The 57,671-nt window shown below is 45.3% G+C and carries 52 protein-coding genes, 1 tRNA gene and 1 other RNA gene (1 of these 54 running past the window's edge); 12 read left to right on the forward strand and 42 right to left on the reverse strand.

What is annotated here, in order from left to right; genetic code table 11:
- Window positions 1–103: 103 nt before the first annotated feature.
- From ACED46_RS07915 to pncC, 6 genes are all read right to left on the reverse strand, one after another.
- Window positions 104–196, reverse strand: a tRNA-Ser gene (locus ACED46_RS07915).
- A 473-nt stretch (window positions 197–669) separates the two neighbouring features.
- Entirely contained in the window at window positions 670–867 is a 198-nt protein-coding gene (gene csrA, locus ACED46_RS07920; RefSeq protein ID WP_004415691.1) for a carbon storage regulator CsrA, read from the reverse strand.
- 92 nt (window positions 868–959) lie between these two features.
- Window positions 960–2,141 (reverse strand): aspartate kinase, encoded by a 1,182-nt coding sequence (locus ACED46_RS07925; protein WP_017063224.1) that lies wholly within the window; start codon window positions 2,139–2,141, stop codon window positions 960–962.
- Window positions 2,142–2,361: 220 nt separating this feature from the next.
- Window positions 2,362–4,944, reverse strand: coding sequence for an alanine--tRNA ligase (gene alaS, locus ACED46_RS07930; protein WP_371721215.1), 2,583 nt, complete (start codon window positions 4,942–4,944; stop codon window positions 2,362–2,364).
- Between the two features lie 335 nt (window positions 4,945–5,279).
- A complete protein-coding gene (recA, locus tag ACED46_RS07935; protein WP_017056586.1) occupies window positions 5,280–6,320 on the reverse strand; it encodes a recombinase RecA in 1,041 nt (346 codons plus the stop codon).
- Window positions 6,321–6,459: 139 nt separating this feature from the next.
- A complete protein-coding gene (gene pncC / locus ACED46_RS07940; RefSeq protein ID WP_029235458.1) occupies window positions 6,460–6,954 on the reverse strand; it encodes a nicotinamide-nucleotide amidase in 495 nt (164 codons plus the stop codon).
- 124 nt (window positions 6,955–7,078) lie between these two features.
- Between pncC and mutS the strand changes: the two genes are divergently transcribed.
- A complete protein-coding gene (gene mutS, locus ACED46_RS07945) occupies window positions 7,079–9,640 on the forward strand; it encodes a DNA mismatch repair protein MutS (RefSeq protein ID WP_048615637.1) in 2,562 nt (853 codons plus the stop codon).
- 140 nt (window positions 9,641–9,780) lie between these two features.
- Here the strand turns inward: mutS and rpoS are convergent, their stop codons facing one another.
- From rpoS to rlmD, 13 genes are all read right to left on the reverse strand, one after another.
- Window positions 9,781–10,761 carry an RNA polymerase sigma factor RpoS gene (gene rpoS / locus ACED46_RS07950; RefSeq protein WP_017059027.1) on the reverse strand — a complete coding sequence of 327 codons (981 nt, stop codon included), beginning with the start codon at window positions 10,759–10,761 and terminating at the stop codon, window positions 9,781–9,783.
- Window positions 10,762–10,859: 98 nt separating this feature from the next.
- Entirely contained in the window at window positions 10,860–11,774 is a 915-nt protein-coding gene (gene nlpD / locus ACED46_RS07955; protein WP_371721216.1) for a murein hydrolase activator NlpD, read from the reverse strand.
- Window positions 11,775–11,808: 34 nt separating this feature from the next.
- On the reverse strand, window positions 11,809–12,435 hold the full coding sequence (locus tag ACED46_RS07960) for a protein-L-isoaspartate(D-aspartate) O-methyltransferase (protein WP_017059029.1): 627 nt from the start codon (window positions 12,433–12,435) through the stop codon (window positions 11,809–11,811).
- A complete protein-coding gene (surE, locus tag ACED46_RS07965; protein ID WP_017067358.1) occupies window positions 12,436–13,179 on the reverse strand; it encodes a 5'/3'-nucleotidase SurE in 744 nt (247 codons plus the stop codon).
- An 81-nt stretch (window positions 13,180–13,260) separates the two neighbouring features.
- On the reverse strand, window positions 13,261–14,307 hold the full coding sequence (gene truD / locus ACED46_RS07970) for a tRNA pseudouridine(13) synthase TruD (protein WP_371721217.1): 1,047 nt from the start codon (window positions 14,305–14,307) through the stop codon (window positions 13,261–13,263).
- Window positions 14,308–14,329: 22 nt separating this feature from the next.
- Window positions 14,330–14,809, reverse strand: coding sequence for a 2-C-methyl-D-erythritol 2,4-cyclodiphosphate synthase (gene ispF, locus ACED46_RS07975; protein WP_004739053.1), 480 nt, complete (start codon window positions 14,807–14,809; stop codon window positions 14,330–14,332).
- Between the two features lie 2 nt (window positions 14,810–14,811).
- Window positions 14,812–15,513, reverse strand: a complete 702-nt coding sequence (gene ispD / locus ACED46_RS07980) for a 2-C-methyl-D-erythritol 4-phosphate cytidylyltransferase (RefSeq protein ID WP_017067355.1) — start codon at window positions 15,511–15,513, stop codon at window positions 14,812–14,814.
- On the reverse strand, window positions 15,513–15,794 hold the full coding sequence (ftsB, locus tag ACED46_RS07985) for a cell division protein FtsB (RefSeq protein WP_010435786.1): 282 nt from the start codon (window positions 15,792–15,794) through the stop codon (window positions 15,513–15,515). The genes ispD and ftsB overlap by 1 nt, the downstream gene beginning before the upstream one ends.
- A 401-nt stretch (window positions 15,795–16,195) precedes the next feature.
- A complete protein-coding gene (eno, locus tag ACED46_RS07990; RefSeq protein WP_017063215.1) occupies window positions 16,196–17,494 on the reverse strand; it encodes a phosphopyruvate hydratase in 1,299 nt (432 codons plus the stop codon).
- Window positions 17,495–17,575: 81 nt separating this feature from the next.
- Window positions 17,576–19,216 carry a CTP synthase gene (locus tag ACED46_RS07995; protein ID WP_017063214.1) on the reverse strand — a complete coding sequence of 547 codons (1,641 nt, stop codon included), beginning with the start codon at window positions 19,214–19,216 and terminating at the stop codon, window positions 17,576–17,578.
- 150 nt (window positions 19,217–19,366) lie between these two features.
- Window positions 19,367–20,164 (reverse strand): nucleoside triphosphate pyrophosphohydrolase, encoded by a 798-nt coding sequence (gene mazG / locus ACED46_RS08000; protein WP_371721218.1) that lies wholly within the window; start codon window positions 20,162–20,164, stop codon window positions 19,367–19,369.
- Between the two features lie 210 nt (window positions 20,165–20,374).
- Window positions 20,375–22,597, reverse strand: coding sequence for a GTP diphosphokinase (gene relA, locus ACED46_RS08005; RefSeq protein ID WP_371721219.1), 2,223 nt, complete (start codon window positions 22,595–22,597; stop codon window positions 20,375–20,377).
- Between the two features lie 135 nt (window positions 22,598–22,732).
- A complete protein-coding gene (gene rlmD, locus ACED46_RS08010) occupies window positions 22,733–24,052 on the reverse strand; it encodes a 23S rRNA (uracil(1939)-C(5))-methyltransferase RlmD (RefSeq protein ID WP_017063211.1) in 1,320 nt (439 codons plus the stop codon).
- 165 nt (window positions 24,053–24,217) lie between these two features.
- Here rlmD and barA point away from each other — a divergent pair, with 165 nt between their 5' ends.
- Entirely contained in the window at window positions 24,218–27,031 is a 2,814-nt protein-coding gene (gene barA / locus ACED46_RS08015) for a two-component sensor histidine kinase BarA (RefSeq protein ID WP_017059038.1), read from the forward strand.
- Window positions 27,032–27,156: 125 nt separating this feature from the next.
- Here the strand turns inward: barA and acpS are convergent, their stop codons facing one another.
- The 11 genes from acpS to rpoE all read right to left on the reverse strand — a co-directional run bounded on the left by acpS (window position 27,157) and on the right by rpoE (window position 36,419).
- On the reverse strand, window positions 27,157–27,537 hold the full coding sequence (acpS, locus tag ACED46_RS08020; protein ID WP_017059039.1) for a holo-ACP synthase: 381 nt from the start codon (window positions 27,535–27,537) through the stop codon (window positions 27,157–27,159).
- Between the two features lie 69 nt (window positions 27,538–27,606).
- Window positions 27,607–28,344: a pyridoxine 5'-phosphate synthase gene (gene pdxJ / locus ACED46_RS08025; RefSeq protein ID WP_017059040.1), complete on the reverse strand. Its 738-nt coding sequence runs from the start codon at window positions 28,342–28,344 to the stop codon at window positions 27,607–27,609.
- Complete coding sequence (gene recO, locus ACED46_RS08030; protein WP_371721220.1) at window positions 28,341–29,069, reverse strand: DNA repair protein RecO; 729 nt, start codon at window positions 29,067–29,069, stop codon at window positions 28,341–28,343. Before recO ends, pdxJ begins: the two co-directional genes overlap by 4 nt.
- A 102-nt stretch (window positions 29,070–29,171) precedes the next feature.
- Complete coding sequence (gene era / locus ACED46_RS08035) at window positions 29,172–30,143, reverse strand: GTPase Era (RefSeq protein WP_017059042.1); 972 nt, start codon at window positions 30,141–30,143, stop codon at window positions 29,172–29,174.
- On the reverse strand, window positions 30,136–30,813 hold the full coding sequence (gene rnc / locus ACED46_RS08040; protein ID WP_017066012.1) for a ribonuclease III: 678 nt from the start codon (window positions 30,811–30,813) through the stop codon (window positions 30,136–30,138). Before rnc ends, era begins: the two co-directional genes overlap by 8 nt.
- Window positions 30,814–30,839: 26 nt before the next feature.
- Window positions 30,840–31,736, reverse strand: coding sequence for a signal peptidase I (gene lepB / locus ACED46_RS08045; RefSeq protein ID WP_017068697.1), 897 nt, complete (start codon window positions 31,734–31,736; stop codon window positions 30,840–30,842).
- A gap of 97 nt (window positions 31,737–31,833) precedes the next feature.
- Complete coding sequence (gene lepA / locus ACED46_RS08050) at window positions 31,834–33,627, reverse strand: translation elongation factor 4 (protein ID WP_017059045.1); 1,794 nt, start codon at window positions 33,625–33,627, stop codon at window positions 31,834–31,836.
- A gap of 137 nt (window positions 33,628–33,764) precedes the next feature.
- Complete coding sequence (locus tag ACED46_RS08055; RefSeq protein WP_017059046.1) at window positions 33,765–34,235, reverse strand: SoxR reducing system RseC family protein; 471 nt, start codon at window positions 34,233–34,235, stop codon at window positions 33,765–33,767.
- Window positions 34,232–35,194 (reverse strand): sigma-E factor regulatory protein RseB, encoded by a 963-nt coding sequence (gene rseB, locus ACED46_RS08060; protein ID WP_017059047.1) that lies wholly within the window; start codon window positions 35,192–35,194, stop codon window positions 34,232–34,234. The genes ACED46_RS08055 and rseB overlap by 4 nt, the downstream gene beginning before the upstream one ends.
- Window positions 35,191–35,814: a sigma-E factor negative regulatory protein gene (locus ACED46_RS08065; protein WP_171732419.1), complete on the reverse strand. Its 624-nt coding sequence runs from the start codon at window positions 35,812–35,814 to the stop codon at window positions 35,191–35,193. Before ACED46_RS08065 ends, rseB begins: the two co-directional genes overlap by 4 nt.
- Before the next feature lie 26 nt (window positions 35,815–35,840).
- Window positions 35,841–36,419 carry an RNA polymerase sigma factor RpoE gene (gene rpoE / locus ACED46_RS08070; protein ID WP_371721222.1) on the reverse strand — a complete coding sequence of 193 codons (579 nt, stop codon included), beginning with the start codon at window positions 36,417–36,419 and terminating at the stop codon, window positions 35,841–35,843.
- 389 nt (window positions 36,420–36,808) lie between these two features.
- On the opposite strand from rpoE, the gene nadB reads away from it, so the two are divergent.
- Window positions 36,809–38,425 carry an L-aspartate oxidase gene (gene nadB / locus ACED46_RS08075; protein ID WP_371721223.1) on the forward strand — a complete coding sequence of 539 codons (1,617 nt, stop codon included), beginning with the start codon at window positions 36,809–36,811 and terminating at the stop codon, window positions 38,423–38,425.
- 152 nt (window positions 38,426–38,577) lie between these two features.
- Here nadB and ACED46_RS08080 read toward each other — a convergent pair whose 3' ends face one another.
- The gene (locus ACED46_RS08080) at window positions 38,578–38,997 is read right to left on the reverse strand and encodes a protein YgfX (RefSeq protein WP_324295273.1); all 420 of its coding nucleotides are present in this window, start codon (window positions 38,995–38,997) and stop codon (window positions 38,578–38,580) included.
- The gene (locus ACED46_RS08085; RefSeq protein ID WP_004735374.1) at window positions 38,945–39,205 is read right to left on the reverse strand and encodes a succinate dehydrogenase assembly factor 2; all 261 of its coding nucleotides are present in this window, start codon (window positions 39,203–39,205) and stop codon (window positions 38,945–38,947) included. The genes ACED46_RS08080 and ACED46_RS08085 overlap by 53 nt, the downstream gene beginning before the upstream one ends.
- A gap of 167 nt (window positions 39,206–39,372) precedes the next feature.
- On the opposite strand from ACED46_RS08085, the gene ygfZ reads away from it, so the two are divergent.
- The 3 genes from ygfZ to ACED46_RS08100 all read left to right on the forward strand — a co-directional run bounded on the left by ygfZ (window position 39,373) and on the right by ACED46_RS08100 (window position 41,562).
- Window positions 39,373–40,344, forward strand: a complete 972-nt coding sequence (gene ygfZ, locus ACED46_RS08090) for a tRNA-modifying protein YgfZ (protein ID WP_371721224.1) — start codon at window positions 39,373–39,375, stop codon at window positions 40,342–40,344.
- A 4-nt stretch (window positions 40,345–40,348) separates the two neighbouring features.
- A complete protein-coding gene (locus ACED46_RS08095; protein WP_029235114.1) occupies window positions 40,349–40,810 on the forward strand; it encodes an aminoacyl-tRNA deacylase in 462 nt (153 codons plus the stop codon).
- Between the two features lie 545 nt (window positions 40,811–41,355).
- A complete protein-coding gene (locus ACED46_RS08100) occupies window positions 41,356–41,562 on the forward strand; it encodes a DUF1107 domain-containing protein (RefSeq protein WP_009847660.1) in 207 nt (68 codons plus the stop codon).
- Window positions 41,563–41,673: 111 nt separating this feature from the next.
- Here ACED46_RS08100 and ACED46_RS08105 read toward each other — a convergent pair whose 3' ends face one another.
- The 3 genes from ACED46_RS08105 to ACED46_RS08115 are packed head-to-tail and all read right to left on the reverse strand — an operon-like array spanning window position 41,674 to window position 44,687.
- The gene (locus ACED46_RS08105) at window positions 41,674–42,897 is read right to left on the reverse strand and encodes an FAD-dependent 2-octaprenylphenol hydroxylase (RefSeq protein ID WP_017063203.1); all 1,224 of its coding nucleotides are present in this window, start codon (window positions 42,895–42,897) and stop codon (window positions 41,674–41,676) included.
- Window positions 42,898–42,908: 11 nt separating this feature from the next.
- Window positions 42,909–44,087 carry a 2-octaprenyl-6-methoxyphenyl hydroxylase gene (gene ubiH / locus ACED46_RS08110; protein ID WP_371721235.1) on the reverse strand — a complete coding sequence of 393 codons (1,179 nt, stop codon included), beginning with the start codon at window positions 44,085–44,087 and terminating at the stop codon, window positions 42,909–42,911.
- Window positions 44,088–44,111: 24 nt separating this feature from the next.
- On the reverse strand, window positions 44,112–44,687 hold the full coding sequence (locus ACED46_RS08115; protein ID WP_371721225.1) for a YecA family protein: 576 nt from the start codon (window positions 44,685–44,687) through the stop codon (window positions 44,112–44,114).
- Window positions 44,688–44,995: 308 nt separating this feature from the next.
- On the opposite strand from ACED46_RS08115, the gene zapA reads away from it, so the two are divergent.
- The 5 genes from zapA to serA all read left to right on the forward strand — a co-directional run bounded on the left by zapA (window position 44,996) and on the right by serA (window position 48,376).
- Entirely contained in the window at window positions 44,996–45,304 is a 309-nt protein-coding gene (gene zapA / locus ACED46_RS08120) for a cell division protein ZapA (protein ID WP_004735366.1), read from the forward strand.
- 11 nt (window positions 45,305–45,315) lie between these two features.
- Window positions 45,316–45,499, forward strand: a non-coding RNA gene (gene ssrS, locus ACED46_RS08125) — 6S RNA.
- A 6-nt stretch (window positions 45,500–45,505) separates the two neighbouring features.
- Window positions 45,506–46,105, forward strand: coding sequence for a 5-formyltetrahydrofolate cyclo-ligase (locus ACED46_RS08130; protein ID WP_017059056.1), 600 nt, complete (start codon window positions 45,506–45,508; stop codon window positions 46,103–46,105).
- A gap of 124 nt (window positions 46,106–46,229) precedes the next feature.
- On the forward strand, window positions 46,230–46,886 hold the full coding sequence (gene rpiA, locus ACED46_RS08135; RefSeq protein ID WP_017059057.1) for a ribose-5-phosphate isomerase RpiA: 657 nt from the start codon (window positions 46,230–46,232) through the stop codon (window positions 46,884–46,886).
- Between the two features lie 260 nt (window positions 46,887–47,146).
- Entirely contained in the window at window positions 47,147–48,376 is a 1,230-nt protein-coding gene (gene serA, locus ACED46_RS08140; protein ID WP_371721226.1) for a phosphoglycerate dehydrogenase, read from the forward strand.
- A gap of 112 nt (window positions 48,377–48,488) precedes the next feature.
- Here serA and ACED46_RS08145 read toward each other — a convergent pair whose 3' ends face one another.
- Together ACED46_RS08145 and ACED46_RS08150 are read right to left on the reverse strand one after the other, a co-directional pair.
- Window positions 48,489–49,202 (reverse strand): oxidative stress defense protein, encoded by a 714-nt coding sequence (locus ACED46_RS08145; RefSeq protein WP_017059059.1) that lies wholly within the window; start codon window positions 49,200–49,202, stop codon window positions 48,489–48,491.
- 111 nt (window positions 49,203–49,313) lie between these two features.
- The gene (locus tag ACED46_RS08150; RefSeq protein ID WP_017068706.1) at window positions 49,314–50,210 is read right to left on the reverse strand and encodes a LysR family transcriptional regulator ArgP; all 897 of its coding nucleotides are present in this window, start codon (window positions 50,208–50,210) and stop codon (window positions 49,314–49,316) included.
- A 142-nt stretch (window positions 50,211–50,352) separates the two neighbouring features.
- Here ACED46_RS08150 and ACED46_RS08155 point away from each other — a divergent pair, with 142 nt between their 5' ends.
- Window positions 50,353–50,982, forward strand: coding sequence for a LysE/ArgO family amino acid transporter (locus ACED46_RS08155; RefSeq protein WP_017059061.1), 630 nt, complete (start codon window positions 50,353–50,355; stop codon window positions 50,980–50,982).
- Window positions 50,983–51,078: 96 nt separating this feature from the next.
- Here ACED46_RS08155 and mscS read toward each other — a convergent pair whose 3' ends face one another.
- From mscS to tkt, 5 genes are all read right to left on the reverse strand, one after another.
- Window positions 51,079–51,945: a small-conductance mechanosensitive channel MscS gene (mscS, locus tag ACED46_RS08160; RefSeq protein WP_017063201.1), complete on the reverse strand. Its 867-nt coding sequence runs from the start codon at window positions 51,943–51,945 to the stop codon at window positions 51,079–51,081.
- A 377-nt stretch (window positions 51,946–52,322) separates the two neighbouring features.
- Window positions 52,323–53,399: a class II fructose-bisphosphate aldolase gene (gene fbaA / locus ACED46_RS08165; RefSeq protein WP_010435694.1), complete on the reverse strand. Its 1,077-nt coding sequence runs from the start codon at window positions 53,397–53,399 to the stop codon at window positions 52,323–52,325.
- A gap of 155 nt (window positions 53,400–53,554) precedes the next feature.
- A complete protein-coding gene (locus ACED46_RS08170) occupies window positions 53,555–54,718 on the reverse strand; it encodes a phosphoglycerate kinase (RefSeq protein WP_371721227.1) in 1,164 nt (387 codons plus the stop codon).
- Window positions 54,719–54,884: 166 nt separating this feature from the next.
- Window positions 54,885–55,934, reverse strand: coding sequence for an erythrose-4-phosphate dehydrogenase (gene epd, locus ACED46_RS08175; protein ID WP_032545627.1), 1,050 nt, complete (start codon window positions 55,932–55,934; stop codon window positions 54,885–54,887).
- 213 nt (window positions 55,935–56,147) lie between these two features.
- Window positions 56,148–57,671, reverse strand: partial view of a transketolase gene (gene tkt / locus ACED46_RS08180; RefSeq protein WP_371721228.1) — the 3' portion only. The gene runs 471 nt beyond the window's last position; only the last 1,524 of its 1,995 coding nucleotides appear in the window; its start codon lies off the right edge, out of view; the stop codon is at window positions 56,148–56,150.

The raw sequence follows: 57,671 nt of genomic DNA on the forward strand, positions 1-57,671 counted from the left end.
TTCGAACCTCCGACCGCCTGGTTCGTAGCCAGGTACTCTATCCAGCTGAGCTAAGGACGCACATTTACATTGTCTAAATTGCTAATTTTAGACTCGCAAGAAATGGCGGTGAGGGAGGGATTCGAACCCTCGATGCAGCTACAAACCACATACTCCCTTAGCAGGGGAGCGCCTTCGGCCTCTCGGCCACCTCACCGTCTTGCGGAGGCACATATTACGTTTTACCGAAAATATGTCAAACACTTTATTGAAAAAATTGGACAAAAACACTCAACCGTTTGCTATTTAATCAAAGCGCTTGCAAATTGAACTTGTAAGATTCAAATCGCGCTTTTTCCCTTAAAAATTAAGGTGAAAGATTGGCAATAATAAACAGCCGAAAACAATTATCTAATTTCTCCAGCAGCAAGTGCTACCGCTGATGGCACAATACTACGGGATGCGTATTTTCGCCATAGGGGAAGCGAATAAATCTTGAGTTTTGCCAAACAAAATACAGAGCAACAGTTCTGTTCAACCTTGTCTGTATCTCGCAGCATCACAAAGCATTCACTTCACCACTTTGAGACCGATCCGTTATCCAACCCATCTATGTCCCAATCAGTGTTTCGGTTCCCCAAGATCAAAAAAGGCTAGCAACAATGCTAGCCTCTTCTCTACGCAAAAGTATTAGTAGTTGCCAGATGCAACGTTACCATTACCTTTTTCAGCTTGAATGCGCATGTAGATCTCTTCACGGTGAACAGATACTTCTTTAGGTGCGTTAACACCGATACGTACTTGGTTACCTTTAACGCCTAGTACAGTAACTGTTACTTCATCACCAATCATCAGTGTTTCGCCAACGCGGCGAGTCAAAATTAGCATTCTTTGCTCCTTGAGTAATCTCTAAATTTATCTAGCTACGAGAGCATTATCCAACAAAAGTTATATTTTCGTAAACTATCGATTGAGTTTATTTAACCAAAATGCACTTCTTTTTTAGGATAACCCTGTGTTTCACGCGCTACGATGTATGCATTGTGTAATATGTTAGCAGCCATATCGACTTGCGTTGGTGATATCACCAAAGTTAAAGACTGCTGCTGCAATAAGTGATGCTGTACATCAATTTCGCCTTCAGACAACAATCCATGTGAACTGACCACAATTTCTTGTGTTCGGCTTCCTACCACAGTTAACAAACTAACCTGTTCACTATTACGGATTTTCTCAGCAAAAACTAGTTTTAATTTGGCACTTATGTCTTGTTTAATAATGAGTGCTGCCCGTTCTGTTTCCTCGATCACACTACAGACTTCGATCCCCAACAGTTGGCAATGTGAAATGAAAGACGGTAAATCTTCATTCAAACACTCGATACGCACCATATCTCTTTGGATGGCGATGCCAGCAATATCATTCAAACACTGATTACCCGCGATCAATGTGCCCTCGCCTTGTTCAAAGCTTGAAAGCACTCGCAATGACACGTTGTGCTGCCATGCATACTGAACACAAGGAAGGTGCAATACCTTAGCGCCTCGGCGAGCCATCTCTTCCATAGAAGGAAAGTCTAAAGTATCTAATTTCTGAGATTGTTTTACGACTCTAGGGTCACAAGAGTAAACACCATCTACATCAGTATAGATCTGGCATTCTTTCGCCTGCAAGGCACCTGCAAGCGCGACCGCTGTAGTATCTGAACCACCGCGGCCTAATGTCGTGATATCACCTTTCGCATTGAATCCTTGAAAGCCTGCAACAATAACAATCTGGTTGTCATCTAGCAGAGCTTGAATCGGAGCAGTATCAATACGCTCAATCGCTGCATTATTATGATTAGAATCCGTGTGTATCTTGGCTTGATAGCCAGTCATCGATGTCGCTTCATAACCTAACTTGTGTAACGTCATTGCTAACAAGGCCATGGAAACTTGCTCGCCAGCCGTTAACAACACATCCAGTTCTCTAGCGTTTGGTACGCTATCAACTTGCGTGGCTAAATTAACTAACCGATTTGTTTCACCAGACATAGCAGAAACGACAACCACGATCTGGTTCCCTTCATTTTTCGCTTCAATGATTTTTTCTGCTACATGATGGATTCGTTCAATTGAACCCACCGACGTTCCACCAAATTTCTGCACGATAAGAGGCATTTTCACCCGTCCTCACCTTCCCAAGACCAATGTCTATATATGACAAAAAAACACATACTCCGCGTCAGGGCGAAGCAATAAAAAATTAACCAAGGAGTCTAACGCCACCATTAGACTTCTTGGTTAATCTCAATCAAACCTTGTTTAAACATACTTCCAATAGGCAAAATAAAAGATGCCCAATCAACTGATTGGGCATCTTTGTATCAATTACTTAAGCTTAAAGACGCTCTTCTAGCCAAGTACGCACAGATTTAAGCGCTTCTGGCAGTGCTGCAACGTCTGTACCGCCCGCTTGAGCCATATCTGGACGACCGCCGCCTTTACCGCCAACTTGCTCAGCAACCATCTTGACGAGATCACCCGCTTTTACTTTGCCGATTAGGTCTTTGGTTACACCAGCAATCAAGCCAACTTTACCGTCTGCTACGTTCGCGATCAGGATGATGCCGCTACCTACTTGGTTTTTAGCGTTATCAACCATAGTACGTAGGTTCTTGTTGTCTGCGCCTTCAATTGCAGCAACCAAAACTTTAGTACCAGAGATGTCTTCTACTTTGCCCATGATGTTTGCGCTTTCTGCAGCAGCCATCTTTTCTTTAAGCAGTTGGATTTCTTTCTCTAGCGATTTCGCTTTCTTAGCTGACTCAGCCAGTTTCTCTTCGTAAGCGCTAGCTTGAGCTTCTACTGCATCTAGTGCAGCTTCACCTGTTACCGCTTCAATACGACGAATACCCGCAGCAATACCACCTTCAGAAGTGATCTTGAATAGACCGATATCACCCGTGTTGCTTGCGTGGATACCACCACAAAGTTCAGTAGAGAAATCGCCCATAGATAGAACGCGAACTTCATCATCGTACTTCTCGCCAAACAGTGCCATTGCACCTTTTTCTTTCGCTGACTCGATGTCCATGATGTTCGTTTCAATCACATGGTTCTTACGAACTTGTGCGTTAACTAGACGCTCTACTTCTTTAATCTGTGCTGGTGTTACCGCTTCAAGGTTAGAGAAGTCAAAACGTAGGTTATCTGGCTTAACTAAAGAACCTTTCTGAGCAACGTGCTCACCTAGCACTTCGCGCAATGCAGAGTGAAGTAAGTGAGTGGCAGAGTGGTTTAGTGAGATAGCAGCTCGACGCTCAGCGTCAACCGTTGCTTCTACTTTATCGCCCTTAGCAAATACACCTTCAACTAGCTCACCGTGGTGCGCAAATGCGTTACCTAGCTTCTGAGTGTCTTGTACTTTGAAAAGACCCGACGCTGTTTTTAGTGTACCAGCATCACCACATTGACCGCCTGACTCAGCGTAGAATGGTGTCTCTTCAAGGATGATGATTGCTTTGTCGCCAGCCGATAGTGAAGCAACCTCTTCGCCGTCAACGAATAGCGCAGAGATTTCACCAGCACCTTCAGTTGCTGTGTAACCACAGAACTCAGTGTTGGTGTCTACTTTGATTGTCGCGTTGTAATCCGTGCCGAATTGGCCTGCTTCACGTGCACGCTTACGCTGTGCTTCCATCGCCTTCTCAAAGCCTTCTTCATCGATAGTAAAATCGCGTTCGCGAGCTACATCGTTAGTAAGGTCAGCTGGGAAGCCGTATGTATCGTAAAGTTTGAAAACTGTTTCGCCGTCAAGCTCTTTGCCTTCAAGTGCATCTAGTGCGTCATTAAGAATAACCATGCCGCGCTCTAGCGTACGACCAAAGTTCTCTTCCTCAATGCGAAGTACTTTTTCAACCAGCTCTTGCTGTTTCTTAAGTTCATCTGCCGCAGAGCCCATCACTTCAGCCAGTACGCCCACAAGTTTGTGGAAGAACACGCCTTGTGCGCCAAGCTTGTTACCGTGACGAACTGCACGACGGATGATACGACGTAGAACGTAGCCACGACCTTCGTTTGAAGGCATAACACCGTCAGCAATTAGGAATGAACAAGAACGGATGTGGTCAGCAATAACGCGTAGCGATTGGTTAGATAGATCGTCATGACCAACAACTTCCGCAGTCGCTTTGATTAGCTTTTGGAATACATCAATTTCGTAGTTAGAGTGAACGCCCTGCATGATTGCAGAAATACGCTCAATACCCATACCTGTATCTACAGCAGGCTTAGGTAGCGGTTCCATTGTGCCGTCAGCGTGACGGTTGAACTGCATGAATACGTTGTTCCAGATCTCGATGAAACGGTCACCATCTTCTTCAGGTGTACCAGGACGGCCGCCCCAGATGTGCTCACCGTGATCGTAGAAGATTTCAGTACATGGACCACAAGGACCTGTGTCACCCATCGTCCAGAAGTTATCAGACTCGAACTGTTTACCGCCTTCTTTGTCGCCAATGCGAACGATACGGTCAGCAGGAACACCTACTTTCTTGTTCCAGATATCGAATGCTTCATCATCTGTCTCGTATACCGTTACCAGTAGACGATCTTTTGGCAGTTGAAGAGTTTCAGTCAGGAATTCCCAAGCAAATCCAATCGCTTCTTCTTTGAAGTAGTCGCCAAAGCTGAAGTTGCCTAGCATTTCGAAGAACGTGTGGTGACGAGCCGTGAAACCTACGTTTTCAAGGTCATTGTGTTTACCACCCGCACGTACACAACGCTGAGCCGTAGTTGCTCGAGTGTAGGCACGCTTTTCGGCGCCTAAGAAGCAATCTTTGAATTGGTTCATACCTGCGTTAGTGAATAGCAGGGTTGGATCGTTATGTGGAACTAACGATGAACTGTCTACGATTTGGTGTTCTTTGCTCTCAAAGAACTTAAGGAACGCGTTGCGAACCTCATCAGTGCTCATGTACATGCAGCTCTTCCTGAAAATAGTCGAGTTAGAATTTTGCCGTATTGTAGATCATGGTTAAGGCTTCGACTAGTTTTCTTGTAGAAAAGACACCCTTGGGCAGGATTTTAGTGGGAATTCGATAAAATGAAGAATATTCCACTATATCTTGCCGTGGAAAAGCAGAACTAAATTGACGACCTAGTACCGAAGAAACTCAGTCAACGAGAGAGATTTGACCAAAGACATGCTCGACGGAGCAGATCCAATAAAAAAAAAGCCCCGCATAAAATATGCGAGGCTTTAAATTCTTTCAAAGCGGATGCTTCTTTCAAACATCCACTCTATAAAACGTGAGCTTATAGCTCTTCGTTTTCTTCTTCTTTCTCTACGTCTTTCTCTTCAAGAACCGCAGGAGTCAGTAGTAACTCACGAAGTTTAGTATCGATCTCTAGAGCAACTTCTGGGTTTTCACGTAGGTATTTACCAGCGTTAGCTTTACCTTGGCCGATCTTATCGCCTTTGTAGCTGTACCAAGCGCCTGCTTTTTCTACTAGCTTATTCTTAACACCTAAGTCGATAAGCTCACCTTCGCGGTTGAAGCCTTTACCGTAAAGGATTTGAGTCTCAGCTTGTTTGAATGGTGCAGCAATCTTGTTCTTAACGACCTTGATACGAGTTTCGTTACCAACAACTTCATCACCATCTTTAATCGCACCAGTACGGCGAATATCAAGACGAACAGATGCGTAGAACTTAAGTGCGTTACCACCTGTTGTTGTTTCTGGGTTACCGAACATCACACCAATTTTCATACGAATTTGGTTAATGAAGATAGCCATACAGTTAGACTGCTTAAGGTTACCCGTCAGCTTACGCATTGCTTGAGAAAGCATACGAGCCTGAAGACCCATGTGGCTGTCGCCCATTTCGCCTTCGATTTCTGCTTTTGGTGTTAGGGCTGCTACTGAGTCAATAACAAGAACGTCGATTGCACCTGAACGAGCCAGTGCATCACAGATTTCCAGCGCTTGCTCACCAGTATCTGGTTGAGAAACAAGAAGTGCATCGATATCAACACCAAGCTTTTGAGCGTAGATAGGGTCTAGTGCGTGCTCCGCATCAACGAATGCACACGTCTTTCCCACTTTCTGTGCTGCAGCAATAAGCTCAAGCGTTAGCGTTGTTTTACCTGATGATTCTGGACCGTAAACTTCTACGATACGTCCCATCGGTAGGCCACCAGCACCTAGTGCGATATCTAGAGATAGAGAACCTGTAGAAATAGTTTCTACGTCCATTGTGCGGTTATCACCAAGACGCATGATAGAACCTTTACCAAATTGCTTTTCAATCTGACCAAGGGCTGCGGCTAACGCTTTTTGTTTATTCTCGTCCATTTCTATCTCCACATAATCGGTTGTCTCAACAAGCGATCTAGAATCTATTTCTAACCCACATAGGGGTGACTAATTGGCTTTCATTATACTGTTGATTCATACAGTGTCTATACCTGTATGAAAATAATTTGTACAAATGTTACTTACCTTCCATTGATAGGTAATCATAAATAACTTGCAGGGCATGGTGCGTGGCTTGTTGGCGTACTTGTGATCTGTCGCCTGTAAATACATGCGTTTCTACTTTATCCCAGCCATTTAGCGCTTTCCACGCGAAGCATACTGTACCAACAGGCTTATCTTCGGTCGCGCCACCTGGGCCAGCGATGCCACTGATTGATACAGAGATCGTCCCGTTTGAATGTTGCAATGCCCCGCTCGCCATTTCTATTACGACAGGCTCACTCACGGCGCCGAACTCCATTAAGGTTTTAAGCTGTACACCGATCATCTCTTGTTTGGCTTCATTGCTGTACGTAACAAAAGCGCGATCAAACCATCCAGAGCTGCCCGCAATATCGGTGACTGCACTCGCGACACCTCCGCCAGTGCAAGATTCAGCCGTCACTAACACGTGTTTGTGTTTAGCGAGTAAATGTCCAAGCTGCTCACTAAGGTCTTGAGTCATCTGCATCATCTGCTTCCCTTTATTTACTGTCATATCATTTGGATTCGCATCTTTTCGCATCAGCCGCTTTTCGCACGAAACGCTTTCACGTATCCTAAGCCGCAATAGAAATAAACGAAAGAAGTTAACTGTGAAAGCCGATCAAAAACATACTCCCATGATGCAGCAGTATCTAAAACTGAAAGCAGAAAACCCAGAAATTCTGCTGTTCTACCGCATGGGCGATTTCTACGAGCTTTTCTACGATGACGCTAAAAAAGCCTCTCAACTCCTCGATATTTCACTGACTAAGCGTGGCTCATCAAATGGTGAACCGATTCCGATGGCAGGTGTTCCATACCATGCGGTTGAAGGGTATCTTGCAAAGTTAGTGCAACTTGGTGAATCCGTAGCAATTTGTGAACAGATTGGTAATCCAGCAACTTCAAAAGGCCCTGTTGAGCGTGCTGTTGTACGTATCGTCACACCCGGCACCGTGACCGATGAAGCATTGCTTTCTGAGCGCGTTGATAACCTAATTGCAGCGATTTACCATCACAACGGTAAGTTTGGTTACGCGACACTGGATATCACCTCCGGTCGATTCCAACTTTGTGAGCCAGAAACCGAAGAAGCAATGGCCGCAGAACTGCAGAGAACCTCACCACGTGAGCTACTGTTCCCTGAAGATTTCGAGCCAGTCAATCTAATGGCAAGCCGTAATGGCAACCGCCGCCGCCCTGTATGGGAATTTGAATTAGACACCGCTAAGCAGCAATTGAATAAGCAGTTTGGTACTCGCGATCTGGTTGGCTTTGGCGTAGAAAGCGCGAAACTGGGTCTATGTGCGGCTGGTTGTTTGATCCAATACGTGAAAGATACCCAACGTACTGCCCTCCCTCATATCCGTTCACTCACGATGGATAAACAAGATCACTCGGTGATCCTTGATGCTGCAACTCGTCGTAATTTGGAGATCACGCAAAATCTTGGGGGTGGCACAGATAACACCCTTGCTGAAGTGCTTGATCACACCGCTACGGCAATGGGCAGTCGTATGCTTAAACGTTGGTTACATCAACCAATGCGCAATATCTCTGCACTTGATCAACGCCTAGATGCGATTGGTGAAATGAAAGATTTAGCTCTATTCACAGAGCTACAACCGACCTTAAAACAGATTGGTGATATCGAGCGTATTCTGGCTCGTCTTGCACTTCGTTCTGCTCGCCCACGTGATATGGCACGCCTTCGTCAAGCAATGGAATACTTACCAGAGCTTGCTGAAACACTGACTCAGCTTAAACACCCATACCTAACTCAACTTGCTCAATATGCTTCTCCTGTGGATGAGGTTTCTGAGCTGCTTGAACGTGCAATCAAAGAGAACCCACCGGTGGTTATCCGTGACGGTGGTGTGATTGCAGAAGGCTACAATGCCGAGTTAGACGAATGGCGCGACCTTGCAGCAGGCGCAACTGAATTTCTTGATAAGCTTGAGCAAGAAGAGCGTGAACGTCATGGCATCGACACGCTAAAAGTTGGCTACAACAACGTACATGGTTTCTTCATTCAAGTAAGCCGTGGGCAAAGCCATCTTGTGCCGCCACACTATGTTCGTCGTCAAACGCTGAAAAATGCTGAGCGTTACATCATTCCTGAGCTAAAAGAGCACGAAGACAAAGTACTTAACTCTAAGTCGAAAGCACTCGCTATCGAGAAACAGCTGTGGGAAGAGTTGTTTGACTTACTACTGCCGTATCTAGAGCGCCTACAAAATATCGCCTCTTCAGTATCTCAGCTTGATGTTCTACAGAACTTGGCTGAGCGTGCAGATACCCTTGATTACTGTCGTCCAACCATGACAGAGTCTGCTGGCGTACAAATTCAGGCCGGTCGTCACCCTGTTGTTGAACAAGTGATGGACGAACCTTTCATTGCTAACCCTATCGACCTGAATGATCAACGTAAGATGCTGATCATCACGGGTCCCAACATGGGTGGTAAATCGACCTACATGCGCCAAACGGCACTCATCGCATTGATGGCTCATATCGGTTGTTATGTTCCTGCAGAAAGCGCAACCATCGGCTCTATCGACCGTATCTTTACGCGTATTGGCGCATCCGATGATTTGGCTTCTGGCCGTTCAACCTTCATGGTTGAGATGACAGAAACCGCAAATATCCTGCACAATGCAACACCAAACAGCCTTGTGCTAATGGATGAAATCGGTCGTGGTACCAGTACTTACGATGGCCTGTCTCTGGCTTGGGCAAGTGCAGAGTGGCTAGCCAATCAAATCAATGCGATGACACTGTTTGCAACGCACTACTTTGAGCTAACTGAACTACCTAACCAACTTCCAACTTTAGCAAACGTACACTTAGATGCGGTTGAACATGGTGATAGCATTGCCTTTATGCACGCAGTTCAAGAAGGTGCTGCAAGTAAATCTTATGGTCTAGCGGTTGCAGGTTTAGCTGGCGTACCGAAAGCAGTGATCAAGAATGCTCGTGCGAAGCTGACTCAGTTAGAAGCGTTAAGTATGGAGTCGCCAACATCGAAGCCAAGCGGTGTCGATATCGCAAACCAACTGAGCCTGATCCCAGAACCGAGTGAAGTAGAGCAAGCGCTAGCGAATGTTGATCCTGATGATCTAACTCCTCGCCAAGCATTAGAAGAACTTTACCGCTTGAAGAAGCTGCTTTAGTTTCTTACCAAGTAGCTTGTTATGGCCGTACTGCTATTTTGATTAGACGGCATGAAATACCAAAGCCACAAACAAAAAAACGCTGACTTAAAGTCAGCGTTTTTATTTGTCTTCTATTTAGAGAAGCATCATCCGTTCAATTAGTCGTTTTCTACGTTGAACAGGTTTTCCATATTCAGACCTTGCTTGATAAGAATCTCACGTAGACGGCGAAGACCTTCAACTTGGATTTGACGAACACGTTCACGAGTCAGGCTGATTTCGCGGCCCACTTCTTCTAATGTTGACGGTTCATAACCCAGTAGTCCAAAGCGACGCGCAAGCACCTCTTTCTGCTTAGGATTCAGCTCATCAAGCCAGAAAATCAACGAGTTCTTGATATCGCTATCTTGAGTTGAAACCTCAGGATCTGAATTATTGATGTCTGGAATAATATCCAACAGCGCTTTCTCACCGTCACCACCAATTGGCGTATCAACAGAGCTCACTCTTTCGTTTAGACGAAGCATCTTGCTCACATCACCAACCGGCTTATCTAACTTAGAAGCAATTTCTTCTGCCGTTGGTTCATGGTCAAGCTTTTGTGATAGCTCTCTTGCAGTACGTAGGTAGATGTTCAGCTCTTTCACAACATGGATTGGCAAACGGATAGTGCGAGTCTGATTCATTAACGCACGTTCAATGGTTTGACGAATCCACCATGTCGCGTAAGTTGAGAAGCGGAAGCCACGCTCTGGATCAAACTTCTCTACAGCGCGAATCAAACCTAGGTTGCCTTCTTCGATTAGATCGAGAAGTGCAAGGCCGCGGTTGCTATAACGACGTGAAATTTTTACCACTAAACGCAGGTTACTTTCGATCATGCGTTTACGTGCTGCTTCATCACCGCGTAGAGCTCGACGTGCATATAGCACTTCTTCTTCAGCGGTTAGTAGTGGTGAGAAACCAATTTCGCCTAAGTAGAGTTGAGTGGCATCTAAACTTTTAGACGTAACTTCAACTTCTTCTTTCGCTTCGGTTTTCTTAGTGACTGTTCGTTTTGCTTTTCCAAGAGCTTCCGGTTCCGTGGTTGCTTGGTCAAGATCGAACTCTTCTTTGGTTACTGCATTGCTTATACTCATAACGCCTCCCCCTGGCGAAATTAGCATGACATTACAACTTCATATGTCGCTAAATGACTATGTCACTCCATACAATACGTAATTTTTGCATATTGTATTTAAGGTAAATATCGTTTTGGATTAACGGACTTACCTTGGTAACGAATCTCAAAGTGCAGCCTAACACTGCTGGCTCCAGAGCTTCCCATTGTTGCAATCTTCTGCCCTGGTTTCACACTTTGCCCTTCAGATACTAATAGTCGGTCGTTGTGCGCGTATGCACTTAAGTAATTATCATTGTGCTTCACAATCACTAGATTGCCGTAGCCTCGTAGTGCATTACCCGAATAAACAACCGTTCCCCCTGCAGTAGATACTATTGGCTGACCTCGCTGTCCTGCTATGTCTATGCCTTTATTTCCTTGTTCGCCTACAGAGAAACTCTTGATTACTCTCCCTTTAGTTGGCCATAACCATTTGGATACTTTATCACTTGTTAGTTTGGTGGGCGGTGTAACATTCTGTTTACCTTTAGAACCAACATACTCCTTTGATTTGGATTGTTCAACCTTCTTTGGTGGATCTTTTTTCACCACTTTGGTGGTAGTTTGAGCTGGAGCCGGTTTAGAGTTTTTGCTCTTTTGTGGTGTGGTTTTCGGTTTACTTGCCGCAGATGACGTTGTGGATGCGGCGACAGGCGCAGCAACTGCTGCTGCCGCTACCGTTGACTTACCATACGCTGGCGCGTTGTAGCTAGGACGCCATAACTTAAGCTTCTGCCCTGGGTGGATAGTGTAAGGAGCAGACAACTTGTTATAACCGATGAGGTCTTTAACGTCTTTATTGGTGACATAAGCAATGAAGTAAAGGGTGTCGCCTTTTTTAACTTCATAGTAACTGCCACGATAACTACCACGATCAATCGATGAGTAATTCTTGTTTAGGTTTGAAACGGGCGCAGGCGAATTCGCTGCACACCCAACAAGGGCACAGCTAAGCAGTAAAGTACTTCCTTTTAACAACTTCGAACGCATCGACTCTCTATCCACCTACACCATTAGTCTTTTATTAAGCTAGCTCACCAGGAACAAGAGGTACAAATCTCACCATCTCGATAACACTCGATAAAAACTCATCGCCGTGTCGAACGATCTTCAATAGTTGCTGTTCGTCATCACCGACTGGAATCAGTAAACGACCGCCATCTTTCAGCTGTTGCAGAAGCGCTTGAGGAATCGACTCTGCAGCGGCGGTGACAATAATCGCATCAAAAGGGGCTTTTGAAGACCAACCTTGCCAACCATCACCGTGCTTAGTTGAGATATTGTAGAAATCGAGTTGCTTCAACCTACGCTTGGCATCCCATTGTAGCGACTTTATTCTTTCAACCGAATACACATGATCAACAAGTTGAGCCAATACCGCAGTTTGGTAACCAGAACCCGTTCCGATCTCCAAGACACGGCTATCTTGTTGTAATTCAAGTAGCTCTGTCATTTTAGCAACAATGTATGGCTGTGAGATTGTCTGACCCTGACCGATAGGCAGCGCATTATTATCATAGGCTTGGTGATACATCGCCTGTGATAAAAAGCTCTCTCTCGGCAGTTGGTAAATCGCATCAAGAACCTTTTGATCCTGAATACCATTTTCAATCAGGAAAGTAATTAAACGCTCAGCTTGCGGATTACTCACTTACTTCTCCCCTAACCATGTTGCCATCGCACCCAACGACTCATGCGCCGTCAGATCAACCTGCAACGGTGTTACCGACACAAAGCCATGCTCAATCGCGTAAAAATCGGTACCTTCACCGGCATCTTGCTCTTTACCCGGAGGACCAAGCCAATAGATATCATGACCACGAGGGTCTTTTTGCTTAATCATATCTTCGGCATGGTGACGAGCACCGAGGCGCGTAACTTGAGTACCAGAGAGTTGTTCTAAAGCCAAATCAGGCACATTGACGTTTAACAGGCGATTAGTTGGGATTGGGTTGACTAAATGTTGTTCGACGATACGACGAGCAATCGCTGCCGCTGTCTTAAAATGTTTTTTACCCACCAATGAAAATGCCACCGATTGAACGCCTAAGAAATGCCCTTCCATTGCGGCTGCGACTGTGCCTGAATAAAGCACATCGTCACCAAGGTTAGCACCGTGATTAATACCCGTTAAAACCAGATCGGGCATATCGTTCTTGAGCAGTTCATTTAACGCAAAATGCACACAGTCGGTCGGCGTGCCTTGTACCGAGTAGGTATTTTCTGCAATTTCTTGAACGCGCAAAGGTTGTTCTAAAGTTAATGAATTTGAAGCACCTGAGCGATTTCGGTCAGGTGCCACAATGATAACTTCAGCAAGATCACGTAATTCATTTGCTAGCTCATGAATACCTTGAGCGTGCACACCATCATCATTGCTGAGTAAAATCTTCATCTTGTATCCTTTCTTTTGTTCCCATGCTAAGCCAAGTCACTTAAATTCCAATATCAAGTGACTCAGCTCCAAGCAGAATCGTTATTGCTCGTAGGCTCTCTCTACGTGTACTTCTTCAACCAACTCTCGAACGATAGCGGTTGCGAAACAACCTGCGTCTAGAGAGAACTTAAGAGTGACATTATCTTCGTTCACTTCCCAAGTTAAATAGGTTGGTTTTAACGATGCTTCACGACGGTCATGGCGCATGCGGTTACCGCGAATCAGCGCCATTAGGTCAGGTTCAGAATCAAGATGTTTTTGCTCTAACGCTTGAGACTCATCAATCGTTGGTAAGGCATTATCGCCAGCCAAAGCAACAGTTATCAAAGCAGAACCGTTCGCAATGTCTTGGTTTACAGCTTCAATGTTGTCTGCTGTTACTGCCAGTTGAGCACCGTCTTTCACCACGATATCGCCAACCAATGCTGATGCAAACGCATCTTGCTCAATACGGTCTGAAAGGATCAGGTTGTAAATCCACGAACGAGCTGCAGAAAGGTACAAGCTGCGCTTATTCTGGTTACGAGTACGAACGTTATCGCGGCCCCAACGACGAGCTTCAGATAGGTTGTTACCTTCATTGCCAAAACGCTGAGCACCAAAGTAGTTTGGCACGCCCACTTGAGCGACTTTTTCCAAACGCTTGACCACATCATCGCAATCCGTTACTTCAGACAAGGTCAACTCAAATTGGTTGCCAACTAAATCGCCTGGACGTAACTTTTTGTTGTGTCGCGCTGTCGCTAAGATTTCAATGCTTGGGTATTGTGCTAAGAACCCTGAAAAGTCAGGCTCACCTTTCGGTAGGTGAACGCTCAACCACTGCTCTGTCACAGCGTGGCGGTCTTTCAAACCCGCCCAGCTCACGTCTTTCGACTTAACACCGCAAGCTTTAGCCAGCTCGTTTGCTACGAAGCTCGTGTTTTCACCAGTTTTACGAATACGAACCATTAGGTGCTCGCCTTCACCAGCAAACTCAAAACCCAAGTCTTCATTAACGACAAAGTGTTCGGCTTTTGCTTTTAGTTTTGCTTTCGCAGTTGGTTTACCGTTTAGATAAGCCAATGAAGATAAAATATCTGACATGCTGTTCTTTTCGTGTTGGTGCTTACGCACTTTTAGTAATTAGGACCACCGCTTCACATGCGATGCCCTCTTTGCGACCTGTAAAACCTAAACGCTCAGTGGTCGTCGCTTTTACATTCACATTGCTAATGCTGGTTTCTAGGTCTTGAGCAATAGCTTGGCACATAGAGTCTATATGAGGCGCCATCTTTGGAGCTTGCGCCATGATAGTAATATCGGCATTACCAATCACGTAACCTTGTTCTTTTACTCGACGGTAAACATCTTTCAGTAGCTCACGGCTATCCGCACCTTTCCATTCGTCATCGGTATCAGGGAAATGACGACCAATATCACCCGCAGCAATCGCACCCAATAGAGCGTCACACAACGCATGAAGGGCAACATCACCGTCTGAGTGTGCAATAAGACCTTGCTCGTAAGGGATGCTTACACCACCAATAATTACCGGGCCTTCACCACCAAACTTATGTACATCAAAGCCATGGCCAATACGAATCATCATTATTCCTTATTCTGACTTAAATAGAACTCAGCAAGCGCTAAATCTTCAGGCTGAGTAATCTTAAAATTATCTGAACGCCCCGCCACTAAAGCGGGCGATAAACCTTTCCATTCAAAGGCTGAGGCTTCATCAGTAATTGAAGCGCCTTGTTGCAACGCCTCACTTAATGCCTTCCACAGAGGCTTTGCTCTGAACATTTGCGGCGTAAGTGCATGCCATAAATCGGCACGCTCAACGGTATGCTCGATCTGCCCTTGGGCACCGCGCTTCATCGTGTCACGAACTGGAGCCGCTAAAATAGCGCCCACATCATGGCTCATCGCGCCGGAAATTAGCTTGTCGATATCACTTAGCTGAACACACGGCCTTGCCGCATCGTGAACCATTACCCAATCACTAAGCTGCTGCTCAGCGATATAGTTTAGCGCAGAGAGTACAGAGTCCGCTCGCTCGCTTCCGCCTGACACTCTGATCACTTGCGGGTTCAGGTTGAGTGCTAGATCAGGGTAGTATGGGTCATCATCGCTGATCGCAACGACAATTTGAGCGACTTGTGGGTGAGACAGTAATTTCTCAATGGTGTGCTCTAAAATTGTTTTGCCGTGAATCTTGAGATATTGCTTAGGGCGGTCTGCCTTCATTCGGCTACCGACGCCCGCCGCAGGTACAACGGCAATCACGCTTTGAAGTTGAGTCGACATTAATGGGATTCCTCACCAATGATGCGATAAAACGTTTCACCTTCTTTGACCATTCCAAGTTCATGACGTGCGCGTTCTTCTATCGCGTCTAAGCCTTGGCGTAGATCGTCAATTTCAGCAAACATTTCTGCATTTCGAATATGCAGCTTTTCATTTACTTGCTGTTGAACTTGGATTTCGTTGTTCACACCGTAGTAATCAGAGATACCATTTTTACCGAGCCACAGTGTGTGTTGTAGCCAGCCAAACACTATGAGCAGTACTAAAGCAAAAATTCGCATAACACCTTTCGCCGGTTGAAAAAGAAGGAACTAGAATAAGGCACATATATACCATAATGAGCTTATTGGTGCGAGATATGTGGTGTCAGGGAATCAATAAGTCGGGGAGTCATTGTCAGGAAAACAATGAGATTCCCTACTCCTTCCTTCGTCAGTCTAGGGAATGACGAACTTTATATGTGACAAGGAGGAGCTTTAGAGCCTAGAGCTTCTTTCATTCAGTTTTCTACAGACAAAAAAATGCCCCGCATAAGCGAGGCATTCAAAAGTATTAGTGCATAATTCTAACTAGTTGGTGCTGTAGCAAGGCAACAAAGAAGATTCAGCTATGGAGCATAGTTTCCTATGTGACTTAGTGAATCTTCTGCAGTTAACGCAGCTACAGTGCCAAATAGGACGAATTATTGACCTTTAACTTCTTTAAGACCGTTGTAAGGAGCTTTAGAACCTAGAGCTTCTTCGATACGGATAAGTTGGTTGTACTTAGCAACACGGTCAGAACGGCTCATAGAACCAGTTTTGATTTGACCTGCAGCTGTACCTACCGCTAGATCAGCGATAGTTGCATCTTCAGTTTCGCCAGAACGGTGAGAGATTACTGCAGTGTAGCCAGCGTCTTTAGCCATCTTGATAGCAGCTAGAGTCTCTGTTAGAGAACCGATTTGGTTGAACTTGATAAGGATAGAGTTAGCTACGCCTTTCTCGATACCTTCAGCAAGAATCTTAGTGTTTGTAACGAACAGATCGTCACCAACGATTTGAAGTTTGTTGCCTAGAAGTTCAGTTTGGTGCTTGAAGCCATCCCAATCTGACTCGTCAAGACCGTCTTCAATAGAAACGATTGGGAAGTTGTTCGCTAGCTCAGCTAGGTAGTGGTTGAACTCTTCAGAAGTGAAAGTTTTACCTTCGCCCTTCATGTTGTAGATACCAGCTTCTTTGTCGAAGAACTCAGATGCTGCACAGTCCATAGCAAGAGTAACGTCTTTACCTAGTTCGTAACCAGCAGCTGCAACAGCTTCTGCGATAACTTCTAGAGCTTCAGCGTTAGACTTAAGGTTAGGAGCGAAACCACCTTCATCACCAACTGCAGTGCTGTAGCCTTTAGACTTAAGAACTTTAGCTAGGTTGTGGAATACTTCAGCGCCGATACGTAGACCTTCTTTAAGAGTTTTAGCGCCAACTGGTTGGATCATGAACTCTTGGATGTCAACGTTGTTATCTGCGTGCTCACCACCGTTGATGATGTTCATCATTGGTAGAGGCATAGAGAACTGACCAGCAGTACCGTTTAGCTCAGCGATGTGCTCGTATAGAGGCATGCCTTTCGCAGCAGCAGCAGCTTTTGCGTTAGCTAGAGATACAGCTAGGATAGCGTTCGCGCCGAACTTAGACTTGTTATCAGTACCGTCTAGGTCAAGCATGATTTGGTCAACGTCAGCTTGTGCTTTAGCGTCAGTACCAACTAGAGCTTCAGCGATTGGGCCGTTTACAGCTTCAATAGCTTTAAGAACACCTTTACCTAGGAAACGGGATTTGTCGCCGTCACGTAGCTCAAGAGCTTCGCGAGAACCAGTAGATGCGCCAGATGGAGCAGCAGCCATACCTACGAAACCGCCTTCTAGGTGTACTTCAGCTTCTACAGTTGGGTTACCACGTGAATCGATGATTTCACGACCTAGAACTTTAACGATCTTAGACATTGAATGTTTCCTTCTCGTTGAATATATAAATGTCAAATTTAAAGGTAGCAGCACAACTTACGCAGCTACCTGTATTCCTTTTTACTTCTCTAACTCGCCGCGCTGGAACTCACCAGCCGCTTTAACGAAACCTGCAAACAATGGGTGACCATCGCGAGGTGTTGAAGTGAACTCTGGGTGGAATTGAGCAGCAACGAACCATGGGTGGTTCGGGTTCTCAATAACTTCAACCAGTTTCTTGTCCGCAGATAGACCCGATACTTTTAGGCCCGCTTTTTCGATTTGTGGACGAAGATTGTTGTTCACTTCGTAACGGTGACGGTGACGTTCATGGATCGTCGCGCTACCGTATAATTCGTAAGCTTTCGTCCCTTTCGCTAGGTGACAAAGCTGTGAACCAAGACGCATTGTGCCGCCAAGGTCAGATGTTTCTGTACGCTCTTCAACTTTACCTTCGCCATCAGTCCACTCAGTGATAAGACCAACAACTGGGTACTTAGTTTCAGTACAGAATTCAGAAGAGTGTGCCCCTTCCATTTTCGCAACGTTACGAGCGTACTCGATAAGTGCTACTTGCATACCTAGACAGATACCTAAGTACGGTACTTTGTTTTCACGAGCGTATTGAGCAGCAAGAATCTTACCTTCAACACCACGGTCACCAAAGCCACCAGGAACTAGGATTGCATCTAGGCCTTCTAAAACTTCTACGCCACGAGACTCAACGTCTTGTGAATCTACGTATTTAATATTAACGCTTAGGCGATTTTTCAAGCCCGCGTGTTTTAGCGCTTCATTTACTGATTTGTATGCGTCTGGTAGTTCAATGTACTTACCAACCATACCAATCGTCACTTCACCCGTTGGGTTAGCTTCTTCGTAAATCACTTGTTCCCATTCAGACAGGTCTGCTTCTGGAGCTGTGATGCCGAAACGCTTACATACAAGTTCATCAGTACCTTGAGCTTTAATAAGCTGAGGGATCTTGTAGATAGAGTCAACATCGCGCATAGAAATAACTGCATTTTCTTGCACATTACAGAACAGAGCAATTTTCTTACGCTCGTTCGAAGGAATGTTGCGGTCTGAACGACAAACTAGGATGTCTGGCTGAATACCAATAGACAGTAGCTCTTTTACAGAGTGTTGCGTTGGCTTAGTTTTCACTTCGCCCGCAGCTGCTAGGTATGGCACTAAAGTAAGGTGCATGAACATTGCGCGTTCACGGCCTAGTTCTACTGCTAGCTGACGAATCGCTTCCATGAATGGTAGAGATTCGATATCACCAACCGTACCACCAACTTCAACGATCGCAATATCGTGGCCAGCTGCGCCAGAAATTACACGCTCTTTGATAGAGTTAGTGATGTGTGGGATAACCTGAATAGTTGCACCTAGGTAATCACCGCGACGCTCTTTAGCGAGTACGTCTGAGTAAACACGACCTGCAGTGAAGTTGTTACGCTTAGTCATCTTGGTGCGAATGAATCGCTCATAGTGACCAAGGTCAAGGTCTGTTTCAGCGCCATCTTCCGTAACGAACACTTCACCGTGCTGAGTCGGGCTCATAGTGCCTGGATCAACGTTGATGTAAGGGTCAAGCTTCATCATAGTCACTTTAAGACCACGAGCTTCTAAAATAGCCGCAAGAGATGCTGCAGCAATACCTTTACCTAGAGAGGATACAACCCCGCCAGTAACAAAAATGTAATTTGTCGTCATGTTTAACCTGAAATTGGTTGAATGAGGGAAATGGACTACTTCTGGACGGGATGAAAATATACCAGAAGCCCCTTATCGCCACAACGTGAAATCTATCACACTGCTATTTTTTATTTTTTGCTTCAAATCAATTCATGATAAAAGCTTTGGTTATCTTTTATCCGCCACCTTGACTTCATCCCACATGGAATCAAGCTGTTGTAGTGAAAAATCGGTCAAAATTTTATCTTGCTGACGAACTTTTTGTTCCACCCCTTTAAAGCGACGTGAGAACTTCAGATTGGCTTTATTGAGCGCCGACTCTGGATTTTTACCCAAATGTCGTACCAAATTGACCGTCGCAAACAGCAAGTCTCCCAACTCTTCTTCAACCAAATCTTCATTTGGCGTCACTTGAAGTGCCTCTTCCAGCACCTCATCGACTTCCTCTAAAACCTTATTAGCCACTGGGCCAATAGAGTCCCAATCAAAGCCATATTTCGCTACCTGTTTTTGAATCTTTGTAGCACGTGAAAGCGCAGGTAGAGAGTTTGGTATTGAGTCTAGAATACTTTCTTGAGTTTTGCCTGCCTGAGCTTTTTCTTTGGCTTTTTCAGCTTCCCAGTTGGCATTAATTTCTTCATCGCTCGCAAACTCGGTATCAGAAAACACATGCGGATGGCGGCGCGTTAGCTTCTCATTGATGCCATCGACCACATCAGAGAACTCAAACAGCCCTTGCTCTTTGGCGAGCTGGCTGTAGAAAATCACCTGAAATAGCAGATCACCCAGTTCTTCTTGTAGGTTCGGCCAATCTTTGTTGTGAATCGCGTCCACCACCTCGTAGGTTTCTTCGATAGTATGCGGCACAATTGTTTCAAAATTTTGTTTCAAATCCCAAGGACAGCCACCTTCTGGATCGCGCAGCTTAGTCATAATCTGTTCAAGTTGTTCAATCGGGTGATTCATCGTTTTCTTCCTATTCACTGTCTTTGATTTTTAAATTTATAACGTCTTCTAAAACTAAAAAAGGCGAGCAGCCAAAACCGCTCACCTTTCTATTCTTTCCGTCATCCCCAAGAGCGAAGAATGAGCGAGTTGGGGATCTCAAATCGCTTTACGAGATTCCCTATCACGTTCGTCCCTCACTGTAGGGAATGACGTGGATAGTATTTTGGCCTACCCCAACCTTTTGACTGACATAACATCTTTGATTTGTTCTACTCGGCTGGTAACGCGACTCAGAATTTCAATATTGGTCACTTCCAAATCGAAATCCATTACCGATAGCTGACGCTTGTAGTCGATGCGGCTCTTCATTGTGGTCACGCTGATCTTTTCATTCGAGAACAGTGAGGTGATGTCTTTCAACAAGCCATTACGTTCTAGCGCTTCAACACGCAGCGTTAGGATGTATGAACCGACAAAGCCATTACCCCAAACGGTATCAATGATACGTTCTGGCGCATGCACGCTTAGCTCGCCTAGCTGTTCACAGTCAGCGCGGTGCACTGAGATACCACGACCTTGAGTGATGTAACCTTTAATCACATCACCTGGGATTGGCTGACAGCAACGCGCTAGGTGCGTCATTAGGTTATCAACGCCCTCAACCACTACCGCATCTTTCTTCGGACGACTCTGTTGTGCCGGCTTGTTTTCCGACTCAAGCAGTTTCTCTAGCGCTTTCTTGTCTTCTTCTTCCGCCGTTGGCTTATTCACTAGCGCATTGATGTGATTAACCACTTGGTTAATACGCAAGTCGCCACTACCAATACCTGCATAGAGTTCGTCTGGCGTATTCACGTTAAAGCGTTTTAGTGCGTATTGATCAGCATCTTTTAGGGTTGCGCCTACTTTCGCTAGCTCAACTTCCAGGATATCACGACCCGCTTCTAGGTTTTTCTCACGGCTTTGTGCGCGGAACCAAGCGTTGATTTTCGCTCGAGCTCGACCAGAATGAACAAAACCTGTGGTTGGATTTAACCAGTCACGAGATGGGTTCGGCTCTTTCTGCGTGATGATCTCAACTTGATCGCCCATCGATAGTTTATGAGTGAACGGTACGATACGCCCCGCTACTTTGGCACCGATACAGCGGTGTCCGACCATCGAGTGGATGTGGTAGGCGAAATCCAACGGGGTTGCGCCCATTGGTAAGTCGACCACGTCACCACGTGGAGTAAATGCGTATACACGGTCATCGAAGACTTGGCTACGTACCTCATCCAGCATCTCGCCAGAGTCCGACATCTCTTCTTGCCAGTCGATAAGTTTACGCAACCAAGTGATTTTCTCATCGTAGCCACTACGGCCGCTTGAAGCTCCTTCTTTGTACTTCCAGTGCGCCGCCACACCAAGCTCAGAGTCTTCGTGCATTTGCTTAGTACGGATCTGAATCTCAATGGTCTTGCCTTCAGGGCCAAGTACTACGGTATGAATCGACTGGTAACCATTTGGCTTAGGGTTCGCCACATAGTCATCGAATTCACTTGGTAGATGTTTGTATTTGGTATGAACCACACCTAAGCCGGCATAGCAGTCTTGAAGCTGGTCGGCGATGATACGTACCGCACGTACGTCAAAAAGCTCATCGAAGTCCAAACCTTTCTTCTGCATCTTACGCCAGATACTGTAGATGTGTTTTGGTCGACCGCTGACTTCAGCATTGATGCTTGAACGCTGCATTTCTGCGGTTAAATCATCAACGAAGTCTTTAATGTATTGTTCACGTACGATACGACGTTCAGACAGCTGTTTCGCAATCTGCTTGTAGGTATCTGGTTGTTGGTAGCGGAATGCGTAATCTTCGATTTCCCACTTAAGTTGGCCGATACCTAAACGGTTAGCCAGTGGTGCATAGATGTTAGAACATTCTTTTGCTGCCGCACGACGCACAGCATCAGATGCCTTTTTCACCTCAATAAGGTTACAGATTCGCTCCGCTAGCTTGATGACTACGCAACGGAAGTCATCAACCATAGCCAGTAGCATGCGACGAACGTTATCGACTTGACCCGAGGCTGCACTGCCTTCAAGGGTCACGTTTAGCTGGCCCAAGGCCGCCATTTCTTCAACGCCGTCAATCAGCTTAACGATTTCTTTGCCGTAGCTTTCTTCGAAGGCTTCGCGTTCAAAAACGCCACTTGATACCACTGGGAAGAGTTGTGCTGCGACTAATGTTGCACGATCCATCGACAGCGTGACCAAGATTTCAATCATCTCGCGTCCACGCCATAGCAAGAGTGATGCTTGCTCGTGATCTTTTAATAGCTCTTCACAGTGACGATAAACTTTGTTCAGTTTATTCGAGGTTTTTGCGTCTTGCTTTAATGACGCAATCCAACTTTCTAGCTCAAACTGTTCGCTTGGGTTTAAATGTGCGCTTCGTACCGCAACCATCGTGCCTTCCTAGTTATTCTGTTTTATACCCAATTCAATATGACTAACTGGTTCCAAGTTAGTTCGACCATATTGATATCAGCGCAGGTGTCCCTGCGCCTTTGTCATTCATTTTTAAGCCTTATTTACGGGCCTTTAAGCCTTGATAAAGAGAGCCATCGATTCTAAATGGCTAGTGTGTGGGAACATATCCAACATACCAAGTTTGGCTAATTGGTAGCCTTGCTTTTCTAAGCTCTCTGAATCTCTAGCTAGAGTAGCAGGATTACACGAAACATAAACCACACGCTTCGCTCCTAACGCTGAAATTTGATCAACGATCCCACTCGCTCCCGCACGTGCCGGGTCAAGCAATATTTTATCGAATTTCTCTTTTGCCCAAGGCTGTGAAGATAAGTCTTCTTCAAGGTTAGCTTGGTAAAATTCCGTATTGCTTAACTGGTTTAACGCTGCATTAGATGTGGCTTGCTGAACCATTTCATCAACGCCTTCTACGCCAACCACAAACGCCGATTGTTGCGCGATCGGCAAACTGAAATTCCCTAAGCCGCAAAACAGGTCGAGCACTCGCTCATCCGCTTGAGGTTCTAGCCACTCAATCGCTTGAGCCACCATCTGCTGATTCACTTTCTGGTTTACTTGGATAAAGTGGTTTGGCTCAAACGGTAACGTCACGCCAGTTTCGCTGTAGCTAGGCGCATCACCAACCAGACGGACCAACTTATCGGTTTCAGGCATCGAGTACAGCGTAGCGCCTTCTTCTTTTGCTAACGCAATCAGCGCTTGCTCATCTTTTTCAACCAAAGGCTTAAGGTGACGTAGAACCATAACAGGGCCAGTATCGCCCAACACCAATTCAACGTGTCCTAAAGACGTAAGGCTGTTGAAAGTGTTCAGTAAATTTTTCAGTTTTGGCAGCAACACATTAAGGCGAGGATCAAGCACGGCACAGTCGGTGATGTTTTCAATCTGCTTACTCTGCTTCTTACGGAAACCGAATTGAAGCTGTTGTGTCTTCTTATCAACAAATAGGCTGATACGTGCGCGACGTCGATAACCGGTTTCATCACCGACAATAGGTTGTGCAACTTCAGTGTTCGCCGTTTGGTATTGGCTCATCAGGTGCGTCAGAGATTGCGATTTATGCTCAACCTGAGAAGAGTAACCTAGGTGTTGAAGGTGACAGCCACCACACTGATTAAAGTGCTTACAAAACGGCTTTAAACGCTGCTCGCTCGGCTTCAATAACTTGATGAGTTTAGCTCGCGAAAACTTACTTTTGCTCTCAGTAAGTTGAATAACCACCTGCTCACCGGGCAATGCGCCATCAATGAAAACCGGTTTATTCTTTTGATAAGCGATGCCAGCGCCATTGTGATCCATTCGTTCAACCAAAACCGATTGATGCTTGGTCTCGAGTTGAGTTTTCTTTTTTGGTTGGAAAAAACGTGCCATTGCTTGTGCCTAATGTATCTTTTAATAAGTAATTGGTATCCAGGACTCACTATTATGTCTTGGAATCATTGTCGAACGTCACGGCTTTGATTAAGCTTACCGTTCACTTAACCGCCATTGTGTGCGTTATTTTCCCATATCCAGACCTCGATGTAATTAAAGAACATGACCAGATATGGCTTAAGAGCCCGTGTAATTACCTTAACTCTAGCTCCAACCCTGATTATTGGGTTGCTATTGAGTGCATTTTTCTCATTTAACCGCTATCAAGACCTTGAAGGTCAAGTGGTTAACACTGGTACTAGCATCATTGAGCCACTTGCGATTACGAGTGAATCAGGCATGAAGCTCGAAAGTCGAGAGTCTGTTCGTCAGCTTATTAGCTATGCGCATCGAAAGAATTCTAAGCTAGTGCGCAGTATCGCGGTGTTTGATGAGCGTCATGAGTTGTTTGTAACCTCAAACTTCCACCCCGATTTTGAAAGCCTGACCTACCCCAAAGATAAACCGATCCCGCATTTAAGCTCATCGAACCTTCTCGATAATACGCTGATTCTGCGGACACCTATCATCGCCGAAGGCCAGTACATCAATTCAGCCAACGGTCAGTCTCAAGCTAATCAAGCGATCGGCTACATTGCGATTGAATTAGATCTTTCATCACTTCGATTGCAGCAATATCAAGAAGTGTTCTCTGCATTCTTAGTGTTGATTCTCGGGCTTGGTTTATCGGGCGTGTTTGCGTTCCGCTTAATGCACGATGTCACTCAACCGATCACACACATGAAAAACATGGTCGACCGAATTCGTCGAGGTCACCTAGATGTGCGTATCGAAGGTAAGATGCATGGTGAGCTAGACTCGCTGAAAAACGGTATCAATGCGATGGCGGTATCGCTATCAGAGTATCACGTCGAGATGCAGCACAGTATCGACCAGGCCACATCAGATTTGCGTGAAACTCTTGAACAGCTAGAGATTCAAAACGTTGAGTTAGACATCGCGAAGAAACGCGCTCAAGAAGCGGCTCGTGTTAAGTCTGAGTTCTTAGCGAATATGTCTCACGAATTGAGAACGCCGCTGAACGGTGTGATTGGCTTTACTCGTCAAATGCTCAAGACTCACCTATCGAACAGTCAAACCGATTACCTACAAACCATTGAACGCTCGGCAAACAACCTGCTTAGCATCATCAACGATATCTTGGACTTCTCGAAACTTGAAGCCGGTAAATTAGCCCTAGAGAACATCCCATTTGAATTCCAAGCCAGCCTTGAAGAGGTAGTAAACCTTCAAGCAACCAACGCTCATGAGAAAGGCCTAGAACTGACACTGAAGATCGACCCTAAAGTACCGCCAGGTGTGGTGGGCGATCCACTGCGTATTCAGCAGATCCTAACCAACCTTGTTGGTAACTCAATCAAGTTTACCGAACGCGGCAACATTGATATCAGCGTTGAGCTTCGCTCACAAAGTGAAGACAACATCGAGCTGCAATTCATGGTTCGCGATACGGGTATTGGTATTTCTGAGCGTCAACAAGCTCAGCTTTTCCAAGCTTTCAGCCAAGCCGATGCAAGTATCTCTCGTCGTTACGGCGGTACAGGCTTAGGTCTGGTTATCACCCAAAAACTGGTCAGCCAAATGGGCGGAGAGATCAGCCTAACCAGTCGTCTTCACCAAGGCTCTACCTTCTGGTTCACCTTGAGACTATCAACGACTGATATGCCTATGACAGAGCTGATTGAGACGCAGTGTCTGCAAGACAAACAACTGCTGCTTATCGAGCCAAACATGCAAGCGGCATCGATTACTCAGCAAATCCTAACCCAAGAAGGCTTAGTGGTAACGTATCGTTCGGTGATGCCAGATGAGACGACCTCGTATGACTACGTTCTGCTTAACCTAGCCGCCAACCAAGAGTATCAATTTGATACTGTGAGTGGTTGGGCGATCGGTGCGAAGAAGATTGCTCAAAACGTGATTATTGGTACACCAAGTACCGAGCTAGCGTTGGGTGAGCAACTAATGAAAGAGGTCGATGTTCAGTGCATCACCAAGCCTCTTTCTCGTAAGAAGTTGCTGCAAACTCTGGTATCGAATCAGGCACCTACCTTGATTGCACCAGCGATTGAAACGCATTCTGAAGAGAAGTTACCGCTTACTGTGATGGCAGTAGACGACAACCCAGCCAACCTTAAGTTGATTACCGCGCTGCTTAAAGAGCGTGTAGAAACCGTCATCAGTTGTACCAGTGGTCAGCAGGCGATAGACAAAGCGACAGAGACGCCATTTGATATCATCTTCATGGATATTCAAATGCCACAGATGGACGGTGTAACCGCTTGTCAGAACATCAAAAAACTGGCGAACAATGCGAATACACCTGTAATTGCCGTGACCGCACATGCAATGATTGGCGAACGAGATCGACTGCTTGAAGCGGGCATGGATGACTACCTAACCAAACCTATTGAAGAGCATGTTTTACAGCAGGTTCTGATTCATTGGAGCTCGACCTCTGAGGTTGAGCTCATCGAAAAAATAGATCCAGACCACCCAGCGGTCTCTGCTGAAGTCGACAACGGTCCGGTGTCAGAAACTGAAGCCAGCGTGCACACAAACATCATCATTGATTGGCAAGCTGCGATGAAACAAGCCGCCAATAAAGAAGACCTCGCACGCGATATGCTGCAAATGCTCGTCGACTTTATTCCAGAGGTGTATGAGGCAGCAGACAAAGCGATAGAAGACAGTGACTATCCAGTTGAAGAGCTGATACACATCATTCACAAGATGCATGGCAGCAGCTCGTACAGCGGCGTACCAAGGCTAAAATCGGTATGTGCGACAATAGAGAAAGAGCTGCGTTCAGGTACTTCTGTTGAAGACATTGAACCTGAGCTTTTCGAGCTTCAGGATGAATTAGATAAGGTTCAAGCAACCGCGATTCACTACTTGAAACAGGCGAAGGCCTAGCGGGTACTTGTTACTCACTAGTATTCTTTAGAGGGTTTACCCGCCAATAAAAAAGCAGAGCTCATGAGCTCTGCTTTTTTCTGTCTAGAGCCAAGAGCACTAGATATAAAGTCGCGATAATCTGTTTACGATTCGAGTAACACCGTTGCCACAGCGTAGTGACGCTCATCCGAGATAGTCAGATGAATCGATGTTGTGCCATTCGCCTCTGCGATTTCACGCGCTTTCTTGTGTAAGCTCAATACTGGCTTACCATGCTCATCGTTTGAAATCTCAAAGTCGTGGAAGGTAACACCCAGCGCAATCCCCGTACCTAACGCCTTAGATGCAGCTTCTTTAGCAGCAAAACGTTTTGCAAGGTAACGGCCTTTTTGCTTCAACTGTTGGAATACTTCAAACTCAGAATCCGTCAAAATACGCTGAGCAAAAGCGTCGCCACTTCGCGACAGCGCCTTCTCGACACGTTCGATTTCTGCGATATCTGTACCTAATCCAACAACTGCCATGTTTCCTCTACTACTTAACTTCTGTCTAATGATTAACTGTACATCGCTTAGTGCCGACGACTTGCCGAACTAAGCGTTGTTACGTGCTGTTTCCATGATTGCTTTCATGTCTGCAACGGCTTTGTTTAAGCCATCAAACACTGCACGTCCCATGATCGAGTGACCGATGTTCAGCTCGTAGATCTCTGGAAGTGCCGCAATCGGTGCTACGTTGTGGTAAGTCAGACCATGACCCGCATTGACTGTGATACCTAAGTCATCTGCATAGCTTGCGCCTGCTGCGATCTTCTTAAGCTCGTCTTGTTGATCTTCTTCTGTCTTAGCATCAGCATAGTGACCCGTGTGCAGTTCAATGAACGGTGCGCCACACGCTTTTGCAGCATCGATTTGCTCACGGTCAGCATCGATAAACAGAGATACCTTGATACCTGCTGCAGACAGTTTTTGTGTCGCCGCTTTGATCTTCTCTAGTTGACCAACTACGTCCAAGCCACCTTCAGTGGTTAGCTCTTCACGTTTTTCAGGAACCAGACAAACAAACTCAGGATTAGTATCGAGTGCAATTTGAACCATCTCGTCCGTTACGGCCATCTCCAAGTTCATGCGAGTTTGAAGTGTTTCAGCCAGAATACGCACATCGCGATCAACGATGTGACGACGGTCTTCACGCAGGTGAATAGTAATGCCATCTGCACCAGCACGTTCAGCGATTTCAGCTGCGTGTACTGGATCTGGGTATTTAGTACCACGTGCATTACGTAGTGTTGCAATATGGTCGATATTAACGCCTAAAAGGATTGAGCTCATTTTCCAATACTCCGTGCTCTGGAGAGGGCTATTGTTGGCATAAATAGCTCTCTACTTTTTAATGGTTTGCCGCCAAGATACGGCTTTAAGGCTATGCGTGTAAAGCGTTTTGCCGCTTTTAACTGCTCTTTAGTGATAAACCTACGTTCGCTGATTGCAATAAGTTCATCGCCCATAAAAGTCAGGTTATCTCGACGTACTGAAGCGATGAAACCTTTCTGCTCTCGATAGCGATAAGTCATGCTCGGATCAATCGCTTCGCCAGTGCCCGCGCAGTGTAAAAAGTCGACGCCGTAACCCATAGCAGATAATAGAGCCAGCTCAAAGCGACGCAGTGCTGGCTCAGGATTATCATTATGCGCCAGCTCTGTTAAAGCATGAAGATAGTCGTGAAAAAGTGCAGGCATCGGTACTTCCGCCATCAATACCCGACCGATAAGCTCGTTCACGTACATGCCTGAATACAGATTAATACCGGTGAGAGGGAGCCCCAAGCTGATGGGTTCAGCTTGGCGTAAGGTTTTCATCGAACCATTACCAGACCACTTAAGCAATAGCGGCGTAAAAGGTTGTAATGCACCTTTCAAATTGGAACGCTTGCTGCGAGCGCCTTTAGACATCAACGTCACCCGACCGAACTCTTCGCTGAAGACGTCCAAGATCAGGCTCGACTCACTGTATGGTCGACGGTGCAACACAAAGCATCGCTGTAACCCTTCGCTCAATCACTTACCCTTATTACAGATACAAAAAGAGAGAGTTCGCACTCTCTCTTGGATTTATCTTCAGTTCAACTTTCTTAATCTCAGAAAGTGACGTTCAATATATTATAGATCGTCGATGTAGCCTAACGAGCGAAGTGCACGCTCATCATCAGCCCAGCCAGATTTAACCTTGACCCAAGTCTCTAGGTAAACCTTACGGCCGAATAGCTCTTCCATATCGATACGCGCTTCACGACCAATCGTTTTGATCTTCTCGCCCGCTTTACCAATCACCATTTTCTTCTGGCCTGTACGCTCAACAAGAATCAGTGCATTGATGTGGAAGCCATCGTTATCTGGGTTGTAATCGAAACGTTCGATTTCAACCGTTACCGAGTAAGGTAGCTCGTCACCCGTAAAGCGCATCAGCTTTTCACGGATAATTTCAGAGGCCATAAAACGTTGCGAGCGATCAGTCACGTATTCTTCAGGGAAGTGGTGTGTCGCTTTAGGTAAATGTTCACGTACGTGCTTACGCAGTACATCAATATTTTTACCTTGCTTCGCTGAGATTGGCACTACATCAATGAAGTCCATCTTCTTAGAGACTTCCATCATGTGCTGCATCACGTTAGTACGGTCTTGAACGTTATCTACTTTGTTGATGCAAAGTACAACTGGGAAGTCAGTCTTCTTCAGTTTGTTCAGAACCATCTCATCGTCGTCAGTCCAGTGAGTACCATCGACAAGGAAGAATACTAGGTTTACATCACTCAATGAGCTGTTCGCCGCACGGTTCATCAAGCGGTTGATGGCACGCTTTTCTTCAATATGAAGTCCAGGAGTATCAACAAAGATCGCTTGGTAATCACCCTCAGTTTCAACGCCCATAATACGGTGACGTGTCGTCTGTGGTTTACGTGATGTAATAGAAATCTTCTGACCCAGAATATGGTTCAGAAGCGTCGACTTACCTACATTTGGGCGACCGACAATAGCGATGAAGCCACAGTGTTGGTTTTCCGGTAGGCCTGTTTTTTTGCTATCAGATGAAAAGAATGCATCGATATCGAAATCTTGGTTGTTATCAGACATTGCTTAGTTGCTCTAATGCTGTTTCAGCAGCCGCTTGTTCTGCCTTGCGGCGGCTAGTGCCTTTACCGATAACAGGTTTATCCACACCTGCCACTTCACACTCAACCGTAAACTCTTGGTTGTGTGCTTCACCTTTAATATTAGTCACTGTGTAGACAGGTAGAGGATTTCTTCGACCTTGCAAAAACTCTTGTAGGCGAGTTTTCGGATCTTTTTGAGATACTCCAGGCTGAATAGCATCTAGGCGAGATTGGTACCAGCTTAAAATAATGCCGCGAACCGTCTCGGTATCACTATCTAAATAGACAGCGCCGATGACCGCTTCAACCGCATCCGCTAGAATAGAATCACGACGGAAACCGCCACTCTTCAACTCACCTGGACCTAATTTTAAGTAATCTCCTAGTTCGAATTCACGACCTAGTTCTGCCAATGTATGACCACGTACTAATGTTGCGCGCATGCGGCTCATATCACCTTCGTTTACCTTAGGAAAACGGTGGTAAAGATCATCAGCGATAACAAAACTTAAAATTGAATCGCCCAGAAACTCAAGACGTTCGTTATGTTTGCCTGCGGCGCTGCGGTGAGTCAGCGCCAAGTGGATAAGATCGGCATCATTAAACTGATAGCCAATCTTTCTCTCTAGTTTATCAATTGGAGAATTCATGCTCTCTCGATGTGTTATGTGATCGATTAATGAATCCCACCGATGCGATTAAAACGCACACCAGTAGGAATCCATGTTGGAAGTACACTGTCTGAACCGCGTTCGAATTCGAAGCTGATCCAAATAGCAACGGCCTTACCAACAAGGTTTGCTTCAGGGACAAAGCCCCAGTAACGGCTATCGGCACTGTTGTCACGGTTATCACCCATCACAAAGTACTGGCCTTCTGGAACGACCCATTCGTTAACACCATTGCGAGGCTGATATGCTTGCACACGATCGCGGCGCAATGGGTTAACTAAAATCTGGTGTTCTACGTCTCCAAGCTGTTCGTTCAGCTGAATCAGAGGCACACCATCTTGAATAAATTGGCTCTCTTCAACATTACTTAGTTTCACTGGTTCACAGCTACTTGTACCCTTCGCCTGAATGCAGATCTCTTTACGACTGCTGTAGCGAATGGTGTCACCTGGCATACCAACAACACGCTTGATGTAGTCGATGTTAGGCTGAGGTGGGTACTTAAATACGATTGAATCACCACGCTCTGGCTTGCCCGTTTCTACCAGTTGAGTGCGCCATACTGGGTCTTTTAGACCGTACGCGTACTTCTCTACCAAGATGAAGTCACCAACCAAAAGCGTTGGCATCATCGAGCCAGAAGGGATTTGAAACGGTTCATAAATAAATGAACGCAGAACCAAAACAAATGCAATTACCGGGAAAATGGACACACTGTTCTCAACCCACCAAGGTTGAGCCGTAACTTTTGCGCTAGTTTCAGCGTCTAGGCCATTCGATTGTGCTTCAACGTCAGCAAGCTTTTGCTGGCGCTTCTTCGCCCACACAAACTTTTCCAACGCCCATACAATGCCGGTCACTAGAGTTACGATCACTAAGATAAGCGAAAATGTATTAGCCATTGATATCCCTTAAATTTCATTTCTTTAAAAATAACGAAAGTGAAAGAGTAGCGAGCTACTCTTTCACTTTCAATTATTCGTTTAATGCTGGATAAAGTTAATCTTTGCCAACATGAAGGATTGCAAGGAAAGCTTCTTGAGGCAGTTCAACGTTACCGATCTGCTTCATACGCTTCTTACCTTCTTTTTGTTTCTTAAGAAGTTTCTTCTTACGACTGATATCACCACCGTAACATTTTGCGATTACGTTCTTACGCAGTTGTTTCACTGTAGAACGAGCAATGATGTGGTTACCAATCGCTGCTTGAATCGCGATATCGAACATCTGACGAGGGATGAATTCTTTCATCTTCTCTACCAGTAGACGACCACGAGACTGAGCAATATCTTTGTGCGTAATGATAGCTAGTGCATCAACTGTTTCGCCATTCAGCAGTACGTCTACACGTACCATGTTTGATGGCTCGTAACGTTGGAAGTTGTAATCCAATGATGCATAGCCGCGAGACGTTGACTTCAGACGGTCGAAGAAGTCTAGAACTACTTCTGCCATAGGAAGATCGTACGTCACAGCAACTTGGTTACCGTGGTAGACCATGTCTACTTGTACGCCACGCTTCTCAACACACAGTGTGATTACGTTACCTAGGTAATCCGAAGGTACCAGAATATTACAGCGTGCAATTGGCTCACGAATTTCTTCTAGGTCATTAACCGCTGGCAGTTTAGCCGGGCTATCAACGTAAAGAACCGTTTTATCTGTTTTTACAACTTCATACACTACTGTTGGAGCAGTTGTGATTAGGTCTAGGTCGTATTCACGCTCTAGACGCTCTTGGATGATCTCCATGTGAAGCATTCCTAAGAAGCCACAACGGAAACCAAAACCAAGTGCTGCTGAACTTTCTGGTTCAAAGAACAGTGATGCATCGTTCAGGCTTAATTTGCCTAACGCGTCACGGAAGTTTTCGTAGTCATCAGATGATACAGGGAATAGACCAGCGTATACCTGAGGCTTCACTTTTTGGAAACCAGGTAGACGTTCAGTGCTGCCGCCTTTTGCAAGCGTCAACGTATCACCAACCGGTGCACCTAGGATGTCTTTAATACCACAAACAACCCAACCTACTTCGCCAGTATTTAGCTCTGTAGTATCGATTTGCTTAGGCGTGAAGATACCTAGACGGTCAACACCCCATACTTGGTCTGTCGACATTACTTTGATCTTATCGTTCTTCTTCAGCTTACCGTTTTTGATACGAACCAAAGAAACTACGCCAAGGTAGTTATCGAACCAAGAGTCAATGATCAACGCTTGTAGAGGCGCTTCAGGATCACCTTCCGGTGGCGGGATTGCCGTCACGATGTTTTCTAGAACATCATCAACACCCAAACCTGTTTTCGCAGAACAGCGAGTCGCTTCCATCGCATCGATGCCAACGATCTCTTCGATTTCTTCAGCAACACGTTCTGGTTCAGCAGCTGGTAGGTCAATCTTGTTCAAGATTGGCACTACTTCCAGTTCCATTTCGATTGCTGTGTAACAGTTTGCTAGAGTTTGTGCTTCAACACCTTGGCCAGCATCCACTACAAGTAGTGCGCCTTCACAAGCCGCTAGAGAACGAGATACTTCGTAAGAGAAGTCTACGTGTCCAGGAGTGTCGATAAAGTTAAGTTGGTAAGTTTCACCATCTTTAGCTTTGTAATCTAAAGTCACACTCTGCGCTTTAATTGTAATACCACGCTCGCGTTCTATATCCATAGAATCGAGGACTTGAGCTGCCATCTCACGTTCACTTAATCCTCCACAAACTTGGATTAAGCGGTCAGAAAGGGTCGACTTACCGTGGTCGATGTGGGCGATAATCGAAAAATTACGAATGTGCTTCATAGGCTTGGTGTGACTAAACTCTTTGAATAGGGATAATAAGAAAGCCGCGACGCGTCCAATCTACAGTCAGCATTGGTGGCGGCATTTCAATCAAGTTGGCAGATTCTACCCAATTTAAGGGCAAGAAGCATCATAAATTAGACGAGAGACTCACCTAGGATTCGAATCAAGACGACTTCTTGCTTGGATTTGTCTTCCATGGGTTTGGCTAACCGCTTCGCTAAGGCAATCCCACCAGCAGTAAACAGTGCTGCACTTAAGATAACAATGCCCTCGCCCCCCTGGAGTAAGGGTTGTAACAAGAGTTGCCCAAAACCAGCACCAATCATCAACATGAAAAGTGGGATGAGATAAACAATCGCCGCCGACTGAAGTAGGCTTTTTTCTGGAAAGCCAATTTCTACGATTTGTCCAGCTTTGACTAAGCTTTTGGTTTTAAGCTGCCAAAACAAAGATTTATTGCCAACAGCCTTGGTCACAATACCCGTACCGCAGTTTTTTTGAGAAGAACAGCTGCTACAACTGGTTTGTTGTTCGCAGCTCAATTGAACAAAGTATTGCTTACCTTTTTGTTCAACCGAGCTAACGGTCGCCAGCGCGGTCATCATTGCGCTTGTACCGATTTATTAAATGTAACTGACTGAGCAATACGTTTTGCAGTTGCCGGCGGAATGTCACCAACCACAGAGATCTCTTTATCGCCAATCACTAAGCTGTGCAAGGTTCTACGCCCTTGACGCACCAGCTGCCCTTTCAATGAATGCTCATCTTTTTCCGCGATATAAACCGAAAAGTTAAACAGTCCATCACTGAAAAGCTGACTTTCAACCATTTTATCGGTCGCAGCCATTTGATAGCGGCTAAGCTCTTTTGATTTAAACCCTTCAGGAATCCACGACGCTTGCCAGTTAGTTTCACTCACTAAGCCTTCCGGTAATGATAAAACTTTCGGCAATTGAGCTTGGCTCAAGCCACCCATAGCCTCAGCAATCTTATCGTTCACCACGTAAGAGATAGTGCGGTACTGTTCAAGCACTTCGCCATCACGATCCAAAAGGTCGGCACGCAAAGGAAGATTCGTTTTTTCGTCTACCCAAACCACGTAAGAGTAGCGAAGGCCATCTTTCGGCACGACACGCAGCACTTGAGTGGTGCTACCTGCTTCACGAGAGCGACCAACTTTCACAAAGTCGTAGTACTGATTCAGAGATTCGATATCTCGATTAATCATCGGAATAACAGGCGCAACCATGCTGCCTGACTGAATCGTAAATGGCTCTGTACCCGGCTCGATGTAGCTAACTTCGTTGCCACGTCGAATGACTTCACGAACAGGGCCGCTTAGATAAACAAGGTGTGCAAGTTGTTGGTCGTCGTTAACCGCATGGCGATAAACAAGAGGCTCAATACTGCTCTTCTTTATCAAAATGTAGGAGAGTTCGTAATTTAGATGCTGACTGGCCTCGTTCATTTGATGCAACAAGGCCTTTGCAGTGGTTTCCTCTGCAAAGGCTGTTGGAGACATCAAGCTGAACAGTGTCAGTGCACTGACCAGGATTTTCTTCATTCAATGTCCGATTCTAGATGTGCATCTTGCATTGGCGATGCATCACTGTTTAATCTTAGCTGCAGCTCATAATCTTCTAACAATGCATGAACGCGTTTGCGCTGCTCTTGCAAGTTAGCTTCAGATGCTGGTTTCTCAACAGAGTCACGCGTTAAACTTACTGGTTCCGCAGAACCGGCAAATGGAATCGTCTGGAGTACAGGCAACTGCTCTGGTGCTGCAGGGTCGCTACCACCATATTGTTGAACACCTAATACAACGGCTAATGAAACACACGCTGCCACGGCAACTTGTCCAAACTGTTGTAACCACGCCGGAAGCTGACGCTTCGCTTGCTGAGGTTTAGGTTGCTCTTCAATTGGAGCAACAGTAGGTTCAACATTCACTTGGTGCAGGTTCGACATTGAACCATATGCAGGCTCGTTCTCAAGCGCTGCCGCTACACTATTAGCAATGTTCCACTCTGGAGTTTCTGGCGAATCCCCACGCATAACATCACCAATTAAATGGTAACTCTGCCAAGTATCCATGCTTTCTTGATCAGATTCTAGATCTACAATGAGAGCTTTATCGATCGTTTCACCATCCATGAGTGCCGAAAGCTTTTCTTTATCAGCCATTATTTTCACCATAATTATTACAAGTTCTAGTGTTGCAAAAGAGGTTTGATTTTCTTTTCCACCGCTTCACGAGCTCGGAAAATACGCGAACGTACGGTTCCTACAGGGCAATCCATTACTTCTGCAATCTCTTCGTAGCTCAAACCTTCGAGCTCTCGCAACGTCATTGCAGTTTTTAAGTCTTCTGGTAGCGCTTCAATCGCTCCAAAAACAACTTGTTTCAATTCTTTTGACAGCGTTAAGTTCTCAGGGTTCGATATTTCTTTTAACGCGCTGCCTGTTTCGTAATATTCTGCATCTTCTGCATCTACATCGGTTGCTGGCGGCCTACGGCTTTGGGCAACGATATGATTTTTAGCGGTGTTCACGGCAATTCGGTATAACCATGTATAGAAGGCACTCTCGCCACGAAAGTTAGGTATCGCGCGGTAAGCTTTAATAAAAGCTTCTTGTGCTACATCAGGTACATCACCGGAATTATTCACGTATCGAGAGATAAGATTACAAACTTTGTTTTGATACTTAACCACTAGTAAGTTAAATGCCTGCTTATCTCCACTCTGAACTCGCTCAATCAACACTTGATCGGTTAGCTGCTCGTTCATTCGAGCGGGTACTCCTATTGTTATAACCCTCACCTTCACAGATATGGGGACTAATTATGCGAAATGTAGTATTGACACCACCGTCTACAAGAGCACTATTGTGACTAAGCCAAATACCGAAAGTTCCAACTTTCTTAAAATTATTTGCCATTATTGTTTCACAATGTGATGTAATAAAAATAGCTATCCCTATCAATTTGGGGAAACTTGAGCAAAAGCAATGGTATTGAGCAATTAAATATTTCTAGATAGCTGTCTATATATTGATTTTGCATAGCGTTTAAGGATGACTCTGGAGAGATTATAACAGTCTTAGCCAAACTCCTAAAACAAGACAAAGTCAATTGAGAGTGGACAACTCGACTATAGCCCGGGATTTAATAAGTTTTATGAACGCAAACCGTGAACATCAGTGTGATGTATTAGTGGTAGGAAGTGGTGCGGCAGGCTTGTCATTAGCCTTACGCGTAGCAGAACATGCAAAAGTAATTGTATTAAGCAAAGGACCACGCAGCGAAGGATCGACGTATTACGCACAAGGTGGTATCGCCGCGGTGTTCGATGAGTCGGACAGTATTGAGTCTCATGTAGAGGATACTCAAATCGCTGGGGCTGGGTTATGCGAAGAAGATACAGTTCAATTCATTGCTGAAAATGCGAAAAAGTGTGTGCAATGGCTGATTGATGGTGGTGTTCCATTTGATAAAGATGAGAACAGCACAGAAGGCCAACCAAAATATCACCTCACTCGTGAGGGTGGCCACAGTCACCGCAGAATTCTGCACGCTGCCGATGCAACTGGCATGGCGATGCAAACCTCACTACAAGATAACGTCAACAACCACCCAAATATCGAGATCTTCGAGCGCCACAATGCGCTGGATTTGATCACGGAAGATAAGATTGGTGGTTCAAAAGACAAGGTGATCGGTGCCTACATTTGGAACCGTAACCAAGAACATGTTGAAACCGTGCGCGCTAAGTTTGTTGTATTAGCAACAGGCGGCGCTTCAAAGGTTTACCAATACACCTCTAACCCAGATGTTTCTTCAGGTGATGGTATTGCTATCGCTTGGCGTGCGGGTTGTCGTGTGGCAAACCTTGAGTTCAACCAGTTCCACCCAACTTGTTTATTCCACCCAGAAGCGCGTAACTTCCTACTAACGGAAGCACTGCGTGGTGAAGGGGCTTACTTGCGTCGTCCAGATGGTTCTCGCTTTATGAAGGACTTCGATGAGCGCGGTGAACTGGCGCCACGTGATGTGGTTGCTCGTGCAATTGACTTCGAAATGAAGCGCTTGGGTGCCGACTGTATGTATGTTGATATCAGCCACAAGCCTGAAGAATTCATCACAGCGCACTTCCCGATGATCCATACTCGCTTGATGGACTTGGGCATCGATATGACCAAAGAGCCGATCCCTATCGTACCAGCCGCTCACTACACGTGTGGTGGTGTCATGGTTAATAAGCAGGGTCAAACCGACCTAACGAACTTGTATGCGATTGGCGAAGTGAGCTACACCGGCTTACACGGTGCAAACCGTATGGCTTCTAACTCACTGCTTGAGTGTGTGGTTTACGCATGGGCAGCAGCAAAAGATATCGTTGAGAACATCGACCAATCTCAACTGTGTGCAGAACTGCCAGCATGGGATGAAAGCCAAGTCACCAACAGTGATGAAGAAGTTATCATTCAACACAACTGGCACGAACTGCGCCTGTTCATGTGGGATTACATGGGCATTGTTCGAACGGATAAACGACTAGAGCGTGCATTACGCCGTATTCAGATGCTGCAACAAGAAACTCATGAGTACTACAGCTACTTCAAGGTTTCGAATAACTTATTAGAACTGCGTAATTTGCTACAAGTGGCAGAGCTAATGGTTCGTTGTGCAATGCAGCGCAAAGAGAGCCGCGGCCTCCACTACACGTTGGATTACCCTGAACTTGCAGAAGACAGTGGCCCAACGATTCTGACGCCAGAGAAACGCCAATCATAATAATTGGTTAAACGTGCTTAGCGAATTAGCCGTCAGCGGAAAATGATTAAACGAAAGGGAGCCGAGTGCTCCCTTTTCTTTTGTCTAACGCTTTCTTTTATCTAATACTTTCTTTCATCGAATACTTTCTTTCATCGAATAGTTTGGCTTCTCTAGCGCGCTCGTTGTAAGTTCGCCAGAAAATGGCGATATTCTCGCTCGCAACAGCTGTCCCGCCAAAGCAGTACCGAGTGCCCACATTCAAACTGCAATTTAACGAAGAACTGCGCCCAGATCTTATCAACGGACTTGAGTCGGTAAGTTCGGTCATTGAGTCGAATATCACCATCCTCTCTGTAATCAAAACGCCCATAGACACTATTTAGAATCACATGATTGTTTCTGAACAAGCGGATCATTAAAGCTAAGCAATAAAGGCTGGCGGCAAGTGGAATAGAAGACAGGACGATGAAAAACAAAAGGCACCCAAAAATAGTGCCTTTTGCAAATAATGCGGAATACGAAGGGTTAAGCTGAAGCTTAACGAACCTTGCTGAGGTTGTGTGCGACAATTTTATCAACCATTGATGCATGGCCTAGGTTTTCACTGCGTCCGTGGCCCATTACCCAAGTAAACAAATCTGGATCATCACACTCTAATAGAGAAACAAACTCGCGCTGTTCCTGCTCTTGCAATGAATCAAAACACTCTTCGAAAAATGGCATGATGACTACATCAAGTTCTAACATGCCGCGACGGCAACCCCATTTAATTCGTGCTTTCTGCTCTGCAGTGTACATTGGCTATCCTCACCTATAATTTTTCTTTCTCGGAGTGTAACAAGTCATACGCCTTGCAACTACTATGTGAGTCACAGTCCCTATCTAAGCTCACAAAAAAACCTAGGCTGACAAAGAAACAGAACCGGATTAACATAGAGCCAAATAAAATTCTTAGGAAAGATAAAATGGATTGGAAAAACATATTTCAGCCACTCGCTCATACGCAAAATGAATCGCTTCCAGAACTGATGATGACACACGTATCAGACTGGAGTGCAATTACCATGATAGGCGATGACAAAAAGTCGTACCTACAGGGTCAAGTAACGTGCGATGTCGTCACTCTTCCTAATGATGAATCCACATTAGGCGCGCACTGTGATGCAAAAGGAAAGGTATGGAGTATCTTTCGTTTGTTCCACCACAACGGTGGCTACGCACTCATGCAACCTAAATCAGCGATTGAAGTCGAGCTCGTTGAAATCAAGAAGTACGCGGTGTTCTCTAAGGTCGATATCGAGCAAACGTCTGACGTTGTTATCGGTGTGATGGGTTCGTCAGCTAATCAATACATTGATTCTATTTCAGAAAGCCAAGGTAATGTGCGTGCTATCTCTGGTGGTACAGCGGTTCAAGTTGCAGATAACCGCTGGGCTCTACTTGTGACAGAAGAAGCCGCTGCAACTTTAGTCTCAAGTAGTTCAGCAGAAAAAGTATCAGAAGCACTTTGGCAGTATTATGAAATTCTTGATGCTCAGCCTAACCTATCGAAAGCAGAGCAAAACGAGCACATCCCTCAAGCGCTTAACCTGCAAGCGATTGGCGGTATCAGCTTTTCAAAAGGCTGTTACACAGGTCAAGAAACGGTTGCTCGTGCTAAGTACCGTGGCATGAACAAGCGTGAGATGCGCATTGTGTCGGGCACAACTGCGGACGTGCTGTCGTTAGAAAACCCTATTGAACTGGAACGTAGTGTGGGTGAGAACTGGCGTGGCGCAGGCCGACTATTAAACGTCTATCAATTTTCTGATAACCGAGCGATTGGTTTGATGGTACTGCCAAACAACCTTGATGACGATGTTCAGCTGCGACTGACCGCGCAGCCTGATCAAACATGGAATATCCTGCCACTGCCGTACAGCCTTGACGACGAGTAACCACGTGGAAACGCAGATTACACAATGGCTGGATCAACAGCAGGTGAATTATCGCCTGCTGATGCAAAGCAAGCCAACCACCAGCATTGAAGAAACTGCACAAGAGCGAGGCATCGACGCCTCTCAAATGGTGAAGTGCATCCTGCTCAAGGATATGGGCAACCAGTATGCGTTAGCCTGTACTGCTGGCGATCGCTCTGTCGACCCCAAGAAAGTACGCTCGGTACTGAATTGCCGTCGAATGACCTGCGTGTCGCTCGCTGATGTTGAAGCGATCACCGGTTTTAAAGTGGGTTGTGTTGGTCCGCTCGCTCTCAAGAGACACATGCCGATCATTTTTGATCCTTCCATTCAAAACAACTCGACCGTAACCATTAGCTCCGGCGACCGAATGGCTGGCGTTGCGCTGGATCTCAATGATCTTATGGCGCTATGTGCACCGACCGTCGCGGACATCAGTCGATGATCGTTTAGATCATGCTTCGCAAACTTCATTTTAATATTTCATTGAGTACATTTTTAGTGTGAACCTCGTCATAAGAAGAACACACCATTAATAAATAGTTACTCAAAATAAAAGCATAAGTAGTCACAAAGTTAAATTTGCGTTATTGTAAATTTACTGACTAGCTATTAAGCAAATCAGTGCAAGTGAATCCACTGAGTAACATCAGTATCCACTTTTGTGTAATGCATCTGTGACTATTCGCCCGTTTTAGACGGGCTTTTTTTTGTCCGAAATTTACAATTTGATTACACAAACAAAAAAATCCCGCCTATTCTTATACTTGTAACATTATCACTGCTTAATACTGAACAGAAAAGTTCACGGCAGTTCACTACTCAGTATTATTTTGGGGAGGAGCTCACGTAAAAATAGATATTTACTGAAGAAAGTGCTTAGAACAGCACAAATATCTAATTAACGTCAACGCTACTGCATATAACTCCATGCTTATCACAATTATTATCTCGGAGTTTTTCTATAGGTAAATATAAGGATAATTAAGAATGAGACTGTTTAAGCGCTATACACCGAGTATGATTGCTAAACATGTAAGTCGACTTTTCAAAGGACGAATCTACATTTACGGCGTAGGAAAATTTGAGTTTGATAACGGTAAGCTAGTGCTACCAGACCGAGCAGAAAAACGTCACTTTCAAACAGTGAAAGAAATAAATAGTGAAATCATGAAACTGCGCTGCGCGTACGCATGACCTGATTATCTACAGAATTAAAAACAAAAAGGGTTGGCATTATGCCAACCCTTTTTTCGTACCAATTTTCGTATCAATGATGATTCGATATACCACCAGAACACTATGTCATTATCGATGAGTCACTGGACGCTTAGCTAAGTCAGGAAGATTGCCAGACAAACCCAGTGCGCGCTTCATGATCTCATCTTTCGCACCCGGTAATTGGCCCGCAAGCTTCATACCAATGCCACGAATCAGCTTCTTAGCTGGGTTATCGCCTTCAAACAGATCTTTAAAGCCCTGCATTGAAGCAATCATTTTCGCCGCCTCTGCTTTTCTCCAGCGCTCGTAGCCGCGAAGATTACGCTTGGTGCCAATGTCTTCACCCGCAGACCATAGCTTTAACAGCTCTTGCGCTAGGCTTGCTGCGTCTAATAGGCCAAGGTTCACGCCCTGCCCTGCTAATGGGTGAATGGTATGAGCAGCATCACCAACCAAAGCCACACGCTCTACCGCAAAGTCACGCGCATAACGCATGCGCAGTGGGAAGGCAAAACGGTCACCAACCACTTCACATAAGCCCAGCTTTGCATCGAACTCAGCTGTTAACTGCTTGTTGAATTCAGCATCTGACATTGATACGAGGTTCTCGGCACGATTTGGTTCCGTAGACCAAACAATCGAGCTCATGTTGCTTGGTTGCATTGGTAGGAATGCCAATGGGCCTTGAGGCGTGAAGATTTGACGAGCAACGCTGTGGTGCGGCTCTGTGGTTTTGATGTTCGCGACAATCGCACTGTGTCCGTAATCCCAATGTGTTAATGGGATATCTTGCTGCTTACGAACCCAAGAGTTTGCTCCGTCTGCTCCAACAACTAACTTAGCTGTCAGTGCTTGACCATTGTCCAATGTTAACCAAGCTTCACTTTCACCAATCGCCATCGTTTTACACGTTGCGGGCATATACAGGCTGACGTTGTCTTGTTTCTTAACCTGATCAAGCAGCGCTAATTGAATCACACGGTTTTCAACGATATGACCAAGATTAGGCTGAGCCAAGCGTGTCGAGTCAAACTCAATACGAGCGAAACTGTCTTGTTCCCACACTTCCATCGCTTGATACGGTGCAGCGCGTCTTTGTTCGATACCTTGCCATGCACCTAGGTTACGAAGAATCACTTCACTAGAACGACTCAACGCGGATACACGCACATCAGGCAGCTCACTCAGCCCTTCACTAGGCGCTCTGCCTTCAATGACAGCGATTCTTAGGTCACTGTCTTTTAGGGCAGCAGCAAGCGCTAGGCCAACCATGCCACCACCAACAATCGCGATATCAACACTTTGCATCATTATTTATTACCTTATCTTTCTACTAGGCCAAGCGTATGACGCAAAAGTGGACCTTTAAGTGGTGGAAGGTTATCTATTACGGCTAACCCAAGATTACGCCCAATGCGAGCGGTCATATAATCGTTTGAGAACAGGTGAACTAGGCTTGAAGTCAACGTGATCGTTGCGTCTCGGTCTTGTTCTCTACGCTTTCTAAAGTTAACAAGACCACGGTAACGACCTACATCATCTAACTGGGTACACAACTCTTCTGCCAAGGAAGCCACATCTCGGATGCCTAGGTTAAAGCCTTGCCCCGCAATTGGGTGAAGCGTTTGAGCAGCATTACCAACAATGGCAAATCGATGAGAGATATTTTGCTGTCGGTGACGAAGAATCAGAGGGTAACTCGCGCGCTTGCCGACCTTCTCTAATCGGCCAAGTCGCCAGCCAAAGTCATTCTGCAATTGCTCAAGAAATTCATTGTCGTTTAGCGTCATCACTTTTTGTGCTTGCTCTGGTGTTAAACACCAAACCAGCGATAAACGGTTGTCACTCATCGGTAATAGAGCAACTGGCCCATGATGGGTAAAACGCTCAAATGCGCGACCTTGGTGAGGTTCACTCGCCACAATATTGGCAATCACAGCGACTTGCTCAAAGTCGTGCTCACTCAATGAGATATTGAGCTGTTGGCAACAGGTTGAGATTGCACCGTCAGCAGCAACCAGTAACTTAGTGGTTACTGTTTGCCCACTTGTCAGTTCAATCGTCGTCAACGCTTCTTCACGTTCAACTTTACTAACAGACTCAGGACAAAGCATGGTAATTACCGCTTCTGATTCAAGTTTCTGCTGATAGATTCGACCCACATCTGCTAACTCGACCACGTAGCCAAGCGCATCTACAGCAAGCTCTTCACTGTAGATGTCTGTCATTCCGGCATGCCCGCGATCCGAAACATGGATATCTTTAATCGGGGTCGCGACCGGAGCGATAGATTGCCATAAGCGCAAAGAATCCAGGATCTGCACCGTGCCATAGGACAAAGCAATCGAACGAGAATCAAACCCAGGGTGAGCTTGATGATCAACCTGATAAGGCTCCACTACCGCAATCGACAGTGAACCTTGGCTTAGGTGATTCAAAGCAAGGGCTAAGGTTGCCCCTGCCATTGCGCCACCAGCAATTACAACATCATACTGAACCATCATAACCTCAAACCGGCCAACGAATTAATGAATGGTAGGCGCCGCATCTTCAGATCGGCGAGCACAAAATTCAGCATGAATCGTTAGTGCACACGCTTTTACGTGCTCAATAACGTGCTCTAGAAGCTGCGCTTGCTCTTCCAGATCATCTTCTTCGTCAATGCCTAGCTTGGCCATCTCTTCTAGATCAGCTAATGCTTCTTTTGTACTGTCAGACGCTTTGTTCAATTGAGCGCCAACCAAGCCTAGACCAGAAATGAAATGGTTAATCCAATCAGACACACCATCAGCCAAGTCAAATAGGCTTGCGCTTGCGTCTTCGTCAGGCAGCAACATAGACAATTCCATACCCGAACCTGTGATTTCACTGGTCGTTACTTTCAGTGTCGCTTCCGCTAGCGTTAATGCGCGATCTGGCCAACCCATGCCTTCATTGGTGTAATCGAAGATCAGTGGTTGCCAGCTTTTATCTGCAAGGCTTAAGCCTCCGCTTAACATACCCGTTAATAAACCGTGCATCTCAGCAGGGGTTACGGCTAGACTTGCCGATTGAAGTTCAGTCGCAACCGTTAGGTAGTCAGGTAAAGTAGTTTCGCTCATCAGATAGCTCGCTCAGTTATTCTTTATATCGATAGTATAATCGTACCACTTCACCCCAATTCTGGTAAGCATCGATCCCCAGCAATTGAAGGATGACTGACTACCAATTGTTCAATTTGCTGAATTACTGTGTGCTCAAGCTCTCATTTACAAACAGTCACTCTGAAAAGCTTGAATCTTAATAGCGGTTTACCTATAGTTTCTCCCTCAGAGGAGATTGCTTCCTCATCGGTACTTGCACTTTTTCTTTCTCAAAAAATGGCGAAGGGCAACAGCCTTAAAATAGCGCATTAAAGAGTTCATCCATCATGAGTAATCAAGCGGTAGACGTTGAAATATTAGGAAAACTGACTCGAGTGAATTGTCCACCAGGGCAAGAAGAGTCATTGATTGCAGCGGCGGCCGATCTTGATAATCGATTGAAAGAGATGGCTGAACGTACTAAGGTAACCAATGAAGTGAAGCTGCTGACTATCGCAGCTCTGAATATTTGCTACGAATTACAAACCAAGAAGTTTGAAGCAAATGATGAACAAAACGCACTGACCGAGCGAATGGAACAGCTCACGACATCACTTTCAGATGTCCTCAGTAAAGTTAAGCACGGACAGCAATAGCGTACACAAAATTTACCCTGGAGTGTTTGTCAGAGGATTCACGTCCCCGAGCCGATAAGCAATCCCTAAGGGTTAGTACTTGAGTGCTATTGAGCATGCTCGGCCCGACCGAGAAGCCTACGGTAATCATTGCTGATCCGCCTTGAACTCGCTGGTTCAAGGGCCATCTATTCTCAACGGCACTTTGGGGTATCCCTTCTTATGAAGACGCTCACACGCAGCGAATTTCGCAAACAGATCCGTATCAAACGCAATGCCTTGTCTGGCGACCAACAAACTCAATCCGGTATCGACTTAGTTAAGCAGTGCATGCAGCTTGATGAAATTCAGTCTGCTCAGCATATTGCCCTCTATATCTCTATCGATGGCGAACTCGATACTCAGCCTTTAATCGAATGGTTATGGGCGCAAGGTAAGCAAACTTATTTACCAGTATTGCACCCCTTCTCTGCCGGGCACCTGCTGTTTTTACACTACTCGCCAACCACACCGACGGTCTTGAATAAGTACGGTATTGTCGAACCTCAGCTCAATCAAATGCTGGTTAAACCTTGTCAGCAACTCGACCTTATTCTTACGCCCCTTGTCGGCTTTGACTCCCATGGCCATCGTTTAGGTATGGGCGGCGGATATTACGATCGCACCTTGGCAAAGTGGTTCGAGACGGGCGAAGGTGCAGCTCCTATTGGTTTGGCTCATGATTGCCAACATGTTGATACGCTACCGATTGAAGAATGGGACATTCCGTTACCTAAAATCGTGACTCCGAGTAAAACTTGGCAATGGGAAAACAACCATTAAAGCGCTATAATCGCGCCGCAAACGTTAACCTCGATATAGAAACGTTAACTCAATATCTAAACGTTAACTTCATCATTACGCAAACGATCAATTCAAAGCGCAAGACCTTATTCAGGAGAATGGCATGACTCAAGATGAAATGAAAAAAGCAGCTGGCTGGGCAGCACTTCAATATGTTGAAGAAGGCAGCATTGTAGGTGTAGGTACTGGCTCTACAGTAAATCACTTCATCGACGCACTAGGCACAATGAAAGACAAAATCAAAGGTGCGGTTTCAAGCTCTGTTGCTTCAACGCAGCGACTAGAAGAGCTAGAGATCAAAGTGTATGAGTGTAACGATGTCGCTAAGCTAGACATCTATGTTGATGGCGCAGATGAAATCAACCCAACTCGCGATATGATCAAAGGCGGCGGCGCTGCTTTGACTCGTGAAAAAATCGTAGCGGCTATCTCTGATAAGTTTGTGTGTATTGTTGACGGTACTAAAGCAGTTGATGTGTTGGGTAAATTCCCACTGCCTGTTGAAGTAATCCCAATGGCACGTTCATACGTGGCACGTGAGTTGGTTAAGCTTGGTGGTGACCCAGTTTACCGCGAAGGCTGCACAACCGATAACGGCAACGTGATCCTAGATGTGTACGGCATGGCGATCGAAAACCCGAAACAACTAGAAGATATCATCAATGGTATAGCTGGTGTGGTGACGGTTGGTCTGTTCGCTCACCGTGGTGCTGATGTGGTTATCACCGGCACGCCTGAAGGTGCAAAAATCGAAGAATAAATAATAGAAGATTGAGTTTTTCTGTTACTTCATTACATACGGTGCCCTAGGGCGCCGTTTTTTTGCTTTATTGCTGTAAAATTATGTCTTATTCCGTAATTTTCTTACCCAAAACATTTTTTTTTTGTTACTTTATTGTTCAGAAGACGCACAGGGAAAACGTTTGTCTCCTAACAAAGTGGTGAATTTGTTCCCCTTTCAGCCATTTTGTAGCACGTGCGCCGCATTTGCCCAACCTTTCCATTTTAAGGACGAGAACAATGGCCAAAGTTTCACTGGAAAAAGAAAAAATTAAAATTCTACTTCTAGAAGGTCTTCACCCTTCTTCTGTAGAAGTACTGCAAGCCGCTGGTTACACAAACATTGAGTACCACAAAGGCTCGCTACCGGAAGATGAACTTCTTGAAGCAGTAAAAGATGCTCATTTCATTGGTATTCGTTCTCGCACTAATATCTCCCAAGAAGTTATTGATGCAGCTGAAAAGCTGGTTGCCGTCGGTTGTTTCTGTATTGGTACTAACCAAGTCAACCTTCAAGCAGCAGCAAAACGCGGTATCCCTGTGTTCAACGCACCGTTCTCAAACACTCGAAGCGTTGCTGAGCTCGTTCTTGGTCAGGTTCTATTGCTACTACGTGGCATTCCAGAAAAGAACGCGCTTGCACACCGTGGCATCTGGAAAAAGAGTGCCGACAACTCTTACGAAGCCCGTGGTAAGCGTTTAGGTATTATTGGCTACGGTCACATCGGTACTCAACTGGGTATTATTGCTGAAAACCTTGGCATGCGTGTTTACTTCTACGACATTGAAAACAAACTGTCTCTGGGTAACGCAACGCAAGTTCATACCATGACGGAATTACTGAACAAGTGTGACGTAATCTCTTTGCATGTACCTGAAACCAACGAAACAAAAGACATGATGGGTAAAGAAGAGTTCGAGCGCATGAAGCCTGGTTCTATCTTTATCAACGCAGCTCGTGGCACGGTAGTCGATATTCCTGCTCTGTGTGGCGCTCTGGAGTCTGGACACCTTGCAGGTGCGGCTATTGATGTTTTCCCAACAGAACCAAAAACCAATGCAGACCCGTTTGAGTCTCCATTAATGCAGTTCGATAACGTGATCCTAACGCCTCACGTGGGTGGTTCAACTCAAGAAGCACAAGAGAACATTGGTGTTGAAGTTGCTGGTAAGCTAGCGAAATACTCTGATAACGGCTCTACGCTATCAAGTGTTAACTTCCCTGAGGTATCACTACCACTGCATACTGGAACGTCTCGTTTATTACACATTCACGAAAACCGCCCAGGCATCCTAACTCAGATCAACACCATCTTCGCTGAGGAAGGGATCAACATCGCGGGTCAATACCTACAGACTGCGGCTGGTATGGGTTATGTCGTTATCGATGTAGAAGCCGATCGCTCTGAAGAAGCACTGCTTAAACTGAAAGAGATCGAAGGCACAATCCGTGCTCGTCTTCTTCACTAATCATCGCACTCAAAATGCATAAAAAAGGCTCTCATCATGAGAGCCTTTTTAGCATTTGGCCTATCGTAGGTAATTAGGTCGTCATGATCCAAAACCTTCTATAGCACTGTCATTACTCTTCGATCTGGTAGATCACATTCACGCGATCACGAATGGTGATCGTTGAGTCTTCATAAGAGTTCGATTCTGTTCTTGCATCCATCGCCATTGAACGCATGAGTACTGGCTGAGAAGATTGGGCGTTGTAATCCACGCGCCATACATCACCTAACTCGCGCTCAAAACCACTCGCCAATGATTTAGCTTTTGATGTCGCATCTTTAATGGCTTCTAAGCGCGCTTGCTCTTGATACTTAGCTTGGTCGCGAACTTGCAGTTGGATGTTGTCGATCTGATTAATGCCTTCTCCAATCGCAATATCCATGTACTCATTAAGATTAGCTAGCTCAGTCACTTGAACGGTCACATTACGTGAGGCGCGGTAGCCAACCAGTTCCGGTTTGCCATCTTTCGGGTAATGATATTGAGGAGATAAATACAGGTTAGAGCTGTGTACACTCGCCTCATCAACACCAGCTTGATGTAGCTTGTTTAGAAAGCCTGTCACGACTTTATCAACGGTATTTTTAGCCTGTTCAGCAGTCATCGTCGATTCCACGACTCTCACAGAGAATGTCGCCATATCAGGTGTAGCGATCACTTCACCATAGCCTGTCGTTGAAATATGAGGAAAGGATGGAGAGTCAGCCAATGATGGAAAACTCACAGCACTCAACGCCGCAGTAAGAGTAAGAGACGTTGCTAACATCTTTGGTACAAGCTTCATTAGGTATGACCTATGCTAAACAAATGTCCTTTCATCATAGAGCAATTTATCGTTTAGCCAATCCAGAGCACACACTTCTAACAGAACTTTGACGCTGAAAAAACCAACAGTTTACTGAGGTAAGTGATTGTGAGCAAAACTCAATATTGCTTGGGATACCTCTTTTAATACTCCGCTCTCAAGCTGCCAATGGTGCCAATAGATGCGATAAGAGAGCAGAAAGCCAGGGGTAATATCAATCAGAGCACCAGACTCGAGCTCATCGATAATCTGTAATCGGGGGATCAAGCAATAGGCTACACCCGATAATGCCAAGCGCACAAATGCTTCTGAACTGCCGACTGTATGATTGATCACACTGTCTCTCGGGACGTTAAAATGATCATGCAGAAACTTCTTATGCAGATCATCGTATTGATCATAGGAAACCGCAGGTGCTTTGCTTAAGGTGGCGTAGTTTACGCCCTCTGCAAAGTAACGCTGATGAAAGTCAGGGCTAGCCACGCACACATAATCCATCCTACCGAGATAGTCAGCACTGCAGCCAGGAATCGCTTGAGACTCCAAACTGATTGCACCGGCCACCTCGCCACTTTTAATCTTTTCAATGGTTCTCGACTCACCATGAATCGCGAGGTTCAACTCGACTTGGCGAGACTTAATCACATCCGACAAAGCTGGTAGCAACCATGTCGCCAAACTATCAGCGTTGGTGGCTATGGATATCGATAGTGGTTGATTACCCTCTTCATTCATCAACTCAGGCACAAGCTCGTGCTCTAACAAACGAACACGGCGATATAAGCCCAGTAGTTTTTTACCCGCAGGCGTTGGCCTAGGCGGGCTTTCTCTCACCAAGGCTGGCTGAGCCAACCACTTTTCCAGCTGTTTGATGCGTTGAGATACCGCCGACTGGGAGATATATAACTGCTCAGCAGCCCTTTCGAAGCTACGTTGTTTTACTACAGCATCCAGTGCTTCAATCCATTTATAATCCAATCCGCGCATCAATTTGCTTCCTTTTTAAGCTAACTCATCACCACATTAGCAACTCTAATAATGGATTAAAATCATTAATTATACTTATTTAAAGGGTCAGAGTATCTTCGCCATATAGCACGTAAATATCGTTAAATAAGTGGAGGTTAAAATGAGTTTTTGGGTTTTATTACAAGGTTTTGGTCTAGGGGCAAGTATGATTATCCCTATTGGCGCTCAGAATGCGTACGTCCTAAATCAAGGGATAAAACGCAATCATCATTTAACGACAGCAACGATTTGTAGCCTGCTCGATACTCTGTTTATCTCATTAGGCATTTTTGGCGGCGGAGCGATCTTGTCGCAAAATGAATTACTGCTTACCTCAGTGACACTAGGTGGCATCGCTTTTCTGACTGTGTATGGTTTGCTCTCACTACGCAGTGCATTCAAAGTGCGCACCAGTGATGAGTCGAAAGGTGAGATATTAGCGCGTGGCAAGCGCACCGTTATTTTAGGGGCATTGGCAGTAACAGTATTAAACCCACATCTCTATTTGGATACCGTGGTAATTCTTGGATCCATTGGTGGGCAATTTGAAGGCAACGACAGAATTGCATTTGCTATGGGGACTATATTGGCTTCGTTCGTCTGGTTCTATTCTTTGTCATTAGGCGCTGCAAAACTAGGCCCGACGCTATCTAAACCTAAGGTTAAGAAAGGCATTGATATCGCAGTCGCAACCATGATGTTCGCCATAGCAACGGTGCTTACCGATGGACTTATTGAGCAATACTGGTAAATCTATTTAGCTTCATGAAACCAACAAAAAAGGCGGATAACCTAAGTTATCCGCCTTTCCTTATAAAAGCTTATAGTTATAAAAACTAACTAGGAATTAAGCTTCTACTTTATTCATGTGTACATCCATTTGCGGGAATGGAATTTCGATACCCTCGTTATCCAAGCCTTCTTTGATTGCTTGCATCAGGTCGAAATAAACATTCCAGTAGTCAGCAGTGCTAACCCATGGACGAACAACGAAGTTAACTGAAGAATCAGCAAGCGTATGAACACCAACTTGAACGCCAGGTTCTTTCAGTACACGCTCATCAGATTCACAGATCTTAGTCAGTAGCGCTTTTGTCTTCTGAAGATCAGCGTTGTAAGAAACACCAATCATTAGATCAATACGGCGCGTCGCATGACGAGAATAGTTTGTGATTGGGCTGCCGATAACGCTACCGTTAGGTACTACAACCATTTTGTTGTCTGGCGTTGTTAGAACCGTTTGGAAGATTTGAATAGAATCAACTGAACCTGCCACACCACCAATTTCCACATAGTCACCAGACTTAAATGGACGGAATGCAACGATAAGTACACCAGCAGCAAAGTTAGATAGTGAGCCTTGTAGTGCAAGACCAACGGCTAAACCAGCCGCACCAATAACAGCAACTACAGATGCCGTTTGAACACCTAAACGACCAAGTGCAGCAATTAAAACAATCACAAACAACAAGTAACGAACTAAACCATGGACGAACTCCACAACTGCTCGGTCCATTTTCTTCTTCTGAAGAACCTTAGACACGCTATTCGCTACTGCTTTAACAATAAGGTTACCAATAAATAGAATTATCAGTGCTGAAATGATATTTACGCCATATTGGATAAATAAATCTGAATTATTTGTTAACCACTGCTCTGCTTGAGACAAACCATCCACAAGTGGAGTCTCAATCGCTGTCGAACTATCAGCCATAATGTGCATCCTCTATATAATATGCTATGGGCTAAACTGCCTTAAGCCTCATTTACTCTGCAATATAATAAACAGTGTAATTACCGTTAAGTCATTGTGTTAAAAGTAAATTAAAGCCAAGTCCTTTTTATAAACTGAACCAAGTTCAGTTTTTCGGCACGATATCCTATCTTTGACAGATTGCAAAGTCATATTTATGTAAGCTTTTGAATTATTAAAACTTACCGATAAACACAAATACCGATAACTAAAAGACTACGAAATTTATTCACCGCACGCTAGGTTTTTCACATATTTAGTACAAGTTTTTATCAGATATAAAAAAACCCGCTCAATGAGCGGGTTTTTAAAACTTAAAGAGTACTTAATTCAAAGAATTATAGTACGTCTACAGCGTTAAGGTCAGCAAATGCTTTCTCTAGACGAGCAACCATTGAAGCTTGACCAGCACGTAGCCATACGCGTGGATCGTAGTACTTCTTGTTTGGAGCAGCTTCGCCAGTTGGGTTGCCGATTTGACCTTGTAGGAAATCGAAGTTGTCAGCAGAGTACTGACGGATACCGTCCCAAGTTGCCCACTGTGTATCAGTATCGATGTTCATTTTGATAACACCGTAGCCGATAGACTCTTGGATTTCTGCTTCAGAAGAACCAGAACCACCGTGGAATACGAAGTTTAGAGCGTTAGGTGCGATACCGAACTTCTCTGCACAGTATGCTTGAGAGTCACGTAGGATAGTTGGAGTAAGTACAACGTTACCAGCTTGGTAAACACCGTGTACGTTACCGAAAGATGCAGCGATAGTGAAACGTGGGCTAACAGCCATTAGTTTCTCGTAAGCGTATGCTACGTCTTCTGGAGAAGTGTAAAGCTCAGATGCGTCCATATCAGAGTTATCAACGCCGTCTTCTTCACCACCAGTACAACCAAGTTCGATCTCGATTGTCATGTTCATTTTAGCCATGCGCTCTAGGTACTTAGCACATGTTTCGATGTTCTCTTCTAGAGACTCTTCAGAAAGGTCTAGCATGTGAGAAGAGAATAGAGGCTTACCAGTTTGTGCGAAGAACTCTTCACCAGCGTCTAGTAGACCGTCGATCCATGGAAGAAGTTTCTTAGCAGCGTGGTCAGTGTGCAGGATAACTGGAACACCGTAAGCTTCAGCTACAGCGTGTACGTATTTTGCACCAGCTACAGCGCCAAGAACTTGTGCGCCTTGACCTTCAAGTTTAACGCCTTTACCTGCGAAGAATGCAGCGCCGCCGTTAGAGAACTGAACAACTACTGGAGCTTTAACTTTAGCAGCTGCTTCTAGTACTGCGTTTACAGAGTCAGTACCAACAACGTTTACAGCAGGAAGAGCAAATTTGTTTTCTTTTGCTACTTCAAATACTTTCTGTACGTCATCGCCAGAAATCACACCAGGTTTTACAAAATCGAAGATCTTAGACATGGAAATAGTCCTATTTATTCTATCGTTTTAAGATTAAAAAACTTAAGTTTAAAAACTTGCAATCGTTTGCTCACAACTTATGCCATTCTAGCAAAAAAGTGTGATATGCAGCAAACGTTAAAAGGCGAGATTCACATCTCGCCTTTCTAAATCAATTATGCTTTAGCACGCTCTTCAAGCATTGCTACTGCAGGAAGTACTTTACCTTCAACGAATTCAAGGAAAGCGCCACCGCCAGTAGAGATGTAAGAAACGTCAGCTTTGATACCGAACTTATCGATAGCTGCTAGCGTGTCACCACCACCTGCTACAGAGAAACTTGCAGACTCAGCGATTGCTTTAGAGATACCAGCTGTACCCGCTTCGAAGTTCTTGAATTCGAATACGCCTACAGGGCCGTTCCAAAGGATTGTTTTCGCGTTGCCGATGATTTCAGCTAGTGCCGCAGTTGAATCTGGACCAAGGTCGAAGATCATGTCGTCGTCTTGAACTTCAGAAACGTGCTTGATTTCAGCTTCTGCGTTTTCGTCGAATGCTTTAGCACATGCAACGTCAGTTGCTACTGGGATAGCACACTCTTTCATTAGCTTTTGAGCCGTTTCAACTAGGTCAGCTTCGTATAGAGACTTACCTACGTTGTGGCCTTCAGCAGCGATGAATGTGTTCGCGATACCACCACCAACAACAAGCTGGTCAGCAATTTTAGAAAGAGATTCTAGAACGGTTAGTTTAGTAGAAACTTTAGAACCACCAACGATAGCCACTAGTGGGCGAGCTGGGTTGTCCATTGCTTTACCAAGCGCTTCAAGCTCAGCAGCTAGAAGAGGGCCAGCACATGCTACAGGAGCGTAAGTACCAACGCCGTGTGTAGAAGCTTGAGCACGGTGAGCTGTACCGAATGCATCCATTACAAAGATGTCACATAGTGCAGCGTATTGCTTAGAAAGTGCTTCTTCGTTCTTCTTCTCGCCTTTGTTGAAACGAACGTTTTCAAGAACAACAAGTTCACCAGCGTTTAGCTCTAGGCCGTTTACGTAATCTTTAGCTAGTTTAACTTCGCAGTCTAGTGCGTCGTTTAGGTAGTTAACTACAGGAGCTAGAGAGAACTCTTCGTTGTATTCGCCTTCAGTAGGACGACCAAGGTGAGAAGTAACCATTACCTTTGCGCCAGCTTCTAGGCAAAGTTTGATAGTTGGTAGAGATGCAAGGATACGTGCATCTGAAGTTACTTTACCGTCTTTTACTGGTACGTTTAGGTCAGCACGGATAAATACGCGTTTACCTGCAAGTTCCAGGTCAGTCATCTTGATCACAGACATGATTTGTCCTCTCAAATTTAAATAAATATAAAGTTTTGGAAACTCAGCAACCCTGCTAAGCCTATAAATTATTCAACTGGTAATTCTTTCACTACTAATAATATGTGGACTCTTAGTATTTATTTCAAGCTAAAAAATAAATAATCCGCACATTTGCTTCTAGGTCTTACTTCTTGCCTTCAGAAGCTTGCATTGCAAGAACCGTATCCAGCATTCGGTTCGCAAAGCCCCATTCATTATCACACCACACTAGCATTTTAACTAAGTGGCCGTTGCTCACTCGCGTTTGTGAACCATCAACGATTGCGCTATGGGGATCGTGATTAAAGTCGATGGAAACGAGCGGCGCTTCAGTATAGTCAACTATATTGTGTAATGTACACTGGGATGCATTAACAATGGTTTGATTTACGTCATTAACTTTCACATTTGCATTAATTGTGACACTTAAATCCATCGCTGTTACGTTTACCGTCGGCACACGCACAGATATAGCTTCAAATTTGTTGGAAAATTTCGGGAAGATTCTTTCAATACCTTTATGCAACTTGGTATCGACAGGAATGATCGATTGGCTTGCTGCTCGAGTACGACGCAAATCGCTGTGGTACGCATCGATAACTTGTTGATCATTCATTGAAGAGTGAATAGTCGTAATCGTACCGGACTCGATACCAAAGGCGTCATCAAGAACCTTAATGATAGGGACAATACAGTTGGTGGTGCACGAACCATTGGAAACGATTTGGTGGTCCGCTTCGATGGTATCGTGGTTCACACCATAGATAATGGTGTTATCGAGGTCATTGGCACCGGGGTGAGAAAACAGTACCTTTTTCGCCCCTGCAGCAATGTGCGCGAGGCCGTCATCTCGGCAACCATAAACACCGGTACAATCGAGAACGATATCCACCTCAAGGTCACGCCAAGGCAACAGCTCAATATCAGCAAGATGTAAGATACGAATGGTATCAAACTCACCCTTGTCTTCAGCACCAATGCCATGATGGACATAAATGTGCTCTTGATCGTTAGAGATTTTCTTACCGAAGCGGCCGTGACTGGTGTCGTACTGCAATAGGTGAGCCATAGCGTCAGGCTGAGCAAGCTCATTGACCGCTACTACTTTGATTTGTTGGCTTTTGCCACTTTCATAGACAGCGCGCAATACATTACGCCCTATTCGTCCAAATCCATTTATCGCGACTTTTAGCATAGTTCCGTACATCTAACCAAAATTTCGTGCAACAGATGATAACTGAATCCTACCCAAAAGGCATTACTTGAATAACTCAGCTTGTTCATGACAGATTGATCTGTTGCTTATAGAGATGAGTCTAGGAGAAACAAATCCCAGAGACAAAAAACCGAGCTCAGCGCTCGGTTTTTTTATTCATTTCATTGTTAGCACTAAGCTAGCAATCAATGATTAAGCAAGAAGCTCTTTCGCGGTGTTTACTACGTTTTCAGTAGTGAAACCGAACATCTTGAATAGCTCGCCTGCTGGTGCAGATTCGCCGAACGTTGTCATACCGATGATCTTGCCACCGAAACCAACGTACTTGTACCAGAAGTCAGCGATGCCAGCTTCTACTGCGATACGAGCAGTAACGTCAGATGGAAGTACAGACTCACGGTATTCAGCATCTTGCTTGTCGAACGCGTCAGTTGCAGGCATAGATACTACGCGTACTGCTTTACCTTCAGCGGTTAACTGTGCAGCAGCTTCAACAGCAAGCTCAACTTCAGAACCTGTTGCAATGATGATTAGCTCAGGCTTGCCTTCACAATCTTTCAGGATGTAACCACCCTTAGCGATGTTAGCTACTTGCTCAGCATTACGATCTTGTTGTGCAAGGTTTTGACGAGAGAAGATTAAAGATGAAGGACCATCTTTACGCTCAATAGCCAGTTTCCAAGCAACAGCAGACTCAACTTGGTCACATGGGCGCCATGTGCTCATGTTTGGCGTTAGACGTAGAGAAGCGATCTGTTCAACCGGTTGGTGAGTAGGACCATCTTCGCCTAAGCCGATAGAGTCGTGCGTGTAAACTTGGATGTTCTGAACTTTCATCAGAGCAGCCATACGCATTGCGTTACGCGCGTATTCCATGAACATTAGGAACGTTGCGCCGTATGGTACGAAACCACCGTGCAGAGCGATGCCGTTCATGATAGCCGTCATACCGAATTCACGTACACCGTAGTGGATGTAGTTACCAGAGAAGTCAGTTGCTTCAAGAGACTTAGAACCAGACCACATAGTTAGGTTAGAAGGCGCAAGGTCAGCAGAGCCACCCATGAATTCTGGTAGCATTTGACCAAACGCTTCTAATGCGTTTTGAGATGCTTTACGTGAAGCGATGTTTGCTGGGTTAGCTTGAAGATCAGCAATGATTGCGTTTGCTTTCTCTTCCCACTCAGCTGGAAGTTCGCCGTTAGTGCGACGTTTGAATTCTGCTGCTTGCTCAGGGTAAGCCGCTGCGTATGCGTCAAACTTAGCATTCCACGCCGCTTCTTTTGCTGCGCCCGCTTCTTTCGCATTCCACTCAGCTGCGATATCTGCTGGGATTTCGAAAGGACCGTGTTCCCAACCAAGTGCTGCTTTAGTTGCTGTGATTTCATCAGCGCCTAGTGGAGCACCGTGACAGTCATGCGTACCCGCTTTGTTTGGAGAACCAAAACCGATGATAGTTTTAGTACAGATAAGCGTTGGACGAGGATCCGCTTTAGCCGCTTCAATCGCTGCGTTGATAGCATCAGAGTCGTGACCATCTACTGCTGGGATTACGTGCCAACCGTATGCTTCAAAACGCTTAGGTGTATCGTCAGAGAACCAACCTTCAACTTCACCATCGATAGAGATGCCGTTGTCATCCCAGAAAGCAACCAGCTTACCAAGACCTAGCGTACCAGCTAGTGAACATGCTTCGTGAGAGATACCTTCCATCAG

The sequence above is a fragment of the Vibrio sp. 1S139 genome (genome assembly GCF_041439475.1).
GTDB classification, from domain to species: Bacteria; Pseudomonadota; Gammaproteobacteria; order Enterobacterales; family Vibrionaceae; genus Vibrio; species Vibrio crassostreae_C.

Excerpts from the sequence above, each read along its gene's own strand:
- csrA (WP_004415691.1), bottom strand. The coding sequence starts at position 867 with ATGCTAATTTTGACTCGCCGCGTTGGCGAAACACTGATGATTGGTGAT.
- ACED46_RS07925 (WP_017063224.1), bottom strand. The coding sequence starts at position 2,141 with ATGCCTCTTATCGTGCAGAAATTTGGTGGAACGTCGGTGGGTTCAATT.
- alaS (WP_371721215.1), bottom strand. The coding sequence starts at position 4,944 with ATGTACATGAGCACTGATGAGGTTCGCAACGCGTTCCTTAAGTTCTTT.
- recA (WP_017056586.1), bottom strand. The coding sequence starts at position 6,320 with ATGGACGAGAATAAACAAAAAGCGTTAGCCGCAGCCCTTGGTCAGATT.
- pncC (WP_029235458.1), bottom strand. The coding sequence starts at position 6,954 with ATGCAGATGACTCAAGACCTTAGTGAGCAGCTTGGACATTTACTCGCT.
- rpoS (WP_017059027.1), bottom strand. The coding sequence starts at position 10,761 with ATGAGTATAAGCAATGCAGTAACCAAAGAAGAGTTCGATCTTGACCAA.
- nlpD (WP_371721216.1), bottom strand. The coding sequence starts at position 11,774 with ATGCGTTCGAAGTTGTTAAAAGGAAGTACTTTACTGCTTAGCTGTGCC.
- surE (WP_017067358.1), bottom strand. The coding sequence starts at position 13,179 with ATGAAGATTTTACTCAGCAATGATGATGGTGTGCACGCTCAAGGTATT.
- truD (WP_371721217.1), bottom strand. The coding sequence starts at position 14,307 with ATGTCAGATATTTTATCTTCATTGGCTTATCTAAACGGTAAACCAACT.
- ispF (WP_004739053.1), bottom strand. The coding sequence starts at position 14,809 with ATGATTCGTATTGGCCATGGCTTTGATGTACATAAGTTTGGTGGTGAA.
- ispD (WP_017067355.1), bottom strand. The coding sequence starts at position 15,513 with ATGTCGACTCAACTTCAAAGCGTGATTGCCGTTGTACCTGCGGCGGGC.
- ftsB (WP_010435786.1), bottom strand. The coding sequence starts at position 15,794 with ATGCGAATTTTTGCTTTAGTACTGCTCATAGTGTTTGGCTGGCTACAA.
- eno (WP_017063215.1), bottom strand. The coding sequence starts at position 17,494 with ATGTCTAAGATCGTTAAAGTTCTAGGTCGTGAAATCATCGATTCACGT.
- ACED46_RS07995 (WP_017063214.1), bottom strand. The coding sequence starts at position 19,216 with ATGACGACAAATTACATTTTTGTTACTGGCGGGGTTGTATCCTCTCTA.
- mazG (WP_371721218.1), bottom strand. The coding sequence starts at position 20,164 with ATGAATCACCCGATTGAACAACTTGAACAGATTATGACTAAGCTGCGC.
- relA (WP_371721219.1), bottom strand. The coding sequence starts at position 22,597 with ATGGTTGCGGTACGAAGCGCACATTTAAACCCAAGCGAACAGTTTGAG.
- rlmD (WP_017063211.1), bottom strand. The coding sequence starts at position 24,052 with ATGGCACGTTTTTTCCAACCAAAAAAGAAAACTCAACTCGAGACCAAG.
- barA (WP_017059038.1), top strand. The coding sequence starts at position 24,218 with ATGACCAGATATGGCTTAAGAGCCCGTGTAATTACCTTAACTCTAGCT.
- acpS (WP_017059039.1), bottom strand. The coding sequence starts at position 27,537 with ATGGCAGTTGTTGGATTAGGTACAGATATCGCAGAAATCGAACGTGTC.
- pdxJ (WP_017059040.1), bottom strand. The coding sequence starts at position 28,344 with ATGAGCTCAATCCTTTTAGGCGTTAATATCGACCATATTGCAACACTA.
- era (WP_017059042.1), bottom strand. The coding sequence starts at position 30,143 with ATGTCTGATAACAACCAAGATTTCGATATCGATGCATTCTTTTCATCT.
- rnc (WP_017066012.1), bottom strand. The coding sequence starts at position 30,813 with ATGAATTCTCCAATTGATAAACTAGAGAGAAAGATTGGCTATCAGTTT.
- lepB (WP_017068697.1), bottom strand. The coding sequence starts at position 31,736 with ATGGCTAATACATTTTCGCTTATCTTAGTGATCGTAACTCTAGTGACC.
- lepA (WP_017059045.1), bottom strand. The coding sequence starts at position 33,627 with ATGAAGCACATTCGTAATTTTTCGATTATCGCCCACATCGACCACGGT.
- ACED46_RS08055 (WP_017059046.1), bottom strand. The coding sequence starts at position 34,235 with ATGATGACCGCGCTGGCGACCGTTAGCTCGGTTGAACAAAAAGGTAAG.
- rseB (WP_017059047.1), bottom strand. The coding sequence starts at position 35,194 with ATGAAGAAAATCCTGGTCAGTGCACTGACACTGTTCAGCTTGATGTCT.
- ACED46_RS08065 (WP_171732419.1), bottom strand. The coding sequence starts at position 35,814 with ATGGCTGATAAAGAAAAGCTTTCGGCACTCATGGATGGTGAAACGATC.
- rpoE (WP_371721222.1), bottom strand. The coding sequence starts at position 36,419 with ATGAACGAGCAGCTAACCGATCAAGTGTTGATTGAGCGAGTTCAGAGT.
- nadB (WP_371721223.1), top strand. The coding sequence starts at position 36,809 with ATGAACGCAAACCGTGAACATCAGTGTGATGTATTAGTGGTAGGAAGT.
- ACED46_RS08080 (WP_324295273.1), bottom strand. The coding sequence starts at position 38,997 with ATGCATCAATGGTTGATAAAATTGTCGCACACAACCTCAGCAAGGTTC.
- ACED46_RS08085 (WP_004735374.1), bottom strand. The coding sequence starts at position 39,205 with ATGTACACTGCAGAGCAGAAAGCACGAATTAAATGGGGTTGCCGTCGC.
- ygfZ (WP_371721224.1), top strand. The coding sequence starts at position 39,373 with ATGGATTGGAAAAACATATTTCAGCCACTCGCTCATACGCAAAATGAA.
- ACED46_RS08100 (WP_009847660.1), top strand. The coding sequence starts at position 41,356 with ATGAGACTGTTTAAGCGCTATACACCGAGTATGATTGCTAAACATGTA.
- ACED46_RS08105 (WP_017063203.1), bottom strand. The coding sequence starts at position 42,897 with ATGATGCAAAGTGTTGATATCGCGATTGTTGGTGGTGGCATGGTTGGC.
- ubiH (WP_371721235.1), bottom strand. The coding sequence starts at position 44,087 with ATGGTTCAGTATGATGTTGTAATTGCTGGTGGCGCAATGGCAGGGGCA.
- ACED46_RS08115 (WP_371721225.1), bottom strand. The coding sequence starts at position 44,687 with ATGAGCGAAACTACTTTACCTGACTACCTAACGGTTGCGACTGAACTT.
- zapA (WP_004735366.1), top strand. The coding sequence starts at position 44,996 with ATGAGTAATCAAGCGGTAGACGTTGAAATATTAGGAAAACTGACTCGA.
- ACED46_RS08130 (WP_017059056.1), top strand. The coding sequence starts at position 45,506 with ATGAAGACGCTCACACGCAGCGAATTTCGCAAACAGATCCGTATCAAA.
- rpiA (WP_017059057.1), top strand. The coding sequence starts at position 46,230 with ATGACTCAAGATGAAATGAAAAAAGCAGCTGGCTGGGCAGCACTTCAA.
- serA (WP_371721226.1), top strand. The coding sequence starts at position 47,147 with ATGGCCAAAGTTTCACTGGAAAAAGAAAAAATTAAAATTCTACTTCTA.
- ACED46_RS08145 (WP_017059059.1), bottom strand. The coding sequence starts at position 49,202 with ATGAAGCTTGTACCAAAGATGTTAGCAACGTCTCTTACTCTTACTGCG.
- ACED46_RS08150 (WP_017068706.1), bottom strand. The coding sequence starts at position 50,210 with ATGCGCGGATTGGATTATAAATGGATTGAAGCACTGGATGCTGTAGTA.
- ACED46_RS08155 (WP_017059061.1), top strand. The coding sequence starts at position 50,353 with ATGAGTTTTTGGGTTTTATTACAAGGTTTTGGTCTAGGGGCAAGTATG.
- mscS (WP_017063201.1), bottom strand. The coding sequence starts at position 51,945 with ATGGCTGATAGTTCGACAGCGATTGAGACTCCACTTGTGGATGGTTTG.
- fbaA (WP_010435694.1), bottom strand. The coding sequence starts at position 53,399 with ATGTCTAAGATCTTCGATTTTGTAAAACCTGGTGTGATTTCTGGCGAT.
- ACED46_RS08170 (WP_371721227.1), bottom strand. The coding sequence starts at position 54,718 with ATGTCTGTGATCAAGATGACTGACCTGGAACTTGCAGGTAAACGCGTA.
- epd (WP_032545627.1), bottom strand. The coding sequence starts at position 55,934 with ATGCTAAAAGTCGCGATAAATGGATTTGGACGAATAGGGCGTAATGTA.